The 57,671-nt window shown below is 38.4% G+C and carries 49 protein-coding genes and 1 pseudogene (1 of these 50 running past the window's edge); 22 read left to right on the forward strand and 28 right to left on the reverse strand.

Features of this window, described 5'->3' with window-relative positions; genetic code table 11:
• Positions 1-342: 342 nt before the first annotated feature.
• The gene (locus A3Q33_RS03180) at positions 343-3,837 is read left to right on the forward strand and encodes a BACON domain-containing protein (RefSeq protein ID WP_081178678.1); all 3,495 of its coding nucleotides are present in this window, start codon (positions 343-345) and stop codon (positions 3,835-3,837) included.
• Between the two features lie 493 nt (positions 3,838-4,330).
• On the opposite strand, the gene A3Q33_RS03185 is transcribed toward A3Q33_RS03180, so the two are convergent.
• From A3Q33_RS03185 to nhaD, 4 genes are all read right to left on the reverse strand, one after another.
• The gene (locus A3Q33_RS03185; protein ID WP_081178679.1) at positions 4,331-5,209 is read right to left on the reverse strand and encodes an alpha/beta hydrolase family protein; all 879 of its coding nucleotides are present in this window, start codon (positions 5,207-5,209) and stop codon (positions 4,331-4,333) included.
• A 244-nt stretch (positions 5,210-5,453) separates the two neighbouring features.
• On the reverse strand, positions 5,454-6,326 hold the full coding sequence (locus A3Q33_RS03190) for an MBL fold metallo-hydrolase (protein ID WP_081178680.1): 873 nt from the start codon (positions 6,324-6,326) through the stop codon (positions 5,454-5,456).
• A 325-nt stretch (positions 6,327-6,651) separates the two neighbouring features.
• Positions 6,652-7,725, reverse strand: a complete 1,074-nt coding sequence (gene dinB / locus A3Q33_RS03195; protein WP_081178681.1) for a DNA polymerase IV — start codon at positions 7,723-7,725, stop codon at positions 6,652-6,654.
• A gap of 387 nt (positions 7,726-8,112) precedes the next feature.
• Positions 8,113-9,534 carry a sodium:proton antiporter NhaD gene (gene nhaD, locus A3Q33_RS03200; RefSeq protein WP_081178682.1) on the reverse strand — a complete coding sequence of 474 codons (1,422 nt, stop codon included), beginning with the start codon at positions 9,532-9,534 and terminating at the stop codon, positions 8,113-8,115.
• A gap of 630 nt (positions 9,535-10,164) precedes the next feature.
• On the opposite strand from nhaD, the gene A3Q33_RS03205 reads away from it, so the two are divergent.
• Positions 10,165-11,337 carry a HupE/UreJ family protein gene (locus tag A3Q33_RS03205; RefSeq protein ID WP_196798042.1) on the forward strand — a complete coding sequence of 391 codons (1,173 nt, stop codon included), beginning with the start codon at positions 10,165-10,167 and terminating at the stop codon, positions 11,335-11,337.
• 216 nt (positions 11,338-11,553) lie between these two features.
• Here A3Q33_RS03205 and nqrM read toward each other — a convergent pair whose 3' ends face one another.
• The 14 genes and pseudogenes from nqrM to A3Q33_RS03275 form a co-directional block, all read right to left on the reverse strand.
• On the reverse strand, positions 11,554-11,775 hold the full coding sequence (gene nqrM, locus A3Q33_RS03210) for a (Na+)-NQR maturation NqrM (RefSeq protein WP_081178684.1): 222 nt from the start codon (positions 11,773-11,775) through the stop codon (positions 11,554-11,556).
• Between the two features lie 55 nt (positions 11,776-11,830).
• Complete coding sequence (locus tag A3Q33_RS03215) at positions 11,831-12,874, reverse strand: FAD:protein FMN transferase (protein ID WP_081178685.1); 1,044 nt, start codon at positions 12,872-12,874, stop codon at positions 11,831-11,833.
• Between the two features lie 168 nt (positions 12,875-13,042).
• Positions 13,043-14,269 carry an NADH:ubiquinone reductase (Na(+)-transporting) subunit F gene (gene nqrF / locus A3Q33_RS03220; RefSeq protein ID WP_081149063.1) on the reverse strand — a complete coding sequence of 409 codons (1,227 nt, stop codon included), beginning with the start codon at positions 14,267-14,269 and terminating at the stop codon, positions 13,043-13,045.
• Positions 14,270-14,350: 81 nt separating this feature from the next.
• On the reverse strand, positions 14,351-14,974 hold the full coding sequence (nqrE, locus tag A3Q33_RS03225) for an NADH:ubiquinone reductase (Na(+)-transporting) subunit E (protein WP_081149060.1): 624 nt from the start codon (positions 14,972-14,974) through the stop codon (positions 14,351-14,353).
• A 6-nt stretch (positions 14,975-14,980) separates the two neighbouring features.
• Positions 14,981-15,604: an NADH:ubiquinone reductase (Na(+)-transporting) subunit D gene (locus A3Q33_RS03230; RefSeq protein WP_081178686.1), complete on the reverse strand. Its 624-nt coding sequence runs from the start codon at positions 15,602-15,604 to the stop codon at positions 14,981-14,983.
• On the reverse strand, positions 15,604-16,380 hold the full coding sequence (locus A3Q33_RS03235) for a Na(+)-translocating NADH-quinone reductase subunit C (RefSeq protein ID WP_081178687.1): 777 nt from the start codon (positions 16,378-16,380) through the stop codon (positions 15,604-15,606). The genes A3Q33_RS03230 and A3Q33_RS03235 overlap by 1 nt, the downstream gene beginning before the upstream one ends.
• Positions 16,373-17,575, reverse strand: a complete 1,203-nt coding sequence (locus A3Q33_RS03240; protein WP_081178688.1) for an NADH:ubiquinone reductase (Na(+)-transporting) subunit B — start codon at positions 17,573-17,575, stop codon at positions 16,373-16,375. Before A3Q33_RS03240 ends, A3Q33_RS03235 begins: the two co-directional genes overlap by 8 nt.
• A 2-nt stretch (positions 17,576-17,577) precedes the next feature.
• Positions 17,578-18,914: pseudogene (locus A3Q33_RS03245) on the reverse strand (Na(+)-translocating NADH-quinone reductase subunit A).
• 473 nt (positions 18,915-19,387) lie between these two features.
• The gene (gene fabV, locus A3Q33_RS03250) at positions 19,388-20,578 is read right to left on the reverse strand and encodes an enoyl-ACP reductase FabV (protein ID WP_081178689.1); all 1,191 of its coding nucleotides are present in this window, start codon (positions 20,576-20,578) and stop codon (positions 19,388-19,390) included.
• 188 nt (positions 20,579-20,766) lie between these two features.
• The gene (locus A3Q33_RS03255) at positions 20,767-21,867 is read right to left on the reverse strand and encodes a TRAP transporter substrate-binding protein (protein ID WP_081182249.1); all 1,101 of its coding nucleotides are present in this window, start codon (positions 21,865-21,867) and stop codon (positions 20,767-20,769) included.
• Between the two features lie 4 nt (positions 21,868-21,871).
• The gene (locus A3Q33_RS03260) at positions 21,872-23,254 is read right to left on the reverse strand and encodes a TRAP transporter large permease (RefSeq protein WP_081178690.1); all 1,383 of its coding nucleotides are present in this window, start codon (positions 23,252-23,254) and stop codon (positions 21,872-21,874) included.
• Entirely contained in the window at positions 23,254-23,799 is a 546-nt protein-coding gene (locus A3Q33_RS03265; protein WP_081178691.1) for a TRAP transporter small permease subunit, read from the reverse strand. The genes A3Q33_RS03260 and A3Q33_RS03265 overlap by 1 nt, the downstream gene beginning before the upstream one ends.
• A gap of 340 nt (positions 23,800-24,139) precedes the next feature.
• The gene (bolA, locus tag A3Q33_RS03270) at positions 24,140-24,463 is read right to left on the reverse strand and encodes a transcriptional regulator BolA (protein WP_081178692.1); all 324 of its coding nucleotides are present in this window, start codon (positions 24,461-24,463) and stop codon (positions 24,140-24,142) included.
• A gap of 166 nt (positions 24,464-24,629) precedes the next feature.
• Positions 24,630-25,211: an alpha-ketoglutarate-dependent dioxygenase AlkB family protein gene (locus tag A3Q33_RS03275; protein WP_081178693.1), complete on the reverse strand. Its 582-nt coding sequence runs from the start codon at positions 25,209-25,211 to the stop codon at positions 24,630-24,632.
• A 130-nt stretch (positions 25,212-25,341) separates the two neighbouring features.
• Here A3Q33_RS03275 and A3Q33_RS03280 point away from each other — a divergent pair, with 130 nt between their 5' ends.
• From A3Q33_RS03280 to A3Q33_RS03300, 5 genes are all read left to right on the forward strand, one after another.
• Positions 25,342-26,481 (forward strand): methyltransferase, encoded by a 1,140-nt coding sequence (locus tag A3Q33_RS03280; protein ID WP_081178694.1) that lies wholly within the window; start codon positions 25,342-25,344, stop codon positions 26,479-26,481.
• Positions 26,482-26,510: 29 nt separating this feature from the next.
• Complete coding sequence (locus A3Q33_RS03285; RefSeq protein WP_081178695.1) at positions 26,511-27,080, forward strand: YajG family lipoprotein; 570 nt, start codon at positions 26,511-26,513, stop codon at positions 27,078-27,080.
• Between the two features lie 45 nt (positions 27,081-27,125).
• Complete coding sequence (locus A3Q33_RS03290; protein ID WP_081178696.1) at positions 27,126-27,707, forward strand: peptidylprolyl isomerase; 582 nt, start codon at positions 27,126-27,128, stop codon at positions 27,705-27,707.
• A 289-nt stretch (positions 27,708-27,996) separates the two neighbouring features.
• A complete protein-coding gene (locus A3Q33_RS03295) occupies positions 27,997-28,326 on the forward strand; it encodes a hypothetical protein (protein ID WP_081178697.1) in 330 nt (109 codons plus the stop codon).
• 151 nt (positions 28,327-28,477) lie between these two features.
• Entirely contained in the window at positions 28,478-29,737 is a 1,260-nt protein-coding gene (locus A3Q33_RS03300) for an AmpG family muropeptide MFS transporter (protein WP_081178698.1), read from the forward strand.
• A 256-nt stretch (positions 29,738-29,993) separates the two neighbouring features.
• On the opposite strand, the gene A3Q33_RS03305 is transcribed toward A3Q33_RS03300, so the two are convergent.
• Entirely contained in the window at positions 29,994-30,542 is a 549-nt protein-coding gene (locus tag A3Q33_RS03305; RefSeq protein WP_081178699.1) for a YkvA family protein, read from the reverse strand.
• A 764-nt stretch (positions 30,543-31,306) separates the two neighbouring features.
• Between A3Q33_RS03305 and A3Q33_RS03310 the strand changes: the two genes are divergently transcribed.
• Positions 31,307-31,804 (forward strand): c-type cytochrome, encoded by a 498-nt coding sequence (locus A3Q33_RS03310; RefSeq protein ID WP_081178700.1) that lies wholly within the window; start codon positions 31,307-31,309, stop codon positions 31,802-31,804.
• 164 nt (positions 31,805-31,968) lie between these two features.
• On the opposite strand, the gene A3Q33_RS03315 is transcribed toward A3Q33_RS03310, so the two are convergent.
• From A3Q33_RS03315 to dsbC, 5 genes are all read right to left on the reverse strand, one after another.
• A complete protein-coding gene (locus A3Q33_RS03315; protein WP_196798043.1) occupies positions 31,969-32,661 on the reverse strand; it encodes a cytochrome b/b6 domain-containing protein in 693 nt (230 codons plus the stop codon).
• A gap of 366 nt (positions 32,662-33,027) precedes the next feature.
• Positions 33,028-34,569, reverse strand: coding sequence for a lysine--tRNA ligase (lysS, locus tag A3Q33_RS03320; protein ID WP_081178702.1), 1,542 nt, complete (start codon positions 34,567-34,569; stop codon positions 33,028-33,030).
• 122 nt (positions 34,570-34,691) lie between these two features.
• Positions 34,692-35,790, reverse strand: a protein-coding gene (gene prfB / locus A3Q33_RS03325) for a peptide chain release factor 2 (protein ID WP_196798044.1) whose coding sequence is annotated in 2 segments (ribosomal slippage) — positions 34,692-35,714 and positions 35,716-35,790 — 1,098 coding nt in all. Because the reading frame shifts where the segments join, the coding sequence is not laid out codon by codon here.
• A 217-nt stretch (positions 35,791-36,007) separates the two neighbouring features.
• Positions 36,008-37,792 carry a DHH family phosphoesterase gene (locus A3Q33_RS03330; protein WP_081178703.1) on the reverse strand — a complete coding sequence of 595 codons (1,785 nt, stop codon included), beginning with the start codon at positions 37,790-37,792 and terminating at the stop codon, positions 36,008-36,010.
• A 113-nt stretch (positions 37,793-37,905) separates the two neighbouring features.
• Complete coding sequence (dsbC, locus tag A3Q33_RS03335) at positions 37,906-38,703, reverse strand: bifunctional protein-disulfide isomerase/oxidoreductase DsbC (RefSeq protein WP_081178704.1); 798 nt, start codon at positions 38,701-38,703, stop codon at positions 37,906-37,908.
• A gap of 269 nt (positions 38,704-38,972) precedes the next feature.
• Between dsbC and fldB the strand changes: the two genes are divergently transcribed.
• From fldB to A3Q33_RS03350, 3 genes are all read left to right on the forward strand, one after another.
• Positions 38,973-39,497 carry a flavodoxin FldB gene (gene fldB, locus A3Q33_RS03340; RefSeq protein ID WP_081178705.1) on the forward strand — a complete coding sequence of 175 codons (525 nt, stop codon included), beginning with the start codon at positions 38,973-38,975 and terminating at the stop codon, positions 39,495-39,497.
• 101 nt (positions 39,498-39,598) lie between these two features.
• Entirely contained in the window at positions 39,599-40,834 is a 1,236-nt protein-coding gene (srmB, locus tag A3Q33_RS03345; protein ID WP_081178706.1) for an ATP-dependent RNA helicase SrmB, read from the forward strand.
• A 418-nt stretch (positions 40,835-41,252) separates the two neighbouring features.
• Positions 41,253-42,506: an amidohydrolase gene (locus tag A3Q33_RS03350; RefSeq protein ID WP_502687238.1), complete on the forward strand. Its 1,254-nt coding sequence runs from the start codon at positions 41,253-41,255 to the stop codon at positions 42,504-42,506.
• A gap of 698 nt (positions 42,507-43,204) precedes the next feature.
• Here the strand turns inward: A3Q33_RS03350 and A3Q33_RS03360 are convergent.
• Positions 43,205-44,221, reverse strand: coding sequence for an IS110 family RNA-guided transposase (locus A3Q33_RS03360; RefSeq protein ID WP_081178157.1), 1,017 nt, complete (start codon positions 44,219-44,221; stop codon positions 43,205-43,207).
• Between the two features lie 558 nt (positions 44,222-44,779).
• On the opposite strand from A3Q33_RS03360, the gene A3Q33_RS03365 reads away from it, so the two are divergent.
• Entirely contained in the window at positions 44,780-46,090 is a 1,311-nt protein-coding gene (locus A3Q33_RS03365) for an aminotransferase class V-fold PLP-dependent enzyme (protein ID WP_081178708.1), read from the forward strand.
• A gap of 167 nt (positions 46,091-46,257) precedes the next feature.
• Here A3Q33_RS03365 and yaaA read toward each other — a convergent pair whose 3' ends face one another.
• Positions 46,258-47,034, reverse strand: a complete 777-nt coding sequence (gene yaaA, locus A3Q33_RS03370) for a peroxide stress protein YaaA (RefSeq protein ID WP_081178709.1) — start codon at positions 47,032-47,034, stop codon at positions 46,258-46,260.
• A 298-nt stretch (positions 47,035-47,332) separates the two neighbouring features.
• Between yaaA and tal the strand changes: the two genes are divergently transcribed.
• The 3 genes from tal to A3Q33_RS03385 all read left to right on the forward strand — a co-directional run bounded on the left by tal (position 47,333) and on the right by A3Q33_RS03385 (position 49,252).
• Entirely contained in the window at positions 47,333-48,286 is a 954-nt protein-coding gene (gene tal / locus A3Q33_RS03375; protein WP_081178710.1) for a transaldolase, read from the forward strand.
• Between the two features lie 119 nt (positions 48,287-48,405).
• Positions 48,406-48,579: a DUF3545 family protein gene (locus A3Q33_RS03380; protein ID WP_081178711.1), complete on the forward strand. Its 174-nt coding sequence runs from the start codon at positions 48,406-48,408 to the stop codon at positions 48,577-48,579.
• A gap of 100 nt (positions 48,580-48,679) precedes the next feature.
• Positions 48,680-49,252 carry a DUF6942 family protein gene (locus A3Q33_RS03385; protein WP_081178712.1) on the forward strand — a complete coding sequence of 191 codons (573 nt, stop codon included), beginning with the start codon at positions 48,680-48,682 and terminating at the stop codon, positions 49,250-49,252.
• A 281-nt stretch (positions 49,253-49,533) separates the two neighbouring features.
• Here A3Q33_RS03385 and A3Q33_RS03390 read toward each other — a convergent pair whose 3' ends face one another.
• A complete protein-coding gene (locus A3Q33_RS03390) occupies positions 49,534-50,661 on the reverse strand; it encodes an aminotransferase class V-fold PLP-dependent enzyme (RefSeq protein ID WP_081178713.1) in 1,128 nt (375 codons plus the stop codon).
• Positions 50,662-51,024: 363 nt separating this feature from the next.
• Between A3Q33_RS03390 and A3Q33_RS03395 the strand changes: the two genes are divergently transcribed.
• The 4 genes from A3Q33_RS03395 to A3Q33_RS03410 all read left to right on the forward strand — a co-directional run bounded on the left by A3Q33_RS03395 (position 51,025) and on the right by A3Q33_RS03410 (position 53,483).
• Positions 51,025-52,146 (forward strand): AI-2E family transporter, encoded by a 1,122-nt coding sequence (locus A3Q33_RS03395; RefSeq protein WP_081178714.1) that lies wholly within the window; start codon positions 51,025-51,027, stop codon positions 52,144-52,146.
• A 280-nt stretch (positions 52,147-52,426) separates the two neighbouring features.
• Positions 52,427-52,729, forward strand: a complete 303-nt coding sequence (locus tag A3Q33_RS03400; protein WP_081178715.1) for a DUF883 domain-containing protein — start codon at positions 52,427-52,429, stop codon at positions 52,727-52,729.
• 26 nt (positions 52,730-52,755) lie between these two features.
• Positions 52,756-53,205 (forward strand): hypothetical protein, encoded by a 450-nt coding sequence (locus A3Q33_RS03405; RefSeq protein ID WP_081178716.1) that lies wholly within the window; start codon positions 52,756-52,758, stop codon positions 53,203-53,205.
• The gene (locus tag A3Q33_RS03410) at positions 53,202-53,483 is read left to right on the forward strand and encodes a hypothetical protein (RefSeq protein WP_081178717.1); all 282 of its coding nucleotides are present in this window, start codon (positions 53,202-53,204) and stop codon (positions 53,481-53,483) included. The genes A3Q33_RS03405 and A3Q33_RS03410 overlap by 4 nt, the downstream gene beginning before the upstream one ends.
• A 348-nt stretch (positions 53,484-53,831) precedes the next feature.
• On the opposite strand, the gene A3Q33_RS03415 is transcribed toward A3Q33_RS03410, so the two are convergent.
• Positions 53,832-54,212: a VOC family protein gene (locus A3Q33_RS03415; protein WP_081178718.1), complete on the reverse strand. Its 381-nt coding sequence runs from the start codon at positions 54,210-54,212 to the stop codon at positions 53,832-53,834.
• 455 nt (positions 54,213-54,667) lie between these two features.
• Here A3Q33_RS03415 and A3Q33_RS03420 point away from each other — a divergent pair, with 455 nt between their 5' ends.
• The 3 genes from A3Q33_RS03420 to A3Q33_RS03430 form a co-directional block, all read left to right on the forward strand.
• Positions 54,668-56,149, forward strand: a complete 1,482-nt coding sequence (locus A3Q33_RS03420; RefSeq protein ID WP_081182251.1) for a dipeptidase — start codon at positions 54,668-54,670, stop codon at positions 56,147-56,149.
• A 166-nt stretch (positions 56,150-56,315) separates the two neighbouring features.
• The gene (locus A3Q33_RS03425; RefSeq protein ID WP_081178719.1) at positions 56,316-57,041 is read left to right on the forward strand and encodes an SDR family NAD(P)-dependent oxidoreductase; all 726 of its coding nucleotides are present in this window, start codon (positions 56,316-56,318) and stop codon (positions 57,039-57,041) included.
• 22 nt (positions 57,042-57,063) lie between these two features.
• A protein-coding gene (locus A3Q33_RS03430; RefSeq protein ID WP_081178720.1) for an amidohydrolase family protein crosses the window boundary here: on the forward strand, positions 57,064-57,671 show its 5' portion. The gene runs 247 nt beyond the window's last position; the window shows 608 of its 855 coding nt (coding positions 1-608); the start codon lies at positions 57,064-57,066; its stop codon lies beyond the right edge, outside the window.

Genomic DNA, 57,671 nt, shown 5'->3' on the forward strand with positions numbered 1-57,671 from the left:
CATGCTCAGATACAACCTTAATCTAGCTCTTCGTAAACAACTAAAAACGAAATAACAATATAAAAATCGTCTATAAAAATGATGATGCAGATGCTATTAAGTCATACATTTTATTTTGGTAACTATCTTGTTCGTTAATAAAATGACATTCAATATGGATAAAGCACATTCAGCACCCCAAAAAGTAAAAAATTTTAAAAATCATGATAAGTTTTACATTATGATAATAATCACGCAAAATAAACTTATACCCATTGAAGTAATGAATTAGCTAATTTAGAGCGACATTTATTCATCAATAAAAGCTATATTTTAGCTCTAAATAAAAAAACAGGGACCTGTATGAAGGGACAAATTAAAAGCGTGCGTTTAATCTTAGTGATTTTATTTAGCTCACTACTGTTACAAGCATGTGGCGGTTCAACTGAAAAATCACCCACGTTTACGGTTAATTCATCGGTTGCATCAGTAGCATTTAACAATGAATTTTTGCAAACAGAAAACCACACTATTGCTGTTGATGTTACGTTTGATGGTGGTGGGCTTTTACTTGGCTTTGCCCCTACAGCTCAGCCAGTGCCTTGGTTGAATTATCGCGTTGAAAACCTGACAGATACCTCTGCTACCATTCATATTGATGTGGTCAATGCTAACTTATTAAATGCTAATCTTTACGGGACAACATTAAGGTTATCCAGCGGCGACACTACGACCACTAACCTGGCTCATGCTGATATTAACGTTTCGTTATTGATATGGCAGGCCCTGACCTTCGATGATACCTTTGGTGTTGACTCGATAGCAGCAAAAACAATTAATGTCAGTTCAAATACAGATGATATATCTCTAACAAGTTCTGTACCTTGGCTCAGTGTCGAAAAAACCTTTCTCGATGGCATAACAACAATTACGGCAACACCCAATATTAGCGACTTTACTGAACCCGGTCTTTATCCGGCTGAAATTAGTATTACCAGTCCGCTAGGTACAACACAATATCCAGTAGAATTAAGCTTAGACAACATTCATTTATTTGCTGATAGAGCAACCGTCGCCTTGGCGAAAACCGGTAATATCAACAACAGCGAAACTACACTTAATATCAATTCAAATAGTATTTTACCTTGGCGTTGGCTAGCTACCACTGAAGCAAGTTGGTTAACACTGACACCTAATGCTGAAAATAATCAATTAACCATTACAGCTGATAGCAGTGCCTTAGCTAATAACACGACAACAACCGCTGAAATAACCCTAAGTGGCGATGAACAAACTACCGCTATAGCAGAAACTATACTCGTGAGTTTTTATAAGTCTGACTTAGCCAGTGAAAACAATACGCTCGATATTGTCGCTAACACTGATGGTGTAGTCACTAACCCTTTACTGCCACATTATTATGTTGCAACAAGCAACGAGCTTCGCAGCTACCACCTTTATACTAATGAGTTGATATCAACAACCGTTATAGCTCCAGTAGATACCAAGTTAGAACAGCTTATTATTCACCCTAACGCCAGCATTATGTTAGCGAAAGCGCTTGAAACAACAGTTGTTGATGAAAACACCAGCGAAACTATGACACATAGATATAAAATTGACCTCAGTGACATGAGTTTTGTTGAATTAACCGATATTAATATAACCAGCGAACCTTTTAAATTTATCCGCATTGATAGTCGCTATTTCGTGGCAACAAGAATTTTAGAGTTTACCGACGAAAACTTAATGCGTGTTGGCTTTGACGCGCCTAATGCATTTTTGGCCAGAGCCTTTAATGTTGCTGAAAAGAATCAAACCTTATTCGCATTAGATATAAGTACTATTGATGACTTAATGTCGATAAAGCGCTTAGAAGTTAAGGTTAATGACTTTGGCCGCAATCCTATTAGCACTAAAATCAGCCATAGTTACCGCCCTGAACTACTAGGTGAAAATGAGCAAATTAGCGATTTTTATGTAACGGCAGATGAAAAAAATATTTATGCGATAAGCCCAACGAGTGAGTGGATCAGCTTTGACGGTACAACATTTACTGATAATGGTGTATTAAATAGCGATGATACTATTACTAACTTAGCACTTTCTCATACAGCTAATGATCGTCCTCACTATGTTAGATTGGAATCTGAAGTCGGCTTTAAAGTTGATGTATATAATGAACAACAAGCCATCGTTAGCCGTATTAATTTAGCGCCAAATCTACCAAGTAAAATGTTAATCGCTAATGGCGATAGCCGCGCAGTAATAACATCTTCACTAACTGATAAAATAAGTGTGATCAATTTAAGTCAGTTTTCTAGCTCTGCGGAAACATTAGTATTCAGCACAAACTTTGGTGACAGCGCCATAACACAACAAACACTGACACTAGCAAGTATGGGTGAAGGTTGGCAAGCAACGGCTAGCGATCCTTGGCTAATATTAACGCAGCAGAGTGATGAAAATGGCGATGCTGTATTAGTCGATATCGATCGCAGCTTAATTTCTGGCTGGGGTTTAATGTCTGGAAGTATTTCGATTGTCGACCCAACAAGTGGTACTACAAAAGGGATCACGGTTGAACTTGCCATCGACGCCATTCGATTAAGCAGTAACTACGCGTCATTGGCTTTCAATAGTTTAGCCACAGAACAAACGTTAGTGCATACCGTGGACATATTGACCAACAGCGAAGCTAATATCGCTTGGCAAGCAACGACGGATGTTGACTGGTTATCCTTGTCATCGGACAGCACTAACAACACATTAACGATTACCGGTTTACCGGCTAACATTATCACCGATGGTTTACATAGCGCGGTAATCAGCTTATCACCTACTGTCGAGGGGTCTGCGTTACCTGGCAGCATTAATGTCTCATTCAATAAAGGAGCAAGTGACGGTGCTAATATAGATATTGCCAATATTAGCTTTAATACCTCAGGTATAATATTAGATCCTATGCGACCTTATGTTTACATTGCAGCAGGCGATAAACTTAGCACTTACCACGTTATTTCTGGCGAGTTAATTAATACAGCAACATCGCCCTTAGCAGATGTCGACTTAACAAATTTAGTTGTTCACCCTGATGGCTCTGTGTTGTTAGTATCAAATAGCGAAACTTATTTAGACGATGATGAGAATGAACAAACCCGTATTAATCATTATCAGTTTGACTTAACCAGCTATCAATTTAGCCAACTTAATGCTGATAACATCACTATATTATCTCGTCCTGAAATGATAAAAATGGTTGCTGGGGTACCCGTTGTTATTACTCAAGCATTAGAATTCGCCAATGTAGAGCTAGTCCGTCAATATTGGGACCAAGAAAACACCTATTTTACCTCAAGCATTGCTCAAGCAAACAGTGCTGATATAGTCATGGCCTACAAACAAGCAACAAATTCTCTTGAGCGCTACGCCTTAAGTTATAACGCTTATACTAGTGAAACGATTTCAGTAATGAATGAACCTGCCTATATCAATACAGCCTTCACTAGTTTAGCAAGCTTTGCGATAAGTCATCAGGGTAATACTATTTATAGTGCTAACAGTAACAGTGAATGGGCAAGTTTTGACGGCACTATCTACACAGATAACGGCGTACTTCAAGGTAATAACAATGTGCAAACCTTTAACACCACCACTGATACCAGTGACAACAGTTACTTTTATCGTTTTGATCCAAGCCTAGGGCTTACTTACAGTAAATACAATGCTGCGCAGGTTGAACTTTGGTCAGACGTTATTGATGCAGGTAGTGCAGCGAGTTACTTAATGCCGGCTTATCAGCGAGTGTTGATTTATGATGCTGACACCGCAACGTTAAAGTTACGCTCTCATCAATAATTACAAGCTAGCGAACATGTGACTACTTAGCATGGCTACATAAAAAAATAAAAAAACCGCAAAGTGCGGTTTTTTTATTTTAAATTTAACACCAATTTGATTAATTAAGTGATCTACTATTGCATGAGGAAAAATGGATAATGACATGGCATAAAATGTAGTCAGTAGTAATTCTACTTATGAATTTTATAAAACCGTACTTATACCAAGTGAAATAAATAATCGATCATTCTAAGAAGGTCTAAATGTCCAATATCTGCGTTACTTTCAATCCCAATAGCCAGCTATTGCTCAATCAAGTGCCTTAATCTTGAATATTTATACTCGCTTATAATTGCTCACTTACTTAATTCAATTGGTATTATTCATTTTAACCACTAAAAATGAGCCGCTAATTAACCTACTTGGTATAAGTACTTAATGTATTTTTATTTAGCGCTTTGAAGGCTTTCAAAGAGACCTTCAAGCACCTATTTACCTTGCTAGCTATTCGTTAATTAACTTTACACTTAGTATTTAAAAAATTGACCGTTGTAGCAATTAATTCAGTCCGAGATGAATTAAAACTATGGTCATCATCGATCAATTTATAAGAAATATCACTCTGCTTTGTATTTTGTAAAGCGGTTAACAACGGCTGAATGTGTGATTTCATCGGAATTACATCTGTATCTGCAGCAATAAGTAATACGGGTCTACCGTTTAGCGTGTTCACTCTTCTTATTAAATTAAGGGCTTTACTATGTTCGTTTAGCTCTTGTTGAGCTTTATCACCTGACCAACCCTTTAGCATAAACAAGCTATCACTGTATTCCTTCCAAGGTAGTGTATTCTCAGGATCATCGATTATACCTACGTCACCAACGCCAAGATTAGCCCCGTCATATGCCACAGCACAGTTTACTGCTTGGTTATCTAAGATCCCTGCAATGGCCATATGTCCGCCCATACTATGACCCACAAGGGAGATTACATTTCGGTCGATATGCAATTTTTCGGCATTGTCTTTATTGCTAATGTATTGCAATACCGTTTGAACATCTTGCTCCGCATTCAAAAAAGAAAACTCGCCTTCACTTCCCCATGCGCCTCGATAATGAAAAAATATCACGTTCCAGCCATTACTTCGCAATGCCTGAGCAACATCTAGGTTTTTTTCATTCCCTGGATAACCATGTAATAACAATACGGTTGGATGAGGCCCTAAACCTGCTGCTTGATAAATAAAGCCTGACATACGATTGCCATCAGCGTTAAAAGTAAGCTCTGTTGTACTTGCTGGATAGTCTTTAGTCGCTTTTGCATAAGCGGTATTTGAGAAATGCATGATTGTTACAATAATGCATAAACTTAACCTATAAGATAGCTTCATATATAGACCTTAATTGAAGTAGTAATTAAACCTTTGCAGTGACAAGTACGCAATAACGTCGTGTTGAGTGAGAATAGATCAAAAATAGTTCTACGAAAATATTTTATTTTTTTAATAGCGCATTACTAATTGTAATTTTTTTCAATCGCTTAGCGCAAAAAAACGAGCTAAGTGATCAAATAAAGTCATGCGCTGAATTTAACGATTAACCCTGTCTCGTTGAAGTTATTCAACTTAAAAGTGATTACTTTAAATCTGCGACCAAGGTTTTAAGCCACTTCTCTTCGCTGATAAAAGCCCAAGACAAATGCTTATATTTTTCACCAATACCTTCGGTAAGTATTTGTTGTTCTGATTTTCCTGCAGCAAGTGCGATAGAAACTTTATTGATACTAAATTCCATCATCTGTGCAAAAGCTATCAAGCTTTTTTTATCTGTTAATTGACCGTGTCCTGGAATAATCACCACATTATCAGGCGTGTGTTTTATCATGTGCTTAACAGCCGCTAGATAACCTTTCACACTGCCACCACTTTTTAAATCAACATAAGGGAAGCCGACTTCAAAAAATAAATCACCGGTATGTAATACATTCGCTTTTTTAAAATATACATAAGTGTCGCCATCGGTATGGCCTTTTGCTAAATGTGTTAACTGAATTTCTTCATTATCTAAATAAATAGTAATGCCATCTTTGTAGGTTACTACGGGTAAACTATCCGCTTGATGTTCAGCTTTACTGCTCAAGCGACTACGTACGTTTTCGTGCGCGAATATCGGTGCTTTATGTGAGAAAAACTCATTACTACCCGTATGATCACCATGAAAATGAGTGTTGATCACATACTTAAGCTCTTTATCTTCAATCCCCTTCATCGCTGATTCAATTTTTTCAGCAAGCGGAGCAAACTTATCATCAACCAGCAACAATCCTTTATCCGTTGCTAATACGCCAATGTTGCCTCCAGGGCCTTGTAACATGTAGACGTCGCCTGCAGCCGGTTGTACTGTTATTTCTGCCTCAGCCATTTCTTGGGCGCTGGTTGAAACACTCATTACAACACTGATTACAACACTGAAAAGCATTGTTATTGTCACTAAAGATTTTTTAAACATAATTACCCTGCTGTATTTTGAAATAAAACCAAATTGATTAATTAAGTGTACTACTTTTTATTAAAAACAAGTTAGCTGTTAATTAACAAGAGATGTTTTAATACGGGATTGATAATTTAAGATTATCCGATTTAAAGCCATCAATTATATTCTATCAACATCTTATACCAAGCTAGTTAATCAAATTTGCTTTACGCAAACAATACAAGTTAATAGGACTAATTTGAAAAGCATACATAAATAATAGTTAGGCAAAATAGTGACAGGCTGTTGCGAAATTATTGTCAAGGAAATGTGAAAACTAGATGAGGGTTAAATTAAAGCCCTAGAACAAGGCTAACTGGCATTGGTTATCCATACTTTGCTGCTCAGCAAAGCCTAATGACAAGCCAATTAATCGAACTTTTCGATTATTAGAACGGGTCATGGCTTTTTGCAATAACTCAATAAAAACAGCCTCGATACAAGCTTTTGATTGCATATCAACCGTGGTTTGCTGAAAGTCTGCAAACTTAATTTTTACCGTTTGTTTGCTAATCTGACGATCGTCATGCTTAGCTAGACGCTGTTTAAGTTTGCTAAATAAATTTATCAGTATTACCTGACATTGCTCAATGGAGTCGATGTCTTCTGCCATCGTGGTTTCAATTGCTAGTGACTTTCTCACCCGCTTTGTTTCAAGAACTCTATCGTCTATGCCAAAGCTGCGCTGATATAAAGCATTAGCAAACTTACCGACAATCGTGTGAAGTTTTGCTACCGAACTAGCCCTGACATCAGCGCAACTTTCAAAGCCATAAGCTTTCAATTTTTCACTCGTTTTTGGACCGATACCCGGAATTTTTTTCAAGGGTAAATCAGCAACAAAGGCACTAACATTTTCAGGGGCAACCACACACTGACCGTTTGGCTTATTTTCATCGCTAGCAATTTTAGCAATAAATTTATTCGGTGCAATACCGGCAGACGCCGTGAGATTAAGTTCATTATAAATATCGCGTCGAATTTGTTCAGCAATTAAAGTGGCACTGCCATAAAACAACGGGGAGTCTGTTACATCAAGGTAGGCTTCATCTAACGATAAAGGCTCAATTAAGTCGGTATAACGGAGGAATATGGCTCTAATTTGTTCTGACACTTGCTGATATACAGACATTCGGCCATTCACAATAATCAGTTCAGGGCAAAGCGCCTTAGCCCTTGCGTTCGGCATGGCAGAACGCACGCCAAATTCTCTCGCCTTATAATTACAGGTACACAATACACCGCGCGGCCCGTTACCACCGACAGCAATAGGTACATTGCGCCATTCAGGATTATCGCGCATTTCTACTGCCGCGTAGAAGCAATCCATATCTATATGAATTATCTTCTTCTGTGAATGGTTAGCATTGAACATTTATCATTCCATTTAATAATAAACGTTAAGGTGTAATCAACTACGCCCTAACTATACACGTAAACTATACACATAAACTATACACATAAACTGTACACGTAAACTGTATATAAACACAGTTACTTTACCATATAAGAAGCTACCGTCAATACAGTAATACCACTCAATAATGCAGTCGTTAGAATGATGATAAGGACTTGCTGATAAAATTTGTCGAAAACTTGCGATAAATAGTTAAAAGACTTTATAGAAGCAGCGTGTTCTGGCTAGAGATAAAGCAGTAAATAAGCAATATATTAAATAAATATGCCTACCATTACTCTTGATTTATAGTAATGGTAGGCAGTTAAAAATGTTGTCAGTATTACGTTAACTTAGGCTAACATATTAGCCATTAATCAAAAAGTGTACGCCAATACTTGCGGCGTAACCCAGAGCGATAACCCAACTCCACTTTAAGTGGCCCATAAACGAATATACACCTTTGGTTTGACCCATTAACGCTACACCTGCCGCGGAGCCTATTGATAATAAGCTACCACCAACACCTGCTGTCATCGTCACTAACAACCATTGTTGAAGATCCATCGCAGGGTTCATGCTCAACACGGCAAATACTACCGGAATATTATCTACTATGGCCGACAATACACCGACGGCGATATTGGCATAGGTTGGACTCCAGTTACTGTATAGCGCTTCTGATACTAAGCTTAAATAGCCCATAAAGCCTAAACCGCCAACACACATCACTACGCCGTAGAAAAACAATAAAGTGTCCCACTCTGCACGTGCGATTTTGTCAAAAATATCAAAAGGTATTATATTGCCAAGCTTTTTTAATTCTTCTGAGTCATTTTCAGCTTCAGCTTTACTGCGTTTTTTATCTAAAGAGCGAGGAAGACTCATACGTAAATAAAAGCCAAAGAATTTTAAGTAACCCAAGCCCATCATCATACCTAGCACTGGCGGCATGTTAACAACACTATGGCATAGCACCGCCGTTGCTATGGTGAGAATAAACAAGGCAACTATTCTTTTTGCTCCTCGTTTAATCTTAAAAGTCTCACTAACATCTGGGATCGATTTTTCGTTCGAAATGAAAAAGCTCATAATAATCGCTGGCACTAAAAAATTCACTAAAGACGGAATAAATAGTACGATAAATTGCTCAAACTTAACGAGTCCAGACTGCCAAATCATTAAGGTGGTAATATCGCCGAACGGACTAAAAACCCCACCTGCATTAGCGGCAACAACAATATTAATACAGGCAATATTGATAAACTTTTTATCTTTTGACGCTACTTTTAATATAATAGCGCACATCAACATGGCGGTTGTTAAGTTGTTAGCAAAAGAAGAAATAGCGAAGGCTAAAATACCGGTTAACCAAAACAAAGACCTCAGACTTAACCCTTTTGAAACCATCCACAAGCGCAAACCATCAAAAATACCGCGTTCTTCCATGGCATTAATATAGGTCATCGCCACTAGAAGAAATAACAACAATTGTGCATATTCAAGTAAATTGTGATTAAACGCTTCTTCTGCTTCGACAGGAAAGCCATGCTGGGTATATACCCAACCTATAATCAGCCAAATAATACCCGCGGCCACCAATACAGGTTTAGACTTCCTTAAGTGTATTAAGTCTTCGCCGATAACCAGCAAATAAGCAATTGAAAAAAGAATGATGGCGGTGAAGCCAAATATCGAATTAGTTAAATCGATACTGCCAGGGCCTGCAGCCCAAGACGATGCAGAAATACAGGATAGTAACAAAATTATTAATATTTTTTTAAACATAATGACCTAATGAACTCTATTTGTTCTGGTTAAAGCCGTTAACCAATGACTAACTAATGAATTACACTGGTTAATGCTATTTTCAATGTTTATATTGCTATGTAACCTGAACTTTGGATAAGTGAACTAATACAGTTGTGCTTCTATTACTTAGCAGACGCTTATCCAAATCCCCGGTTAACCATTGCTGATGTTAGTCGTTCAAAGTTACTTTTATCGAGTAATTCAATTAACTCAGCTTGATAGCAGACTAAGCTCCATTTATTCTCACCTATTTAACGAGAGGGATTGAACGAATGTTGCCGCGACATTATAATCCTCTACTTAGCGGTCTTACTCATATTTTTTTGTAATTTTTTGTTCAAAACTAGAATATACAACGTCGATAATCAGTGTTTATATTTGCCAGTTTATTGGCTTAAATAAAATTTTAAAATACTGTTTTATCGATTGTATAATTCACAATATTAAAGACAAAATCTCGATAAGGACAACCGCGATAACGATTTAGCAATATATAAGAAATACGGAATAATTTGCTCGCAACTAAGCCTATTCATTTGCTATAAAACACGATAATTTAACGCCACTTTCCCTACATTTAACAACTTACAATCAAGGTTATTAATTTTGCTTACTCAACGACTTCCTCTGTTATATTTAATTATTGTGATCTTGACGACATGTTCGTTTTCTAACATAAGTTTTGCTCATAGTGATGATATTAATCAGGCTACGTTATCGCTAGACAATAATGAGAGATATCAACTCAATGTCACTGTTGATTTTATACATTTATTAAAAGAACATTTAGACATTTCGGGTGAAGATAGCGAGGTGCTAACAGCATTAAATCAACAATCATTTATTGAGCAAAAAAGATTACTCGAAAACCTTGAAACGGTTTTAAGCCAGCAGTCTACTTTAATTTTTTTAGACAAAACAAAAAATGTTGAGCAACAAAAAAGTTTAAGCTTTCAGGGATTAAAGCTACAGCAGTTAAAACAAATTTTATCTCAACCAGAAAACCTAACTGATTATAAAACTCAATTGCATGCTACTGGCGATATACCAGAAGGTGCGAGTGAAGTTGCTGTTAGTTTTGCACCACTGTTAAGTAATATAGTATTGAAAGTGGTGCGACCTCAGCAAGCGCTGATAAGCTCAGGCGGTTTAAGCAAAAGCTTTCAAATTAATCAATCGGATGCTTTACACTTAAATAACGTGAATAACCCTAACAATATTACACTCGCCTTTGATTATATTTATCAGGGGTTTGTTCATATTCTGCCACGTGGGTTGGACCATATATTATTTGTTTTAGCGCTTTTGCTCTTTGCTAAACGTCGTTCAACGTTAATCTGGCAAATTTCAGCATTTACGCTTGCCCATACCATAACCTTGGCATTGGGTATTTACGGTGTTCTAACGCTATCTAGCACGATTGTAGAGCCCTTGATTGCTCTTTCTATTGTCTATGTAGGATTAGAGAATATTTACCGCGCGAACCAAAACGAAAAAAGTCATACACGCTTGCCTATAATTTTTGCCTTTGGCTTGTTACACGGGTTGGGGTTTGCATCGGTATTAAGTGATGTAGGGTTACCAGCGAGCCAATACTTAATGAGCTTAATCTCATTTAATATTGGCGTAGAGCTTGGACAGCTCACCGTGATTGTACTTGCTTTTGTTTGTCTTTACCCTTTTAAAGCAAAAGTTTGGTATCAAACTAAACTAGTATTTTCGCTTAATATCACCATTGCTTTAGTTGCAACTTACTGGCTTATTGAGCGACTTACTTAATAGTAATTTTACAAATTAAGTACTCCACTTTTTAATGGTTAAAATGAGCAGTTAATTAACTTGATATAAATATGCTTTGCTAACAGCTAACAGCTAAAAGCTCAAATGGTAGAAATGAAAAAGGTGAGCTAAGCTCACCTTTTATCTATCAACTGAAGAATAACACTCAGTGTTAATATTGCTTAATCGTGAAATAGATTAAGCTTTGATAACAGCTTAAATGTTTTTTACGTTGATATCGCCAATAGCTAACGCCGCTACTCGATCACGTTCCTGGCGTTTTTCACAAGGGTTATCACAATTACAAGATTTATCAATGCCAACGCTTGATAAGCCACCACAGCTGCCAGCAAGTGTTTTATTTTGAAAAATATATCCTACAGCCATTGCCATGACAATAACGAGAAAAAAGCCTAAGGTGATTAAGAATATAGCCATATTAAGTGCCTACCTATTTGATAACATTTCAACATTTAATTATAAAAGTGCAAACCTACTTGAGGTATTGCATGAATTTTACCGTGCTTTGCTCAACAAAGCCATGATCAGTTTTCGCTATAATATATGCAGCAATACCATTAGCCTCTGCAAACGCTAGCGCTTTTTCTTCACCCATTACCATCATAGCCGTTGATAAACCATCGGCGGTCATTGAGGATGGATGGATCACAGTTACAGAGACCAGTTTATGGTTGATTGGCTTTCCATTTTTTGGGTCTATGATATGCGAAAAACGTTGACCATCGGCTTCAAAGTAAATTCTATAGTCTCCTGAAGTCGCTACGGCATTATCTTTGGGTATAATAATTTGTTGAATTGAGCGTTCACCATTTAATGGTTTCTCAATTGCTACATGCCAAAGCTCGCCAGTATGTTTAAAGCCTTTAACGCGCATTTCACCACCAATTTCAACAAGGTAGTTGTTAATGCCGTTCTCTTCGATAAACTCGGTAACTAAGTCAACACCGTAGCCTTTGGCAATAGTTGATAAATCAACGTAGAGATCAGGGGTGCTTTTACTTAGCATGCCATTTTCTAGTGTTAGTTTGTTTAAGCCTACCCGCGCTTTTGTCGCGTTGAGTAACTCAGCACTCGGCACAGTTTCTGGTCGATATTCCGGTCCAAAACCCCATAAATTAACTAAAGGTCCAACCGTAACGTCTAGTGCACCATCACTTAATCTCCCTAAACGTATCGCTTCTTTAATCACTCGCGCTAACCCTACTGAAACCTTAATGGGGGCAAGTGAGGTAGATTGATTAAACGTTGATAGCTCAGAGTCTTTAATATAGGTCGACATTTCCTGATTCAGCAGAACAAGTTGCGCATCAATACCTTGCTGAATTTTTTCTGCATCTAAATTTTCACCGACTAATTTAATATTATATGTGGTGCCCATCGTATGACCTTGAAGTAAGTATTCTGCACGGCCAAGATCATTACTAGGAAAGCAGCCACTAAGCATTAAAGCAGAAAACGCTACTACCACTAATTTAAACGCTAACAGGTGTCTTTTAAGTTTAAAATTATATTGCATTACAATATCCTTAATAAATTTTATTTAGCTAAAGTAACCGACTGATTAACTGTATTTTCTTTTAGCTAAATAAAATCACTACTTTAATAATTCATGAAAAACATATAAAAAGTAGGTATTAAAAAGGCGACCTAAGCCGCCTTTCATTACATGAATTTGTCAGCTTAATTAGCCGCCAAAGTCATCCAACATGATGTTTTCATCTTCAACACCCAAATCTTTCAACATATGAATAACCGCGGCGTTCATCATTGGAGGACCACACATGTAGTACTCACAATCTTCTGGCGCTTCATGGTCTTTCAAGTATTGCTCGTGCAATACATTATGAATAAAACCTGTCATGCCATCCCAGTTATCTTCTGGTTGTGGATCTGATAACGCAACATGCCATTCAAAGTTGTCATTTTCAGCCGCAAGGCCGTTATAATCATCTTCGTAGAACATTTCACGCTTAGAACGTGCACCATACCAGAACGACATTTTACGTTTAGATTGCAAACGCTTAAGTTGATCAAAAATGTGTGAACGCATTGGCGCCATACCAGCACCACCACCGATAAATACCATTTCATTTTCAGTTTCTTTAGCGAAAAACTCACCAAATGGACCTGAAATAGTCACTTTATCACCCGCTTTTAAGCTGAAAATATATGACGACATTTTACCTGCTGGTAAATGCAAACGTCCTGGAGGCGGCGTAGCAATACGCACGTTAAGCATAATAATGCCTTCTTCTTCAGGATAGTTCGCCATTGAGTAGGCACGTAACGTAGGCTCATCAACTTTTGATTCAACATCAAAAAAGCCAAAATGATTCCAATCACCTTTGTATTGGTCATCAATATCGAAGTCGCTATATTTTACATGATGCGCAGGCGCTTCAATTTGAATATAACCACCGGCTTTAAACGGTACAGATTCGCCATTAGGAATTTGTAACTTAAGCTCTTTAATGAAAGTTGCTTGGTTATCGTTAGAGATAACTTCACATTCCCATTGTTGAACTCCGAAGATTTCATCTTCAAGTACAATATCCATATCTTGTTTAACAGCAACTTGACAGGCTAAACGACAACCTTCTTTAGCTTCACGCTTGTTAATATGACCTGATTCAGTTGGTAGTATATCACCACCACCTGAATGTATTTCTACACGACATTGGCCACAAGTACCACCGCCACCACAAGCTGAAGGTATAAAAATACCTTGGTCAGCAAGTGCGCCTAAAAGCTTACCACCAGCCGCAGTTGTTACTGCTTTCTCTGGGTCACCATTGATGCTAATCGTAACGTCACCTGAAGATACTAACTTAGATTTGGCAAATAAAATCACCATTACCAAGGCTAGTACTATCACGGTAAACATCGATACGCCGAGAATAATAATTTCCATCGACTTTTCCTTTAATCTTATTTAAGGGTTTTAGCTAAGCTCATTGTATTTAAGCAAGTGCTAGCTAAAACCGACATTAACCTAAAGTGAAATACCACCGAAAGAAAGAAAGCCAAACGCCATCAATCCTGCAGTAATAAACGTAATACCTAAGCCTTTTAAGCCGTCAGGTACATCCGAGTATTTCATTTTTTCACGAATACCCGCTATCAGTACGATGGCTAACATCCAACCGATACCTGAGCCGATGCCATAAACGAAACTTTCGCCTAAGGTTAAGTTTTTCGCAACCATAAATGAAACACCACCGAAGATTGCACAGTTAACGGTGATCAAGGGTAAGAAAATACCAAGTGCTTGATAAAGCGCAGGGAAGTATTTATCTAAAACCATCTCAAGGATTTGTACTAATGCCGCAATCACACCAATAAAGGTAATGAAAGACAAGAAGCTTAAATCAATAGAGTCTTTTGCTTCAGTTACGCCCATTAAACTATCTAACGCACCTGGCGCTAAAATCGCTTGATAGATGATTTGGTTAACAGGTACCGCAATACCTAATACCACAACAACTGCAACACCAAGACCTATCGCTGTGCTTACTTTCTTAGACACCGCTAAGAAAGTACACATACCTAGGAAAAAGGTTAATGCCAAATTTTCAATAAATATGGTCTTAACAAATAAACTTAAATAATGTTCCATGATTGCTTAGTCCTTCTCTACTTGTGCTGGTTTCCACTGGCGAATTGACCAAATGATTAAACCGATAATGAAGAATGAGCTAAATGGTAAAACGAGTAAGCCATTACCTTGGTACCAACCACCGTTTTGCACTAAGGCAAAAACTTCGTAACCAAATAAAGTACCAAAACCAAATAGTTCACGGAAGAATGCAACAATGATCAATACAGCACCGTAGCCTAAACCATTACCAATACCGTCTAAAAAGCTCACGCCTGGCTTTTCTTTCATAGCAAAAGCTTCAGCACGACCCATTACAATACAGTTAGTAATGATTAAACCAATAAACATCGACAGTTCTTTTGATAGTTGATAAGAGAAAGCCTTTAAGACTTGGTCAACTAAAATTACCAGTGATGCAATAATCGCCATTTGCACAATAATACGCACACTTGATGGAATTTGATTACGAATAAGTGAAATAAACAAATTCGAAAAGCCCGTCACAAACATTACCGCAATGGTCATTACCATGGCGTTTGCCATTGAACTTGTAACGGCTAGCGCAGAACAAACACCCAGTACTTGCAACGCGATAGGGTTATTATCAACAACAGGTCCAAATAAAACCTTTTTAGTATCAGTAGCCATTAGTTCAACCCTCCAGCGCGATAGTTAGTAATGAATGGACCATAACCTTCTTCACCAAGCCAAAAATGTAAAGTTGTTTCAACACCGTTACTGGTTAATGTTGCGCCTGAAAGAGCATCAACGCCATGAACATCACCAGATTTAGCGCCACCTTTAACAATTTGAATAGCTATGTTGTTTTGCTCATCAAACATTTTCTTACCTGGCCATAAAGCTTTCCAGTTAGGGTTAAGTACTTCAGCACCTAAACCTGGAGTTTCTTTAAGGTCAGAATAGATTACGCTTTTAACAGTATTAAGGTCAGACTCTAAACCAACAAAACCGTACATAAGATCCCACAAGCCAGAGCCAACAATTGGCAATACAATTGTTGTTACTTTACCTTGCTCGTCTTTAACAAGATAAACCACGGCATTTTTAGCAACACGGTTTAAACTAGCAATATCATTTTCAGGTTTAAAACTCTTAGCAGGGTCACGTGCGTCAGCACGCTCTTCAAACGAGTTAACATCACCTTCAACAACTTTACCTGTTTCAAGACTGATCATTTTAGCTTCAACACGATTGTTATAAAGTCCAACGATATCGTCGCCTGCAAGTGCTAATAAACCGGCAGTTTCAAGAATTTTAGTTTGCTTATCAAGCAACTTATTCGCCGTTTGCAATGGTTTTAAAACCACCGCAGAAGTCGATACTAAGGCAGCACAAACTAAACAAATAATAAATACAAACCCGACTGTTCTGCCGAAAGTTTCTTTCTTTTTAGTATCAGACATTGCGAGCAAGCCTCCGTTTGATGTTCCCTTGAACCACAAAGTAGTCGAAAAGAGGTGCAAACAAGTTAGCGAATAAAATAGCTAACATCATACCTTCTGGGAATGCTGGGTTAACAACACGTACCAATACCACCATGATACCCACTAAAGCACCAAACCAGTATTTACCGGTGTTAGTAAATGACGCTGATACAGGATCTGTCGCCATAAACATCATACCAAAGGCAAAACCACCCGTAACTAGGTGCCAATACCAAGGCATAGCGAACATTGCATTAGTATCACTACCAATAGCGTTCAATAGCATTGACATAACAACCATACCGGCAAACACACCTAAAACGATACGCCATGAAGCAATACCTTTATAAAGAATGTATGCACCACCAAGTAGAATCATCGCGGTAGACACTTCACCAACAGAACCTGGAATATAACCCCAGAATGCATTCCACCAGTCAGCATTAACAGTGTATTCAATTAAACCTTGGTTCGCTGCACTAAGCGCAGTTGCACCAGAGAAACCATCAGCAGCAACCCAAACAGCATCGCCAGATATTTCACTTGGATAAGCAAAGAATAAAAACGCACGACCTGCTAATGCAGGGTTTAAGAAGTTTTTACCTGTACCACCAAATACTTCTTTGGCAATAACAATACCAAAAGTAATACCGATAGCCGCTTGCCATAATGGGATAGTTGCAGGCAGGATTAAGGCGAAAAGTATTGAACTAACAAAGAAACCTTCGTTAACTTCATGTTTGCGTACTGAGGCAAACAACACTTCCCAAAAACCACCCACTACAAACACAGTTGCATAGATAGGTAAGAAGAACATAGCACCGTAAAACATCATGCTGAACCAACCAGATTCAACCGACAAGCTACCGCCCAACATTTCAAACAAACCTACTTGCCACGTATCAGGTAAAGCATAACCAGCCGCTAATGCGTCAGTTGCTTGAAAACCTATGTTGTACATACCCCAGAACATGGCAGGGAAAACCGCTAACCATACTGTGATCATGATACGTTTAAGATCAATACTGTCACGAACGTGTGTTTGACCTTTATTCACTTGGCCAGGTGTAAATAACCCTGTAGCAACGGCTTCGTAAAGCGCATACCAAGTTTCAAGTTTACCGCCTTTTTCAAATTGCGGTTCGATATCTTCAATAAACTTTTTCAAGCCCATGACTAACCTTCCTTCTCAATTGTGGTTAGGCAATCACGAAGGATCACACCGTAATCTGTTTTGCCTGGGCAAACAAACGTACACAAGGCTAAATCTTCTTCATCAAGCTCTAAGGCACCAAGTTGTTGCGCGCCGTCAGTATCGCCGGCACATAAATCGCGCAATAACATAGTTGGCAATATATCTAATGGCATAACGCGTTCGAAGTTGCCAATTGGCACCATAGCACGTGCACTACCATTAGTCGTTGTGGTCATATTGAACAACTTCTTAGAGAAGAAGTGCCCCATGTAAGCACGCGTTACTGAAAACTTGTTAGGTCCAGGGTACATATAGCCAACAAACTCTTTTTCTCTGCCTTCAAGGATCAGAGAAATTTGTGTGTGATAGCGACCTAAATATCCCTTAACACCTGAAGCAACAGAACCTAATAATAACGAGCCCGAAACTACACGTAACTCACCATCAAGTTTTTCATTGGCAGTAATTTCTGCAACGCTTCCACCTAAGGTAGTACGAATTAAGCGAGGATTTTTGGCAGCAGGACCAGCTAAAGAAATAACACGACGGCTATCTAATTCACCAGTAGTAAATAACTGACCGATGGCAATAACATCTTGGTAACCAACATGCCATGCAACATTATCAGCACTAACAGGCTTCAAAAAGTGCATATGTGTACCCACTAAACCAGCAGGATGCTTACCAGCAAATTCATTTACATTTGCAGATGAATTAACGGCAATGTCGCTACCTGGTGCTTTGCTAACAAATACTTCACCGTCAGTTAAACGAGCAAGCACAGATAAACCATTAACGAAGGCTTCACTTTGCTCGGCAATTATAACCGCAGGATCTGCAGCAAGAGGATTAGTATCCATTGCACTAACAAATACAGCAACAGGTACAGAATCTATAGCGGGAACTTTACTAAATGGTCGCGTACGCAATGCAGTCCACAAACCTGAGTTAACTAGGTTTGAAACAACGTCTTCGCGTGCGATTGAGTTAAGTTCGTTAGCAGCATAGCGAGTAAACGTTTCTTGCTCATTGCCGCCAATTTCGATGACAACAGATTGCAATACGCGCTTTTCACCACGATTTATTTCTTTAACAACACCTGAAGCTTGAGCTGTGAATTTAACGCCAGGATTCTTTTTATCTTCAAAAAGTGCCTGACCTTTTTTAACGCTATCTCCAACCTTAACAAACATGGTTGGGCGCATACCCACAAACTCTTCACCTAATGTTGCAACAGTTTTGATGGACGGACCATCATGGATTACCTGCTGGGGGCACCTACTACAGGAACATCCAGACCTTTTTTTATTGTAATCATAAACACTTGCACTACTTTTGATGGGAGTAATCAAAATCAATTAATTCGCTACTTAACTGCATTTCCTTATTGCGAACATCACAACAATTAATGCGACCAACTAACATAAATGACCGATTTCAGTGTATTTCAGCAAAGTCTTAATTTATTTTAGGTAAATTAAGGTTCACTGGCTCTAGTTAAAATTTCTGGCGCGATTCTAGCACAAAACCACATTTTGATTCTATCTTAAGCACCACAATAAATAACAATTTAGACGAAAAATCTATATTTCGTGGATTAATCGAACAAAACTCTCTTTAATAGCATAAATTTCGGACGATACAGGATAAATTCAACTTCAATTTTAGCTCTTTATCCTAGATAACAAAATTTTAATTATTCGTTACTTATATGCCTAATTGCCATAAAAAAACCGACAATTCGTCGGTTTTTTATGGCTATATTGAACTCATTCACTAACAGCTGTTATTTTATAGCAAATTGTTAATGGCTAATTCAGGACTGATGTCTGCATCATAATCAACACCTGAAACGTTAAAACCGAATAATTTCAAAAACTCTTGATGATAACCAACATAATCAGTTAACTCGTCAATCGTATCGCTATCAACGGTATTCCAAATATCAGTTACACGTTGTTGTACGCTATCTTCAAGTTCTTTATTGTTTTGACGTAAACGCCCTGCTTCATCAATAGTCGGGTTCACACCGTAGATGTTTTCTCTAAACAATCCTTGAATTTGCTCGATACAACCTTCATATGTGCCGTCAGCTTTCATCACTTTAAACATGGCTGATATGTATAATGGCATAATTGGAATCGCTGAACTTGCTTGCGTAACAACAGCATTGAGTGACGTAACATAAGCTTCGCCTTTAATATCTGCTGTTGTTGCTTTTATCGCTGTTGACGCACGATCTAAGTCTTCTTTCGCACGGCCAATAGTCGCATGTCCGTATATCGGCCAAGTTAATTCTTTGCCAATATAGGTATAAGCTACGGTTTTAAAACCATTAGCCAATACACCCGCTTCACCGAGAGCTTTAATCCAAAGCTCCCAATCAGCGCCGCCCATTACATCAATGGTACCTTGAATTTCTTCTTCTGTTGCCGCTTCAACTGACACTGAGTCAATGATACGTTTCGAGGTGTTTAAATTCTTCGTAGTAACGCTTTTACCAATGGGTTTAAGTGCTGATGAGTAAACTTCGCCGCTATCAGGATCAGTACGTCGTGGTGACGCTAAGCTGTATACGATCAGGTCAATTTCACCTAATTCAGCTTTAATGGTTTCAATAGCTTTAGCTTTAATTTCATGTGAAAACGCATCGCCATTGATATTTTTCGACCATAATCCAGCTTCGTCTGCAGCCGCTTGAAAAGCAGCGGTGTTATACCAACCTGCTGATGCAGTTTTTCTGTCTGTCGGGGGTTTTTCAAAGAAAATACCTAATGTTTTAGCATCGTTACCAAAAGCAGCAGTAATTCGAGAAGCCAAACCGTAACCTGTTGATGCACCAATAACTAATACGTTTTTAGGTTTAGCATCGGCTTGAGGCTGACTTTTAACAAAAGCAATTTGCTCATTTACATGCGCTGCACAACCGGCAGGGTGAGCATTAGTACAAATAAAACCACGAATCTTTGGCTTAATAACCATAACTATACCTTCTTAATATCACGTTAACATCCAAGTTTTAAAGCTAGATTTCTTTGCTCAATAACTTGGGTTGTTTAGTGAAAAATTGATTTACAAAATGAAATTGCCGACTAGTTTACTCTTGCTTTGCCCTTTAAGAGGTGCGACCAGTGACAATATTCGACATTATTCATTAATATTACGAAAAATTAACGGTTTTCGTAATATGCTTGCAAGGTTAATTTATTATATTCTTTCATTGATGTTAAAAACTCACTGTATGACTGCCAAACGCGAGCAAAGTCTTTATCTGCTTTTACCTGTTCTTTAATTAATAAATCAGTTTGGTGTTTAAGTGCTTGCATAACTTCAGTCGGAAATTGACGCAACTGCACATTGTGCTCTTCAATCAAAGTTTTTAAAGCCGCATTATTTCGGGCATTATATTCTGCTAATGTAGACTCATTCGCCGCGTTCGCCGCTATTTCAACAATGCGTTGTAAATCTGCGGGTAACGTGTCAAAAGCTTTTTGATTCACTAATAACTCTAGACCAGTACCAGGTTCATGCCATACCGAAGCGTAATAATAATCGGCGGCCTGATAAAACCCAAAAGCTAAGTCATTATATGGACCGACCCACTCTGTCGCGTCAATAGCACCACTTTGTAATGAAGAAAAAATTTCGCCACCGGTTAATGTTACAGGAATCGCGCCAGCATTTTTAAGTACTTCACCCGCAAGCCCCGGAATACGCATTTTTAAACCTTGCAGATCAGCGACTGAATTAATTTCTTTTTTAAACCAACCACCAAATTGGGCCCCAGTATTACCACCAGGCATGGGCTTAATACCAAAGGGTGCATACAGCTCTTGCCAAAGCTCCATTCCACCACCGTAATGCAGCCAAGCATTGAATTCTGTTGCTGTCATACCAAAAGGAATAGCACTAAAAATAGGCGATGCAGGGATTTTTCCCTTCCAGTAATAAGAACCACTATGCCCCATTTCAACCGTACCTTGAGATACCGCATCAAACACTTCAAATCCAGGGACTAATTCACCTGCACCATAAACTTTTACCGTGAGTCGACCATTACTCATGGCGTTAACGTAATTAGCGAACTTTTCTGGTGCCATGCCTAAGCCTGGGAAATTCTTAGGCCAAGACGTTACGAGCTTCCAAGTAAATTTTTCTTGTGGCTGCACACTTTTTTCGGTGCTTGTGGTGTGGTGTTTATCACCACACGCTGCCAAGGCAAATAAAGTCATGATTATTAAAATCGACGAACGAGCAAAGTTTTTTATCATAATTTTATCCATATATTACGTTAGGTAACCAAGTCACTAAACTTGGCCAATAAGCTAAAGTACACAGTAATATTAACTGTATAAAAATAAAAGGTATTACGCCTTTATAAATCGCGGCGGTGGTGACTGACTTATCTGCCACCCCCCTTAAATAAAATAGCGCAAAGCCAAATGGTGGAGTTAAAAATGACGTTTGTAGATTCACCGCGATCATAATTCCTAACCAAATGGGATCTATGCCCATCGCCATTAATACCGGTGCAACAATCGGTACCACAACAAACGTTATTTCTATAAAGTCTAAAATAAAGCCAAGTAAAAAAATGACCAGCATAACAATTAAGGTCGCGCCGACAACACCACCGGGCATTTGCTGAAATAGCCCATGAACTAACTCTTCGCCGCCAAAACCTCTAAATACTAGTGAAAATAGACTAGCGCCAATCAAGATCAAAAACACCATGGAGGTAATTTTAACCGTAGTTTGCATCACAGCATTTAGGTTGACTCTGCAAAGCTGCTTTTTCCACAACGCTAATAGTAATGAGCCCGTAGCACCAACACCTGCGGCTTCTGTGGGGGTGGCATAACCAAATAATATAGAACCCAATACCGCGAACATTAGCAATAATGGTGGTAGTAAAGCTGAAATAAATAACATCACCGTTAGCGATTCCGGCGCTGCGTTTGACTCTTCTGGAGCGCGCTTTGGAATAGCATCAGGTTTAAACACCGCTACAGCGATACAATATAAAATGTAAAATATCACCAGTATCAGGCCAGGAATTACTGCACCGGCAAACAAATCGCCAACTGATACTGTTTTAGGACTAAAAATCCCCATATTTAATTGCGCTTTTTGGTAGGCACTTGATAAAACATCACCCAGCAAAACCAAGGCAATTGACGGTGGTATTATTTGACCCAACGTACCGGTTGCACAAATAATACCGGAAGAAAATGCCGGGCTGTAGCCTCGTTTTAGCATGGTCGGTAAAGACAATAGCCCCATAGTCACAACTGTTGCGCCTACAATGCCGGTACTCGCTGCTAATAACATCCCTACTAAAGTCACCGAGATAGCTAAACCAACATTAAAACGGCCAAACAACAAGGCCATAGCATTCAATAAGTTTTCTGCTACTTTCGAGCGTTCAAGCATAGCCCCCATAAAGACAAACAGCGGCACGGCTAATAAGGTTTGATTATTTAATACGCCATAAAGTCGATTCGGCAAAGCATATAAAAAGGAGCTTTCAAAAACATCAAAACTTATACCAATACCAGCAAACAATAAAGCTGTACCCGCCAACGACAATGCCACTGGGTAGCCTAGTAACAATACGCCACATACAGCAATGAACATTAACAGGGCTAAATATTCCATTATTTCGCCCCCGCAACATGGTTGGTATCAGGTAAATCTTGGCATAGTATGAGTAAGTTTCGTGTTATTTCAGCTATGCCTTGCAAGGTAAGAGTTATAGCAAGTAGAAGAATGAGTGTTTTATTAAGATAAACTAAGGGTAAGCCGCCGGCCTCAGGCGAACTTTCCATTATTTGCCATGACGACATCACGTAATTAAAACTGATAAAAAAGATAAAAACACAGACCGGCAGTAACAGCATTACGCTACCAAATAAATTCAGCAAAGCTTTTTGCTTAAGCGTGTATTTCTGATAAAAAATATCAACGCGGACATGACCTTCATGTTTCAAGGTATAGGCAGCACCGAGCATAAAAACAAGACCATGAAAGTAAAGTACCGACTCTTGCATACCAATCCAGCCAAGATTAAAGCCATATCTAAGTACGACAATACTAAAGGTCAGTAACACCATTAAAAGCGTTAACCAAGCAACCATTTTCCCAAGCAGCTCGGTAATAGCATCTATCGTTTGAACAAGTTTATTCGCGAATGTTAACAACATATTTTTCCATTTTTTTATTATTATTTGAAAATTAATTGCCAAAAATTAAGTAATACCGCCTCATGTAAATATTCGTTTCTGTGTTTCTGTGTTATGACATGTAAAGTCACATTAATACCGTAATACCACGTTTTAAAAGTATGCAGCCATTAAATAATACATGAAGCATTATCTAGGGTAATTGGAGCGAACATATACCCGTGACATTGCCGACATGGATGTCGGTACTTAGTTTTCATCTGGCACAAAAAACTGCCGAACATCTTGTAAATACGCACCGTTAACATTAGATTAATAGTGCAAATATAATAGCGATATTTATCAGCGAAACGTCAATAATTTACCCTGCCTTTTTACCGCCTCCTAAGCATTTAGGTGACAGCGGAGTATTTTCTGCGTAATAGGTTTTCCACTCTTTTTCTGTGTAGGTATGCAGTGCTAAGGCATGAATTTTATCAGCAAGCTCTTCTGCTAGTAACGAATTAATGGCACGATGACGCTTAATTAATCGTTCACCTTCAAAATCTTTTGAAACAATAATAACTTTAAAGTGCGATTCGCTGCCTGGTGCAACATTATGCTGATGACTTTCATTGATTACATCGAGATGAATGGGTGAGAAAGCAGAAAGTAATTTTTCTTCGATAACAGCTTCTATTTTCATAGTATATTCCCTGAGATTGATCAGCTAGTGGATCAGTTTTAATTTTAGTCGTTGTTCGTAATTATGCCATCTATCTAGATGGCTGACAGTGTTATTTTTAATATTTTTATCTTCTAACCATTGCCAATAAGTTCACTTGCCAAGCATGTTCCCCAAGAAAATAAAATTAGCTTATATTACCTATTTGTCGGAAGGTGAGATTTATCCTTGGCTTTATTAACTTGGTTCTCTTAGGAAGGCAGTGCTGCCAGTAATGCTGGGTTTTACCTCGCATGATCAGTAAACTTCCAGAAGTAAGCGATATGCTGATTTTTTCCTTGGTTATAATGTGCTTAAGTTGAAATTCTCGTTCAGCGCCAAAAGATAGTGAGGCAATAGTAGGCATTGCGCCTAGCTCAGGTTCATCATCACTGTGCCAACCTACACTATCATGCTGATCACGGTATAAATTAGCTAAAACAGCGTTAAAGTCATGACAACAATAATCACTAACTTTTTCTTTTATCGCCAGTAAGCCTGCCGTCCAAGGCTCAGCGGTTAAGGTTATGTTTGAATAACGATAACTGAGACTATTGTCACCATACCAAGCTTGTAACCTCGGTATTTTCATCACCTTACCAAACATTTTAATATCGTCATGTCGCCAAACTAAGTTTTGCGTTAGTGCATTAAAAATTAAATGTGCTTCATCTGCAGAATAAAAGTCTTCAATATATTCGATGTCGGCATCTGGGCAGTTAATTTTCAAACTATTATGTTCCTTATCTGGCTTTTATCCGCCAATTGATATTATTTATCACGATAAATTCTGCAATTAACTGGCTCGTAGTGAGAAATTTTGACACAATATCCGTTACGCCAACCAAGTATTTATCGCTATGATCAGCCCTTTTATTATCAACGACAAAAATCTTTTTCTCGATCGTTTCCCAACCGGACAAGTTAACCGAAGCTTGCAAGCATGGGATGCAGCTGATGAATATATTATTAGTTACTTAGAACAACAGGTTTTAAGTGATTCAAAACAAAAAATTCTTATTTTCAACGATAATTTTGGTGCTATAGCCTGTAACTTAACTGATCATCAATTGTATTGTGTTAATGACTCTTTTTTAAGTCACCAAGGTATTGAACTTAATATAGAACAGAATGGTTTATCAAACGAGAATATCACCTTGCTCACCAGTCTTGATGATTTGCCAAGTGATATTAATATCGTGCTATATAAAATTCCAAAAGGCAAAGGCTTACTCAGCCAACAGCTTAGTAAAATAAAACAACAGCTCAGTAAAGATGTTGTTTTTATTGCCAGCGACCGTGCCAAAGAAATTCATAGCTCGACACTAAAATTATTTGAAAACTATTTAGGCACCACAAAAACATCATTAGCAGTAAAGAAAGCCCGACTAGTATTTTGCGAACTTGATAATGAACAAGCTGCAACGGCTAACTTTCCAACCTCTTGGCCACTAGAAAACACCAACTTTACTTTGCATAATCACGCTAATGTTTATGCCAGAGAAAAGCTCGATATTGGTGCGCGCTATTTTATGGAAAACTTGCCCACTATTGCGGCTAATAAACAAGTTATCGATCTGGGTTGTGGTAATGGTATTATTGGCTTGCATGTATTATCAAAGCAGCCTGAAGCGCAAGTGCATTTTATTGATGAATCGTATATGGCTATTGCATCAGCAAAGTTGAATATGACTGAAAATTTACCATCAGCGATTGAGCAATGCCATTTTCAAGTCAATGACTGTTTAACCAGCGTTGAAGGTGGTAGTGTTGATTTAGTTTTATGTAATCCACCCTTTCACCAACAAACCGCCACCACAGATCATATTGCATGGCAGATGTTTAAAGACAGTCACCGCGTATTGAAAAAGGGCGGTGAGTTGCGCATTATCGGTAATCGTCAGCTTGGTTATCATATAAAATTAAAACGTATTTTCGGTAATGAAACACTGATCGCTAGCAATGATAAGTTTGTCACTATTTCAGCAATAAAACGTTAATTAACTCACTTAACCTTGAAGAAGCTCATATGAAATCAACACTATTTAAGTTTATCATTTTAAGCGCTACAACTTTATTACTCGCCTGTAGTGCGCCAATAAAGCAGGTTATTGTTAGCCCTGAGCTAAATATTGGCAGCAGTAATGCCTACCAACAAAAACAGGCTCAATTGGGTTTGAGTGATTTACGCTCTTCACCTCATATCGTGCAAATTTTACGTACTGGCGAAGCGGCACAATTATATTCACCACAACAATCTCTTGTTGAAACAGTAGAAAAGTCGCTTAGCTCAGCATTAAAAGCAAATGGACTACAAATAAAACCACAAGCGGCTAATCAAGTTGACATAATTATCGACCATGCCTTGGTAAGTGTTCAGCAAGACATGATTAAATATAGTGCTAAAAATCAAATGAGTGTGCGTGTAGTTGTCAACAATGGCGAAGGCAGCTTAACAAAAACATTCAAAATAACAGGTACAAGCAATGGCACGCTTAAAGCAGATCTTGCTGTATTAGAGCGCGACTTTAATCAACAACTGGCAACGTTATTAACACAAATAGTGCAAAGCGAAGAGTTACAGCAATTTATTCAGTAATTTATTCAGTAATTTAATGCTTAACAATCAGATAGAGATCGCTAAATGAGAATTTTTTCAGTTATATTATTATTGCTTTCAGTTACCTGTAGTGCGAAAGATTTAGCTATTCAACCTGACAACTTATTTCCACAAGTAAAGCTAGAAACATCAATGGGGAGCATTATTGTTGAGCTTGATAGAATACGTGCGCCGCTCACTGTCGATAATTTTTTAACTTATGTGGTAACAGGTGAGTACAACAACACAATTTTTCATCGTATTGTGCCAGAATTTATTGTCCAAGGTGGTGGCTATAGCCAAAATTTTGAGCTTAAAAAAGTTAATAAAACTATCGTAAATGAATCAGGTAATGGTTTAAAAAATGAAATAGGCACGATTGCCATGGCAAAAGAAAATCGTCCTCATACCGCGAATAGACAGTTCTTTTTTAATGTCGCTGACAATTCAAGTCTGGACCCTGGCAGAAAATGGGGTTACGCTGTTTTCGGCGCTATCGTTGAAGGTCAAGAAGTCGTTGATGCGATGGCATTAGTATCAACAAATTATAATGAAGAAATGGGCTGGGAAAACGTCCCTGTTAAGCCTATCATGTTAATCAAGGCCAGTTTATTACCGGCTTTATAAGCACTTTATCGTATGGTTACTGTGCTTATTTTAAAGAATTTTTTGGATATAAAAGTAGACCAGGCATTACTTATAAATAAAATAAAAAAACCTGGCAAAGCGTTATTTAATCGCCCAAATACATTTACTCAACCAATACTCAGTTACAATTTAGCAACGTTGTAACTTTGACATTTACAGTTTTCTCTACGATAACTAAATTGTGTTAAGTAAGATAACAAAGCGATTTACACTTTTATTTCCCCTGAGCTAAGTAACTTTACTAGCTAAATTGTATGGAAGGAATATCATGATAATTGAGCAGTTTATCAATGAAAAAATCACACAAATAAGAGCCTATATTACAGCAGTAATAAATCATTCTTTGCATTATACTGAGCTTGATCGATTCGTTGATAATACGATGGCAGAATGGACTTTACTGCACGTTAGTGATGAAACTCCCAGTAATGCTAGAGAGCGTGTATTTTGGCATATAATGCATGAATTTAGCCTACACAGCGCAAATGATCTAGAGCGTGATTTATACTTTAAAAGTGAAATATCGACTTGCTTAGATTTTTTCTCTGGCACCGGCAGTTACCCTATTGATTGTATAGGCTGGCGCCCCCTGCCATAGCGACGCGCTGTTTAGCCGACAATATTCAGTCGACAATATACAGGTGATAGGCAGCAACTAATTACCTGTTTCAAAAGATTAAACTTCTGTTTACTAATACATTTTGATAGCCTATCAGCATTACCTTCTCGCATTCATTAGGCTTTGAGCAATGCAATCTCCAACCTTTAAGCAAGCAATATTTAATCGTCGCATGCTAATTTGTATATTCACTGGCTTTAGCTCCGGGCTACCTTTGTTTATTCTTTATCAACTTGTACCGGGATGGTTGCGTTCTGAGGGCGTTAGCCTCACTGAAATAGGCTTATTCTCACTGATCGGTATACCTTACGTTTGGAAGTTTATTTGGTCTCCTTTAATGGACCGCTATTCATTACCTGTGCTTGGGCGTCGTCGAAGTTGGATGTTACTGACTCAAGTACTACTGCTATTTTCTATCGCTAGCTTCGGCTATGTAGATCCCGTAATGAATATTTGGAGCGTTGCTTATTTAGCCGCTGCGGTGGCATTTTTCAGTGCGAGTCAAGACATAGTGCTCGACGCTTATCGCCGTGAGTTACTGCCCGAGCATGAACTTGGCTTAGGTAACTCTATACATGTACAAGCTTATCGACTGTCAGGCTTAGTCCCGGGCTCATTAGCTTTTATTCTCGCTGACCACATCAGTTGGCAAGCCGTATTCCTTATTGTCGCAGCATTTATGCTGATTGGTATTTTTCTCAGTCTGACAATAAAAGAGCTCAATAATGCCTCACAAGCGCCAAAAACTTTACAAGAAGCGGTTGTTTTGCCGTTTAAAGACTTTATCAACCGAGAAGGCATAAAATCAGCACTACAAATTCTGGCTTTTTTGTTTTTATATAAGCTCGGCGATAGCATGGCAACCGCATTACAAACGCCATTTTTCATCGATTTAGGCTTTACTAAAACCGAAATAGGTGTGGTGGCTAAAACGGCATCATTAATTGCGATGACGATAGGCTTGGCAGTTGGTGGTATAGTAATGATTAAGCTAAGTATTAATCGAGCATTATGGTTATTTGGTATTGTACAAATAATCAGTATTTTAGGTTTTGCAGCACTGGCAGAGATTGGTCACAACACCTACGCTTTAGCTTTTGCAATGGGCTTTGAATACTTGGGCGTTGGTCTTGGTACAGCCGCTTTTACTGCCTTCATTGCTCGAGCGACTAATCCAGCATTTGCTGCAACTCAATTTGCACTATTTACGGCATTAACCGCATTACCCAGAACATTTGCGAATGCCACAACCGGCGTTATTGTCGAACAAATTGGCTGGACTAATTTTTACTTTATATGCACGGCGTTAGCGATACCCGGTATGCTAATGCTATTAAAAGTTGCACCGTGGCGAGAGCCAACTAAACAAGCACCGCAGGAGATTGCGTAAATATGATCAAACTATTTTTTCTCGTCCCCATACTAATGTGTGCTATTTGGTATTGGTATTTAAAAAGTAACAACTACACGATCAAGGAAGGTTTGAAAGGCTTTGGTTATATATTTGCTTTTAATGGCACTATTATCGCATTTTTCATTTTAATGCTATTTGTAACGCATTAGCGCTTAGCACTTATAAAAAAGCCGCTTACCGCGGCTTTTTAAACAGGCTACTTTGACCGGAAGTCAAACTTAACGCTCAAGGTTTAAAAAACAGAACGGAACCCGGAACGACCGCTGCTGCGACTAGAACGCCTATTCCTTATTCTACTATGCAACTCCTTACGCTTAGCATGTAACCATTCATCACGGGTAACTGCAGCATCTCCATGACGACCCTCTTCACGCAACCTGTAGTTACAAAACTCTAAGAAAGCCTCAATGTCATCTTTAAGCTCTTCAGCAACTAATTCGATCATAATAGCATCGTCTAAGAAACCCAGTACTGGGATATGATCCGGCACTAAATCTTCTGGGTCGCTAAAGTAAGCTAAAGCACTTAAAACATCGGCTCGCGCTTCATCAGGTATATTCCACTCACTATCTTCAATCATAGCGACTAAGGTTGCTAAGGTTTTAATACGTTCACTAACGAATGTCGGCACATTCACTTTTATGTTGTCACTAAGGCTTTTAGCGTTGGCTAAAATTTCAGCCTCAGTTAAACTTTTTGCGTCCGATTTTGCCTCGCGCATTACATTACGAAAATACTCTAGGTCTGATTCTTTCAACTCGAAGGTCACTTCAAATGCCATTATAATTCTCCTAATATTTGGCTTGCTTGAATGTCAGTACACCTTTAAATTTAACAGAACTTTCACAATACACCACTAAAGTACAAAAATTCTAACAATTAGCAGCATGATCCCGAACATTTGCTAATACCACAACAGGAGATATGTTCGAGAAAATATGTTGACTAACGTTTAATTTATATGCATCGGATTAGTCATACTGGGTATCTTAATCCTCATCAATAATGGTGCCATGGTGGGTAGCAACCGCACAAAAAACTCAGCGGCTGCATAAAAATGATTAAACTATTTTACTAGTGCCTGTTTTAATGTGCGATTTGGTATTGGTATTGGTTTAAAAAAGTAATTACAGTGCCAGCAAAGAAGACTTAAGCTATATATTTGCTGTTAATAGCACGATGATCTTTCGCATTTTTTGTTTTAATGTGATTTATGACCATTGAGCATTAAAATAGCTTGCCCATAATACTCTGCGTTAATTAATTCAACACTAGGCATTACTCACCTTTTAGATCGCATACCTACTCCAGGTGGCATAACAAGTGTAACTAGTCGCATATTTTAAAGCGCATAAATGCTATAAAAAATTTAATGAATGTAAGCTTGAGAATATTAAACGGCGTACAAATACTTACATCATTTCATTGATTGCTATGCAAAGGTTGAACTATATTTGATAGTATTAATTTAATTTTGGTAAGCTCAACAAATACCTAACTTTTATCTCATGTTACATTTAAAATTTTTATCTATAAGGAAAATTCATGAAAACATTATCAAGCCTACTATTATTAACAGCGACTATATCAGCAGCTAGCTTTTTACCCCTAACCGCTAGCGCACAAGCAACAGAAGTAAGACAAGCAAGTAGTGAAAAACAAGCTGAAGCAGCAACGACCTATCGCAAATCTGTATTACAGTTAATGAGCAGTAATATGGGCCCATTGGGCGCTATGGCGAAAGGAAAAATCCCGATGAATGCTGAAGTGATCACAAAAAATGCTGAACGTATCGCCTTTTTAGCCCCTATGATGCATGACTACTTTTCGTTAGACACTTCGAAATTTAATCTCAAGACTGATGCTAAAGACAGCATTTGGTCTAATCATAAAGATTTTAGTCATAAAATTGATGACTTAGTTACTGCCGCTAATAACTTAAAAATGGTTGGCGAAAAGAATGATGCTGGAAGTTCTAAAAAAGCTATAGGTGCCGTTGGCGGAAGCTGTAAGTCTTGCCACGACGACTACAAAAAAGATTAAGGTTGTATAAAAAACTATAAACCTAATAAAAAGAGCTTTCAATGAGTAAATCAATGAAAGCTCTTTCTCACAAACAAATTAATGCTGCTTAAGCCTATTCGTTATACAAGTATAGCGGCTTGTATCTGCTTGAAGTCACCAATTAGTAATCAATCACTTATCAATTAGTAACCAAAATAATCATCAATAGGCTCAGGTGGCCATATTTCAATAATTAAGTATAAGGTTAGCGCGGTAACAATAAGACAGACGATAAAAGCTAACCACGGAAACGGCCCTTGAGAATGCACACTTTTATTTACTGTTTTTTTACCCGTGATCATTGCACTGGTTAAGTTATCTTTGTGTTTAACTTTATAAAATAAAATTGCGCCGATATGCAAAACAATAAAGCCTAAAAGCACATAGACTATATTGTGATGTATAAAATTAGCCACAACTTGCCAAAAATCACTCAGTACACCGTAGTAAGGAGCATCATTAAAAATGTCATCTGTGGTAAATAGGCCACTAACCGCCTGTGCGAGTATTAATGACAACAAAGCGATAACAGAATAAGCCCCTGCAGGGTTATGACCAATGTAATTTTGTACTTCACTAGCACGCAAATAATGTAAGGTTTTCATTGGGGATTTTACAAATTGACTGAATTTAGCATAGTAAGTGCCGAGTATTCCCCACAAAATCCTAAAAGTGACGACAGCAAGACAAGCATATCCACCATAAAAGTGCCACTGGGTAGCATTGGACAGCATTGATTCATCTAACACTTTTACACTGATAAACTGAAAAGTAATAATAATGACTAACAGCCAATGACAAACTCGAACAGGTAAATCCCACACTTTTATTTTCATATAATGCATCTCCTTAGCGCTTTAATTACAAATAAAATAAAATAAATATCAGACTACATCCAAGTAGAATCAAGAGGTCATCGCTATTTTTTATTATTACGTATTATACCAATGTTCATAAATAGGTCAGTGATTTAATTTAATAAATTTTGGAGAATAATAACAAAAAAGATAAAGCAAAGTAGACAATAAGCAGGAGAGTTAAAGCAGAGATTGAAAGTTAGTTAGAGAAGCATTTATACCAAGTTGATTACATAACTGCGATTTAAGACTGAGCTATTAACTCAGACTAAAATCGCAGTTATCAATATTTTGCTCCGATTAAATTCAACCAGTATTTATATAAATACTGGTCTAAAGCACATATTACTCAGCTAATGGACGCATGTGAGGGAACAAAATAACGTCTTTAATGGTTGGTGAATCAGTGAATAGCATCACTAATCGATCAATACCAATACCTTCACCGGCAGTAGGTGGTAAACCGTATTCAAGTGCTTGAATATAGTCAGCATCATAGTGCATTGCTTCGTCATCACCAGCGTCTTTACCCGCTACTTGGTTTTGGAAACGTGCCGCTTGGTCTTCAGCATCGTTCAGCTCTGAGAAACCATTGGCTAATTCACGTCCGCCAACAAAAAACTCAAAACGGTCAGTTATAAATGGGTTGTCATCATTACGACGCGCTAATGGTGAAACTTCCCATGGATATTCAGTAATAAATGTTGGTTGATCAAGCATATGCTCGGCAACTTCTTCGAAAATTTCACAAATATATTTACCAGCACCCCAAACTTTAGAAGCATCAGTTTCTTTCACGCCAACAGATTTTGCCATGGCTTTAAGTGCGTCGAAGTTAGCTTCTGGGTTACGTAAAATATTTTCGTCTAAATCATTACCGTGCAATAAAATCGCATCAACCATGGATAAACGGGTGAACTTTTGGCCGAAGTCATAGAACTTCTCTTCTACCACTTCACCATCAGCGTTTTTAACGGTATTACGAATAACAGAAGAACCCATAACGTCTTCTGCTAGTGTGCGCAGCATGTCTTCAGTAAGGTTCATTAGGTCATGGTAATCCGCATAGGCTTGGTAGAATTCAATCATAGTGAATTCTGGATTATGACGCGTTGATAAACCTTCGTTCCGGAAGTTACGGTTAATTTCGAATACTTTTTCAAAACCACCAACAACCAAGCGCTTTAAATAAAGCTCCGGCGCAATACGCATATACATTTGAATGTCTAAGGCATTGTGGAAGGTTTCAAAAGGCTTCGCTGAAGCACCACCTGGAATGGTTTGTAGCATAGGCGTTTCAACTTCCATGAAATCACGGTCAGTTAAAAACTTGCGAATACCATCAACAATTTTTGAACGGATTTTAAAAGTGTTACGCGTATCTTCGTTGATGATCAAATCAACGTAACGTTGACGATATTTTGTTTCAACGTCTGATAAACCGTGAAATTTTTCTGGTAATGGACGTAGCGATTTTGTTAATAGCTCATATTTGTCCATATTCACGTATAAGTCACCTTTACCTGACATATGCATAGTACCGGTTACACCGATAATATCGCCAATGTCTAAAGTGCCCCAACGCTCTTTAATATCTTTTTGCACTGTTTTGTGTGCATATGCCTGAATACGACCTGTCATATCTTGTAATACTAAGAATGGACCACGTTTTGCCATTACACGACCAGCAATGCTGTAAAGACCAGTTTCAGCTTCAAGCGTTTCTTTATCTTTTTCACCGTGTTGGGCTTGTAAATCAGCAGCATAGTGTTTTCGGTCAAACTTGTTAGGGTGGCCATTAGCCGGACAGTTTTCGCGAATTTTTGCTAATTTGCCACGACGCTCGGCAATCAATTTGTTTTCGTCTTGGTGTGCTTGATCAGTCATTTTATTTCTCGTGTTTAACGTAATACTTCATTTGAGCTAAATTTAAGCTAAATTATTTAGCGCTCAAATTTTACTATTACAGGTATATGCTATTAAAAATATTTAAAAATTAATTAACGTGTTTATAAACCAGACTTCAAACTGGCTTCTAAAAATTTGTTTAAATCGCCATCTAATACGGCTTGCGTATTACGGTTTTCTATTCCGGTGCGTAAATCTTTAATACGGCTGTCATCTAAAACATAAGAGCGTATTTGACTACCCCATCCAATATCAGATTTTCCGTCTTCTAATTCTTGTTTACCTTCATTCTGCTTTTGCATTTCCATTTCATACAGTTTAGCTTTTAAAAGCTTCATCGCTGTTGCACGGTTTTTATGCTGAGAACGATCAGCCTGACAAGCCACTACTGCGCCTGTTGGTACATGCGTAATACGTATGGCAGAATCTGTTTTGTTAACATGTTGACCACCTGCACCAGAAGCACGAAAGGTATCTATGCGTAAATCTGCTGGGTTAATATCAATTTCGATATTGTCGTCAATTTCTGGGTAAATAAACGCAGATGCAAACGAAGTATGTCGACGACCACTTGAGTCGAACGGTGATTTTCGTACTAAACGATGAACACCAGTTTCTGTTCTTAACCAACCAAAAGCATATTCGCCAGTATATTTAATGGTGCAACCTTTAATGCCAGCAACATCACCACCGGTGACTTCAATAGCTTCAGTTTTGTAGCCGTTGGCTTCACCCCAACGTAAGTACATGCGCATCAGCATTTCTGCCCAATCTTGCGCTTCTGTACCGCCTGAGCCTGACTGAATATCTAAATAGCAGTTATTGGCGTCATGCTCACCTGAGAACATACGACGAAATTCTAACTTTTCAAGACTAGCTTCTAAGGTTTTGGTTTCAGCTTCTGCATCGTTAAAGGTTTCTTCATCTTCTGCTTCAACAGCAAGTTCAACTAGGCCTTCAATGTCCTCACAACCTGAATCCATTTGGTCAATGGTTTCAACAACGGCTTCTAATGCCGCACGTTCGCGACCCAATGCTTGTGCACGCTCTGGATCATTCCAAACTTCGGCCGACTCTAATTCGCGTGAAACTTCAACCAAGCGTTCTGACTTTTGATCGTAGTCAAAGATACCCCCGAAGCAAGTTGGTGCGTTCGCGAATTTCTTTAATTTTATTGAGTACTGGATTAACTTCTAACATAGTTTTTAACTATTACGCCGTCATAGATGAATATAAATGATGAATATAATTACTGATTAAGGAAAAACAACAAAAAAACAGTCGCGCATTGTAGCTTAATTATACGGTTAAATAAACGTTTGCTTGTTCATTGAAATGCCATTTTTATTATATTTTTCCAGCCGTTTAATGTCACTCATAATTTAAAGGATAAAACGGCGAATACTTTACAGAAACGTCAGTCTAATTGCTCAACCATCAATTGCACCGATTGCTTACCACGAAACTCGTTGATATCTAGGCGATAGGCTAATTTAACTTGTTTAGCTTTGTTATCTGGCCAACGTTTTATATCAACATTGAAAGCGATAGCATCAAATATTTGTTGGTCTTTTTCTACCACAAGTTTTAAGTGTTTTTCACCAACAATGCGCTGCTGAACAAGCGTAAAAACATCATCAAATACAGGTTCAGGAAAATTTTGTCCCCACGGGCCGGCTTCACGTAATACTTCTGCAAAGGCTAGGGTCATATCATTGGTTAATAGCTCTCCATCTGAAGATAAAATGCCCGTTAGGGCTTCTTTACTTAACCACTGCTCAGCATACTTTTCAAACAATGATGAAAACTGTTGAAATTGATTCGCTGCGATCGACAAACCAGCCGCCATAGCATGGCCACCAAATTTTATAATAATACCGGGATGTTGACTGTCAATATACTCTAATAAATCTCGAATATGTAGACCCGGAATTGAACGCGCCGAGCCTTTTATTTCATTGTTGTTTATATCAATAACATTGCTATCGGCGGTGCTGGCATTTGCAACCGAACTATTTTCGTCAATGTCATCATTGCCTCTGGCAAATACAATACTAGGGCGATGATATTTTTCTTTTAATCGTCCCGCGACAATACCTATAACCCCTTGATGCCAATCGCCATGAAACAAGCTAATGCCATGAGGTAAATTGTCTTCGCTAAACTTTAAGCTTGCCAGTACTTGCTCTGCTTCAATTTGCATACCCTGCTCGATTTCTCGGCGCGCTTTGTTTAAATCGTCTAAATCGGCGGCCATCACGCGCGCGGTTGATAAATCTTTTGCTAATAAGCAGTTAATACCAAAGGCCATATCATCTAATCGACCGGCGGCATTAATACGCGGCCCTAGCGCAAAGCCAAAATCACTGGCAACTAACTTTTGCTGATTTTTCCCAGCAATTTCAATTAAGGCTTGAATACCTGGACGTGTCGCTCCTGCGCGAATACGCTTTAGTCCTTGTTCAACTAAAATGCGATTGTTTGCATCGAGTGACACCACGTCAGCAACCGTTCCTAGCGCGACTAAATCAAGTAATTGCGCAATATTAGGTTCTTTAATATTCTGTTGTTCAAACCATTGTTGTTCGCGTAAATATTTCCTTAGGGCTAACATAAAATAAAAAGCGACCCCCACACCGGCTAAAGACTTACTGGCAAAATTACAACCTCGTTGATTTGGGTTAACAATGGCATCAGCAGGAGGCGTATCTGCACCAGGTAAGTGATGATCAGTGACCACGACTTGTAGCCCTAGCTCTTTCGCCCTTTTGACCCCCGCAATACAACTAATACCGTTATCAACCGTAACCAAAACCTGCGCGCCTTGTGAGGCAGCAATATCAACAATTTCAGGCGTTAGTCCATAACCATATTTAAATCGGTTTGGTACTAAAAAATGATGATTGCTCGACCCCAGCATATGTAATGCTTCCATCATTAGGGCGGTACTTGTAGCACCATCGGCATCAAAGTCGCCAATCACCGTGATGTTTTTTTTCGCTTGCAGCGCCTGGTATAAAAGTTCACAAGCCTCAGGTAAACCTTTTAACGAATCAACAGCACATAAATGTGACGCGGTTAATTCAAGTTGCTCTTTGCTAGTTACGCCGCGCCGTGCATATATTTGTCGAATAATAGGATGAAGCGTAGCGGGTAAGTGCTCATCGCTCACTTGCTCTCGACGAATAATCTCTTTATGCATGAATGAACCTTTATACTTGAAACGCTAGAAACAAAAATGGCAAGTATAATACTTGCCATTTTATTAAAAAATTAAGTTATACCAATTCACAATATTGATTAACTTGTTTGATATTAACCACCTTGTTGAGAGGTTTCTAATAACATAAATAATTTACTTGGGTCTTGATAACCTGGCACCATCATGCCATTTTCAAGCATAATTGCAGGCGTACCAGTAACCCCGACTTGGCGACCAAAGTCAAACTCTTCTTCTATAGGCATATCACAAATACGTGCAGCAACCGTAGAACCACTTTTCGCTTTTGTTAGCGCCGTCTGCGCATCTTCATGACACCATATTGAGCGTAAATCTTTAAAGCCCTGTGAATAACCACCAGAACGGTCTTTCACGCCAGCTCGCGGATACGCTAAATAACGTACAGTTATACCTTTGTCGTTATAGTCGTCTATTTGTTCATGCATTTTACGACAGTAACCACAGGTAATATCAGTAAATACTGTCACTACATGTTTTTCGTTTTCTGCTGGGTAGACGATCATAGCATCAGAAAATTTAGCCATACCTTCAACACGAACTTGCGCTAGGCTTTCTTCAGTTAAGTTACTGACGTTATCGCCTATCCCGTACATTTTCCCATGTAATAAGAAATTTCCGTCTGCACTTGCATAAAATAAGCCCTGATCCGTTAACACCTCAACTACACCCGCCATTTTAGATGGCTTAATACTGGCAACATTGAAGCCTAAAGTTTGCGAAAGCTTTGCTTTAACGGCTTCAATTTCAGGCGATTGTGCAGCGGGTAACATAACACTGTTGTTTGATGGTGTTGCTGGCTCAGCATAGGCGGCAACATTTTGAGTTAAACTTAAAACACCAAGTGCTGCGGCCAATAAAAAATTCTTAGACATAAGTAGTTCCATACCTTAATAAGCGGAAATGAGCGGAAAATTACATTTGCAATTTTTAGTTAAATACAAAGACCGCTTTAATCCCGCTAAAATTACAGTGAAAAAGCAATAATTGCAATAACACTAAGTCCTCCAATAGCTAATATCTGCAATAAAATGTTTATATCTGCGTTAATGCAAAGCTTCTTATTTACTGAAATTTTGTTAAAATCCTGTCATTAGCTCACCAACCACCTAAAGTGGTTAGCATAAACCTCGGTAATTTATTAATGAACATCGCATTATTTTATGGCTCAACCACGTGTTATACCGAAATAGCAGCAGAAAAAATTCAAGCAGAACTTGGCGCTGATATTGTCAGTTTATTTAATATAAAAGATACTCCATTGGCCGAAATGGTAAATCACGATATTTTGATTTTAGGTATTTCTACTTGGGATTATGGTGAAATTCAGGAAGATTGGGAGTCACACTGGCCTGAAATTGCCAATATTGACCTTGAAGGAAAAATTATTGCGCTTTATGGCATGGGCGATCAAATTGGCTACACCGATTGGTTTCAAGATGCACTAGGCATGTTACATGAGCAAGTGCTAGCGCAAGGCGGTTATGTTATCGGTTATTGGCCAAATGAGGGTTATGAGTTTGCAGAATCAAAAGCCTTGACCGAAAACAAACAACAATTTGTTGGTCTCGCCCTTGATGAAGACAACCAATATGATGCCAGTGAAGAACGCATCAAACTTTGGTGCCAACAAATTAACCATGAAATCACGGATATTCTAGCGGAATAAGCTAAATATCATAATAAATAGACAAATTTGGCAAGATCTTTAGGTTAAATTGTATTTTGCCATTATAATCCGCGTTATTAATCCCCAAAGAAAATTATTACATGTTTGAGCAGTTTGACCTAGATTCCGCGTTATTAGGCGGCATTGAAAAAGCAGGCTTTAAAAAGCCAACGTCTATCCAAGAATTAGTACTTCCTGTTGCTATGACAGGCAAAGACGTATTAGCTTCAGCCCCTACAGGAACCGGAAAAACAGCGGCGTTTTTACTGCCTGCGGCTCAGCATTTACTCGATTACCCTCGACGAGGCCAAGGTTTTCCGCGTGTACTAATTTTATCACCAACACGTGAACTTGCCATACAAACGCACGAACAATGTGAGAAATTAACCGCGCTAACCGACATTAAATCCGCGGTAATTACCGGTGGTGTTAACTACGGCAGTCACAAAGAAGTACTGACAGGTCATACCGATATTTTGGTTGCAACACCTGGCCGCTTAATGGAATACATAGAAAGCGAGCAGTTTGATAGCCGTGAAATTGAAATTCTTATTTTAGATGAAGCTGACCGTATGCTTGCAATGGGTTTTGCTGAAACCATTAATCGCATTGTTGGCGAAGCACGCTGGCGTAAACAAACCATGCTATTTTCTGCAACACTCGAAGGTGCTGCCGTGGTTCGTTTTTCTCGCGAGCTATTAAACGACCCTGTATTTTTAGAAGCTAACCCTTCGCGCAAAGAAAAAGCAAAAATTCATCAGTGGATGCATTTAGCTGATGATAAAGATCATAAATTCGCCTTATTGATGAACATATTGCAACAAGAAGAAGTTGAGCGTGTACTTGTTTTTGCAAATAAACGCGAAACGGTACAGTATCTATCAGGTAAACTTTATGCTGAAAACATGCCTTGTGTATGGCTTGAAGGCAAAATGCAACAAGATAAACGTAACACCTCTGTTGAACGTTTACGCAATGGTACGGTTAATGTACTTGTAGCGACCGATGTTGCTGAACGTGGGCTTGATATTGACGATATAACGCATGTTATAAACTTTGATATGCCGCGCACTGCTGATATTTATTTGCATCGCATTGGCCGTACAGGCCGCGCGGGCAACAAAGGTACCGCTATTTCACTCGTTGAAGCACACGACATGACCGTTATAGGTAAAATTGAGCGCTATATAAAAGAGCGCCTGCCACGCCGTGTGATTGAAACCTTAAGACCGAAGTACAAAGAAGCACGTGTTGCGACGAAAAAGACCAAAGTGAAAAGAACTGTGGCACAAAAGAAAGCTAAAGCGAAAAAAATGGCGAAACGAACAAAAAGTTAAAGTTCAATAATAAGCCACGCTTTAAAAACTCAAAAACCTAAACGTGTCCGTTTAGGTTTTTCTGTATTTAAAGCTCTCAAATAAGTCCGTATTGCTGAGCCTTTCACTCATCTTATTGAGTAGATACTAAAGCTAATTTCATCAAAAAATAATTACTTGTATAGGCCTAGATGAGCCTTTATTATAAAAATTACACAAATTAAGTCTTCTACTTTTTTCATGAGGGTAAATGGATAAACCCATGACATAAAATTTAGACCGTCATGATGCGACTTATAAATTTTATAAACTGTATTTTTTCATTCTCCCCATCAATAATTAGCAGAAATCAATCAGCTTAAAACGGATATATCTGTTTATCCCATTTACTGTTTAGGAGTTTTACATGAAGTGTTCTTCCATGAGTTTGGCTTTTCTAATGGGTATTGCTACTTTCAGCAGTGCGCAGGCGCAGCAACCCGTCGAAATTTCAGCGCAACTTGAGCAAAAGGTAATAGAATGGCGCCGTGATTTACACCAGCATCCTGAACTCAGCAATCGTGAATTTCGCACCGCTAAAGTTATAGCTAAACATCTGAAAGATTTAGGCTTAGAGGTGCAAACCGGTATTGCACATACGGGCGTTGTCGGTGTACTAGTCGGCGGTAAACCTGGCCCTACAATTGCCATGCGCGCCGACATGGACGCGTTACCTGTTATAGAACAAACTGACCTACCATTTAAATCCATTGCAAAAGCAGAGTATAGAGGCAAAGAGGTCGGTGTAATGCATGCTTGCGGTCATGACTTACACATGGCCATGCTAATGGGGGCAGCAGAAAAGCTCGTATCGATGAAAGATGACATTGCTGGAACTATCGTATTTATTTTTCAGCCTGCCGAAGAAGGCGCACCAAAAGGAGAAGAAGGCGGTGCTGAACTTATGCTAAAAGAAGGTTTATTTACTAAGCATAAGCCAGAAGTTGTATTTGGTATACACGTTTGGTCTGCTGGTAATACCGGCCATATTGGTTATCGCGAAGGGCCGCTTATGGCCTCCTCAGATCGTTTCGAAATTACAGTAAAAGGTCGTCAAACTCATGGTTCTCGTCCATGGGGCGGTGTTGACCCTATCGTTGCTGCAGGACAAATCATTGGTAGTACACAGACAATTGTCAGTCGTCAAGTCGATATCACGAAAGCCCCCGCCGTTATTAGCTTTGGTATTATAGAAGGTGGCGTGCGCAATAATATTATTCCAGATGAAGTCTACCTTGAAGGTACTATTCGTAATTTTGATATGGACAATCGTGCGCAAATATTTAAAAACTTAAAGACAACGGCTGAAATGACAGCCAAAGCAACCGGCGCTGAAGCCCATGTGCATATTGACGAAGGCTACCCGGTAACCATTAATAATATAGCGCTGACACGAAAAATGCTGCCCACCATTGAGCGCGTCGCAGGTAAAGAAAAAGTGCGTGTTAACGACTTAGTTACAGGCGCAGAAGACTTCTCATTTTTCGCTCTTGAAGTGCCAGGGCTCTTTGTATTTTTAGGCGTAACACCAGAAGGTGAAAATGCGGTAAATGCCCCAAGCAACCATTCACCGTTTTTTCATGCAGACGAAAAATCATTAAAAACGGGTACTGAGCTTTATGTCAATTGGGTATTAGACTATAACAAGTTTTAGCTTTAGTTTTAGCTTGAACCTTAATTACACCTTAAAATGTGACAAAGTGCTTGGTTAACCAAGCACTTACTTTTCCTTCCTTGCTTTACATTTAACTATTATGAGCGACTACGTTCACTTTTATTGAAAAATAATTTTAGCGAATCCCCTGATCTTCACCCTCACTATTACGGCTATCGTTAATTTAAGTACTATAAGCGCAGTTTTCGTCACTTAACGAACGCTCAACAGGATAATATCAGACGTAAATTCAGTTCGTTTGTTACCTGCCCTTAAAACTTGTAGCCGCGATTAAAGACGGTCTAATACCAAATGTAATAAGTTATTGACCAATTTTAAGCGAGGATAAATTGTTCAAGAATACATGTTTATTGTTCCAGACTAAACATAAGTACCTGCATATATGGACCCACTCCGTTTGCAAGACATTTAATCGTTATGTAAGAGAAAATCATTGCTCTCATATATCCGGCCTGTTTATGAAGGATTTTTACCTTCTGGCCCCGATGGTTGTTTGCGCTCACACTCCTCATCATCCCTCCGGCTTTTTTATTAGCCAATGCAGGTACCAGGTTTTGTGCAAGCCAGTCTGACTATCTTACCATCCGATTAATTTATCTTTTGCAACTGAAGTAAAAGGGTTTTACTGTTATCTCATCACTGAAACCAATCTAACTTGCTTCAGTTTTGAGCTTTATTTATATAGCCGGGCGATAACTTTCCCCCTTCGCCATTATTACCCAAGCCATTCTTGCTATTTTATTCGCCACAGCAACGCATGCTTTGTTGTGTCCTCGTCGGGATTTTAACGCTTGTGCCCACAAACTAAATCGGTCAGTTTTGTTTTCACTGTGCCTTAATACTGCCCGGGCCCCGTGGATGTATAGTGTTCTTAAATAACTATTACCGCGTTTACTTATACCGAGTAAGGTGGCCTTTCCACCTGTTGAATGCTGCCCAGGAACAAGCCCAAGCCATGCCGAAAAATGTCGACCATTTACAAAGTCTTTTCCATCTCCTGCAGCTGCATAAGTAGCGCTAGCTGTGATTGCTCCAATACCTAATATTTCATCTAAGCGAACACATATTTCATTTTCTTTATTCATCGTGTTTAAGCGAACTTCACACGCTTTAAACTTCACTTCTGTGACTTGAAATTCAAGCCATAACTCATTAAATATCTCCCGACTTAAATACGTTAACTCATTTGTCGCATCCTCTAAAATATCCGGCAGTTCATTGCGAATTGCAGAAATACCTTTATTGATGACAATGCCATATTCTCCTAACAAGCCTCGTATCTGACTTGCTAATGCTTTACGTTCTTTCTTTATGCGTTCACGTTGTCGATGGAAGTTTTGAATATCTTGTTGTTCTATCGATTTAATTGGCACAAACCTCATGGTCGGGCGTTGCGCTGCCTCTGCAATACCTTCGGCATCGTTATAATCATTTTTATTGCCTTTAACGAAGGGTTTTACATATTGAGGCGCAATAAGTTTTACTTGGTGCCCCAATTCAATAAATTTTCTAGCCCAGTAGTTCGCACTGCCACAAGCTTCCATTACAATTAGGCAAGGCTCTAATGTTGCCATGAAACTCAACACTTGTTTTCTTCTTAATTGTTTCTTTTTTACAAATCGCCCATTTTTATTCACAGCGAACATGTGAAAAATTGATTTTGCAATGTCTAAACCGATTGTAGTAATCTTCATGTTGATCCACTCCGCTTTTATAAATGATTGTTATCACTTTCATTTTGGCCCTAAAGAGGCCGGAAATAAAGTTGGAGTGGGTCCATACCATTATCCCTGCAGGCAAGGCGTTTGATTGATTAGGGCATGGATGCCCGTAAGTAGGACAATGCAGGAGCAATTGTCGAGTAATAGCGGGCGTGTGTGATTGAAAACAACGCAGTTATTGACGATTTAAACTGCCTTAAAATGATCGATTATTTATTTCAATTGGTCTAAGTAGATCTAGAATACAGAAAAATAAGATAAGGAGCTTGTAATTAACCTGATAAATAGCTCAGGCAACAAAAATCAACAGCTAGCACCCTATCCAGTTTTATTACTTAAAGTTTAGCTACCTACTCTACTTTCCCAGATATCCCAGATATCCCAGACTGGAAAATTTCCAATTTATGCACTACGTTTTAATCAGCCAGATTATTAGGCTCTCTCCTTTGAATTGGCTAACTTTACCTATTTTAACTATCTGCGAGCCTTATTCACAAAACATATTAGTATTGCTCGCAAGGGGATAATCACATGCTAAGACGGAAATTTTTGACTGGTTTAGGGATCAGTGTTGGTGCAAGCTTATTGGCTTCAAAGCAACTACTGGCAGGAGCTCAATCGCCCGCTAATGAGATAAACACTATCGCGCCAGGCGATTGGACAGCATTACGTGACTTATTTCCATTAACCAAAAAGTATATTCAATTATCTACCTTTTTATTAACGTCTCACCCTAAACCGGTTTCCGATGCTATAGAAATGCACAGACGTGGTTTAGATGAAAATCCTGCCGATTATTGGCACCAACAATTTGAAACAATTGACCATGATATCGCCGAGGCAGCGGCAGAATATATGGGAGGTAAAGCTAAAAATATAGCGCTAACAGACAGCACTACGATGGGCCTTGCCTTAATTTACAGTGGGTTGAAATTAGCACCAGGGACAGAAATTTTACAAACTGTCCATGATCACTACTCAACAGATATGTCATTAGCCTATAGAGCAAAGCGCACAGGTGCGAAAGTTCGTCGCATAGCACTTTACGAAAACCCAGCAACCGTTAACGTAGCCGATGTAATTAAACGGTTAAGCGCAGGTATTAACAAAAATACGCGTGTGGTTGCAGCGACATGGGTGCATTCATCAACCGGTGTAAAACTGCCCATTAGAGCGATGGCAGATACTATTAACGTGATTAATCAAGGCCGAGGCATAGATCAACAGATATTATTTTGTGTCGATGGTGTCCACGGTTTTGGCATTGAAAATGAAGATATTACCACTTTAGGCTGCGATTTTTTTGTCGCTGGCACACATAAGTGGCTGTTTGGACCACGAGGTACTGGTGTTATTTGGGGAAACGATCGCGCTTGGGCAAACAGTGAGCCCGTTATTCCTAGTTTTAGTGCCTCATATGATGTCTGGATGGGCGATAGTGTTCAAGAGCAAGTCCCCATGGGTGAGCATATGTCGCCAGGTGGGTTTCACTCTTTTGAACACCGTTGGGCACTGCCAGAAGCTTTTAAGCTCCATATGCAATTGGGCAAAGCCAATGTGCAAAAGCGCATTCACCAATTGAATACGCAAACAAAAACAGGCTTGGCAAAAATGCGTCATGTAACGCTGTATACCCCGCAATCAAGTGAACTTTCTTCAGGGTTAGTATGCTTCGACGTTGCAGGCATGAGCGCGGAAAATGTAGTGAAGGCGTTACACAGCAAGGGAATTATTATGAGTAGCACCCCTTATAGGAATAGCTACGCGCGATTTGCTCCGTCACTCATAAACAATGAGCAGGAAATTGAAAAAGCATTAACCGAAATACGAGCATTAGCTTAAGCACTGCTAGTCGTTTTATTTTGTTACCTCAAAGCCTGTAAAAACTATTTTGGCTAAGGAAGCGTGAAGTAGGTATGGTGTAATTAACTGTTCAGCGGTCTATTACATAAAAGCTATAAAGGGCTATTTTGCCTTTATAGCTTTTATATTTAGTTCAATCGAATTAACTAATCGGCTTCTTTGCGCAAAAACACCCAGTCATTCCCTTTACTTAAATCACTAGAATATTGATAACCTGACACATCAAAATCTTTCAGTTTTTCAACATCGGTGATTTGGTGTTCTATAATATAGCGCGCCATTAATCCGCGGGCTTTTTTAGCAAAGAAACTGATCATTTTGTATTGACCATTTTTCCAGTCTTTAAACGCTGGGGTAATAATTTCAGCGTTTAAAGCTTTCTTATTAACCGATTTAAAGTATTCATTGGACGCTAAATTAATTAACACATTATCGCCTTGCGCTGCTAGCGCTGCATTTAAATGCTCGGTGATAATATCGCCCCAAAATTGATACAAATTGGTGCCGCGATCATTATCTAATTTTTTACCCATTTCCAATCGATAGGCTTGCATTAAATCTAGCGGCTTTAATAGTCCATATAAGCCCGATAATATTCGCATATGTTGCTGAGCAAATTCAAAGTCTTGTTCACTAAAAGATGGAGCATCAAGACCAGTATAAACATCGCCATTAAAAGCTAATATCGCTTGTCGTGCATTTTCTGGCGTAAAAGGTGTTGCCCACTCGCCAAAACGCGCGGCATTCAAGCCGGCTAATTTATCACTAATGCCCATTAATGAACTGATATCAGCAGGGGTCAGTGTTTTGCACTTTTTCATTAACACTTTACTGTGATCTAAAAGTTCAGGTTGAGTATATTTTTCAGTAGCAACGGGGGATTCATAATCTAGGTTCTTAGCAGGAGAAACAACAAGCAACATTATATATCTACTCTATCTTAAAAAATTTTTGCCACTATAACACAGGAAAAAACGAATATAATTATCTTCATTATGAATTGATCATCTAACTTATCGCCCACACAGCATACAATCGTGAATTTTATCCAAATTAATTCATTATCACCCTTGCTAAATTATGAAAATTTGATACAAATATAGATGAATAAAACAGATACCTAGCAATTTCAACCTATCTTGCTTGAAAAACGTTGTAATATTTCACCAAATTTTACGAATACACTCATCTGATGCCATTATTAAGACCAAGGGACATATTATGACCGATCAACTTTCTCAATTAAAAGCAATGACAACCGTTGTTGCAGATACAGGCGATATTGAAGCTATTGCTAAGTTTCAACCGCAAGATGCCACGACAAACCCGTCTTTATTATTAAAAGCCGCTTCTTTACCTAATTATAAGCAATTGCTAACGATAGCTGTAGACTGGGCAAAAACTCAATCTTCAGATGCTGAGCAACAAGTTTTTGACGCTGCCGATAAACTTTCGGTATTAATTGGCTTAGAGATTTTAAAGATAGTCCCGGGCAGAATTTCAACGGAAGTTGACGCACGTCTTTCATTTGACACTCAAGCTTCTATTACAAAAGCACATAAACTTATCGCTATGTACAACGAAGCAGGGATTAGTAATGATCGCATCTTGATCAAAATAGCTTCTACATGGGAAGGAATTAAAGCTGCAGAGCAATTAGAGCGTGAAGGCATTAACTGTAACTTAACTTTATTATTTAGTTTTGCTCAAGCACAAGCTTGTGCTGAAGCCGGTATTTACCTAATTTCACCTTTTGTTGGTCGAATTTTAGATTGGTACAAAAAAGATACTGGCCGTAATGACTATTCAGCTAGTGAAGATCCAGGCGTAGTATCAGTCACGAGTATTTATAATTATTACAAAGCTAAAGGCCATAATACGGTTGTGATGGGAGCGAGTTTCCGTAATATTGGTGAAATACTTGAATTAGCTGGTTGTGATCGTTTAACCATTAGCCCTAACCTGATGGACGAGTTAGCCAACTCAACAGAAACTGTTGAACAAAAACTCTTTAGCGACCAAGCACCATTAGCCAAAGAAGCACCACTTAGCGAAGCACAGTTTAGATGGGAAATGAATGAAGATGCGATGGCCACGGAAAAACTGGCCGAAGGTATTCGCAATTTCACCATTGACCAAGTTAAACTTGAGCAACAATTACAAGCAATGCTGTAATTTTTTATTAAAAACTTGCTGAAATGTATCATTTTGTAATCAAAATGCAAAATAATGTTTCTCTTCTATAAGTAACTGTGGTATTAAAAAGCTGCAGTTGTAGAAACAGGGAGCATACCATGGAAAAATTTCAACAAGTATTGGACTCATCTGGCACACAGCCAAAATCAAGTTCAAGTAATAATAAGAAAAGAAAGTGGCGTGAAATTGAACAACTGAAAGAAAAATTTCAACTGGAAAGAGAATTAAAAGCATATGATGATTCTTTAGAAAGCATGTTGAAAGAGTTTTAACTAAGCATAGTTATGCTAATAAAAACATTTAAAACGACTGAAACCCGGATCTTACCGGGTTTTTTATTGGCTTTTATTAGCTTTTACTAGGGAGTAATAAATGGTAAATGAAGTCGTCGGCCTTGGTAATAATAACGCGAAAATCATTTTCTATATCAGAAACCGTCCACCCCTCGATGTTTATCAAAATCTAACTTGTGTAAAAGCATTAGTGCCTAACGAAATTGCACATATTTGTCAGGAAACTGGTAATCATTGGCGTAAAATTTTTAATGTTTATGCTAAGTTGTTATTTGAATTAACACCAAAACAGTTTACAAGTTGGCAAAAATTAAGAGATGAATTTCTGCTACAGAAACACAGTGATAACTGCTTACTTTTTTCAGCACCAAATTTACCAGTGATAAGAGATAATGCCTTAAAAACAACCGTTTCTAAAACACCAAATTCTGCAGAATTTCAGCCCAATAAAAAGCTACATGTTATATTAGGTAAAGGCTATGCTGAGCAACTCGGCATTTGTAACGACTGTACTTGGCTTAGTCATGATTTTGCCATTAATATTGAATTAGGGCTTATTATTTGCCCTTATTTCGATTATCGACAGCTATCAAATATAAAAATAACTCAACTGACTGGACTTATTCGACAATTAACAGCAGCCGCAGTTTAATGTTGATTTTCGACATTCTACAAATCGATTAAATCAATTCACTTACCATAAAATCAAGCACTTAATAAACCGCCGGCATGTAAACTTAAAATCGAGAGTGGTATTACTCTCCCCCTCAAAAACACAGTAATTCCTTAGCTATTAGTCATACCGAGTAACTTTTATTTGTAGCAATAAATGGGGAGTTTTTAAAATTAAAAAAACCGCTTAATAGCGGTTTTTATCTCTAAATATTTTTATTTTCACACTAAAAAATTAATGAAAAGTATACAAGCTCCATACTACAAAATACTCGTCAGTGCTTTTTCCAGTTCAGCAACCGTTCGGTCAATATTGTGCAGTTTCTCTAAACCAAACAAACCAATTCGGAAGGTTTTAAAGTCATTACGTTCGCCAACTTGCATGGGTACGCCAGCAGCAATCTGTAAACCAACTGAGGCAAATTTCTTACCATTTTGAAATTCATCATCGCTTGTATAACTGACCACCACACCTGGTGCTGCAAACCCTTCAGCCGCAACACTTTTAATACCATGCTTAGTCAGTAATTCCCGAACACGCTGACCTAGCTCTAGTTGTTCTTGACAGACTTTTTCAAAACCATAGGCTTTGGTTTCTTGCATAATATCTCTAAAGCGGGTCAAACCATCGGTCGGCATAGTCGCGTGATAAGCATGGCCACCATTTTCATAGGCTTCCATGATTTGTAGCCATTTTTTTAGGTCGCAAGCAAAACTATCACTGGTGGTAGACGCTATTGTTTTGTGCGCTAACTCACTTAACATAACTAAACCACAACAAGGTGAAGCGCTCCAACCTTTTTGTGGTGCACTAATTAACACGTCTACACCCGTTGCCTGCATGTCTACCCAAATAGTACCTGAAGCAATACAGTCGAGTACCAAAATACCGCCCACTTGATGTACGGCGTCTGCCATTGCTCGAATATAGTCGTTAGGCAAAATAATGCCCGCAGAGGTTTCTACATGTGGAGCAAAAACAACGTCAGGCGATTCTGCTAAAATAGTCGCGACTACATCGGCAATAGCGGGTGGAGCAAAAGGAGCTTGAGCATCATCACTGGTCTGCTTCGCTTTAAGTACAGTTTCGCTACTCGGAATATCACCCATCTCAAATATCTGACTCCAGCGATAGCTAAACCAACCATTGCGTACAACCAAAACTTTTTTGTCGCGCGCAAATTGACGAGCAACGGCTTCCATACCAAAGGTGCCACTGCCTGGCACTACGATTGCACTATGGGCTTGATAAACAGACTTTAAGTCAGCGGAAATGTCATTCATGACCTGTTGGAATGAACCAGACATATGGTTCAAAGAGCGATCTGTGTAAACAACGGAATATTCTAATAATCCATCAGGGTCAATATTGGGTAGCAATCCAGCCATGTTAGGGTCTCTTCGTAAGTATTTATAGCATGATATTGCCGCATATCGAACCGACGTTCAATATATTTTACGTAAAATTTCTCCCACAATATGAACTATCATCATATTAGGAAATCTTATTATGACGTTAGATGAAAATGCAAGAAACATATAAATAACCGATTGAAAAAAAGAGTAAACTTTATTATTAATCGACAAAAATCACTCAGCCTAAGTTAATAGTTAGGGCATGAAAACTTCTAGCCTTGTTTACAATAATCCAAAAAAATGATCTGATGATCTTTCTAGGATAAAATTAGGGCGAATCAGGTTAATTGATATACAATCTATTTTTATCACCTATTCCTAAAAGGATATTTTGTTGTGAGTTCAGCCATAAGCAATCATAAACCACTTAAGTGGTTATTAGCCCTTGCCGCCTTATATACGCTATATCTTGCCCAATCTTTGATTATACCTATTCTATTTTCTGGCTTTATTGCGCTATTATTGAGCCCGCCAGTTAAGTTATTAAAAACTTTCTATATACCACGCACTATTTCTTCATTCATTTTGTTGGCTCTGCTAGTAGCTCCGTTTACCTTTTTAGCTTCAGAGCTAATAGAACCAGCACAAAAATGGGCGCAATTGTTACCTAAGATTACAGTACAGCTGAATGAAAAGATTGATAATATTAGTGATGAATTTGCAATCCAAAAGCAGCAAGCAGAAGCAGAAGTTGCGGCTAAAAATAATAAAGACGAAGGTTTCAGTTTTTTTAGTTTATTTTCAAAGAAAAAGCCAGAACCAAAAAAATCAAACGAACTAGTCGAGAACACTGTAGAAAAGCATATAAAACAAGGGGGTATAGAGCTAATAATTACCGGACTAAGCAGCGCACCTATCTTTTTAGCCCAATGCTTCGGTTGCTTAATATTAATTCTTTTCTTACTAATCTACGGACCTTCTGTTTATATTGCAGCCAGAACTTTCCCTCATTTCGTCAATAAGAAAAAACTCGACTCTATTGTTTATGAAATACAAAAAGTTTTATCAAAGTATATTATCACGATCAGTGTTATTAACTTTATTCTCGGAGTTACAACGGCGATAGCATTTGCCATACTTGGTTTAGACGACCCTATTCTCTGGGGTGCATTGGTTGGCTTGCTTAATTTTGTGCCTTATATTGGCTCCGCTATTAGTATTGTAATTTTAACATTAGTGGGCTCAGTTCAGTTTGGTTTTACGCTATTTGCTATAGCACCTGCTAGTGCATTTTTATGTATTAATGTATTGGAGTCCCAATTGATGACCCCCATGGTATTGGGCACTAAAATGCAGTTGAATCCACTTGTCACTATTTTGTGGCTATTCTTTCTCGGTTGGCTTTGGGGAATGTTAGGTGTGCTGCTAGCGGTCCCAATTCTGGTTTGTATCAAACTAACACTCGAAAGACTTAATTTACTCTCCCACTGGGTAACTTTTATTGAAGCAAAAGCTTAACGTTGGCCGTTATTGCTCAGTAAATGATGATATTTTTAGTGCTTTAGTTGTCAACACCGGCCTATACCTTGTAAATAATCGACCTATGCATCAAACAATGTTGAAGGTAAGTAAAATTTTCATTCTTATGTGTCATTATTTCAATCTTTTAAAAATCAGAATTTCAACTCAACTTAAGCTATTGAATTTTAAAAGTTAAAATATATTTCAACTTTGGCTTAATGATTGCAACTCTTAAATCAAGTAACAAAAACTGTTATTCACAAAGGAGAAAATTCACATGGCTACTACAATCTCAAACAGCGATAAAAAATCACAATCTACTCACCCTTTATCTGATAAAGTGCAAAATACTCTACACGAGTCTGTTGATACTCTTGCGGAAAAAGCAGCTTCTACCGAAGATAGATTACGTAATGCGGCTCAATCGGGTAGCGAAAACTTTGCTGCTAAACAACAAGAAGTTCAGGCAAAATGGGCGCAATCTTCAGTTAAAAAATATGCTACTGAAAATCCAATCGCAACAGCAGGTATAGCGTTTGCTGCTGGTGTATTATTAACTAGCATTTTGAACAGAAAATAATAGCAACCGAATAGGAAGCGAATATAGTGTCTACAAGCGCAGACTCAGATAATCAGCCAAAGCACGAAAGTGCTGAGGCTGAAAGCTCACGCCTAATACAAGACCAACAGCGAGAAGCAGAAGCTTCATTTCATGCAACTTACTCAGCTATCACTAACCTTTTTAAAGTCAAACAAAAAAAGTATCAAAAGACCTATGAACTAGCGCTATGTGAAGGAAAGATATCCCTTCAAGCGATTGCTGTTTTTGGTATTTTAATGCTATTTACATTTGTTGTCGTTGCCGCCATCTGGTGCTTAGTGAACGTAGCTATAGTTATAGGTATCATGCAATTATCTTCATCATTTTGGCTGGGTTTGCTTGTGGCAACCGTTATTAATACCATACTAATTGCTTTTTGTTTCAGTTTAATGAAAAAAGTTAAACATCAAGTTGGGTTTAATCGTACCAAGCGCGTTATAAAAGGTGATACATGATATTTTCATTATTTAAAAAGGTCAAAAAAGCTGACCAATGTGAAGCCGACCTAAAACTTCTAGGCAAACTAGAAAAAGCGCAAAGTCTGCGCGCAAAAGAAAGGTCTATGGCGTTGATAACTTCGCCTAAAGGGTTAGCTACTATTTTCTCTGTAGGTTTAGCCCGAGGGTTTATTAACCCTAGCATTGCGAATCAACTTAAAAGCATGGCTATTATATTTGGTAAAACTAGTCTAGACGGATGGTTAACAGATGAAGAGATTCAAACGCCTGAATAGTTTATAGCTGTTTAGAGTGTTCGACTCAACCTACCTGCTTTATTAATGATGCGATTTATTTTTTATTCAAATACTGTATAACTATCAATGTGATTTTTTTAATAACGGATTACTCAGTCTTAAATTATCTAAAAGCTTTATTCAGTGCTGCGACAGTGTTTAAATAACGCAGTAATGGGTCATGCAAATCAGTAAATATGATCAGATAATTAGTGATAGTCATTTTCCCTGATTACCAATAAGTATAAGTTAAACCTTCATTAAATGAAAAAAGACGCTTTGAGCGTCTTTTTTTTATATTTAATATAGCTAAATCCTTAATTAGCTATATTAAATATGCGAAGTTTTTTAACCAACTCGATGAAGTGCACAAACTTTATTGCCCGAAGGATCACGTAAATAGGCAAGATATAACTTACCAGCGGGTGCTTCTCTTACACCTGGAGCATCTTCACAAGCAACACCACCATTAGCAACACCTGCTGCTTGCCAAGCATCTGCTTGCTCTGGAGAAGTAGCAGCGAAACCTATAGTACTGCCATTACCATTACATGCTTTTTCACCGTTAATTGGCTTACTTATTGAGAATATACCCGTATCAGTAAAGTAAAAACAACGGCCTTTTTCATCAATAACGCCCGGCTCGTGGCCTAGTTCCCCTAAAATAGCATCGTAAAATACCTTTGATGCGTTTACATCGTTAGCACCGACCATAATATGACTAAACATTTAATTATCCTTCTTTAGTTGAAAAAACAAAAAACATAACGATTCAAATTAGTTACTTTTATGTTGTCAAAAGCATTGCTCACTAGCATGCACGTAAAGTAACTAAAAACACAACAAGAATTTAGTATGAATTATTCCCCCCTTTAGTATGCATAATTAACTATATATTGTAATAGCCTAGCTACAACGCCAAACTTAGCATTAAGATCATTGATACGGTTAAACTAAAAGCAAATTAACTTTAGTGAACATTTATCCTATTATTTTGTCATACAAAAATATAAAAATTAATAGCGGTGAACTAAGTTTAGTGGTTTGCTGTTACATCAATTTTACATACGTTAAAATATCCTTGAAAACTTATTTACCACTGTCCACTGGAGCAACTTTTGTTTAAAAAATTTAGGTTTAAAAAATTTACGCTTTTAACTGTAACGCTTATAACGACTTCTCTTATGACGTTAACCTTGAGTTTATCCGTTCACGCAAAAAACACTCATGTAAGCAGTGTAGCGAAAACAACCGCTGACTATGCTGTAGCAACCTATCAAGAGGATATGGTTAATAGTCTTCGTGCGCTGATTAAACACAATACGGTAGCAAAAGAAGGGGTATCCGCTAACGATAATCCTGCCCATTTAGCCTTTAAAGCTGAGTTAAAATCACAAGCACAATCACTTGGATTAGATTATAGCGATGACGGTTATGTGGTGGTGATTGGTTTAGGTGACCAAAAAGAGCGCGTAGGTATTATTACGCATGGTGATGTGCAGCCCGTTAATCCTAAAAAATGGCAAAACTCTCCTTTTGAACTTGATACCACCACAGAGCCTGAGCGATTAATTGGCCGTGGTACTGAAGATGATAAGGGACCAATTTCAACTGCGCTATATGCCATGAAAGCGATTAAAGATCAAAAAATAGCACTAAAAAAACGTCTTGAGTTATACATTTACATGGCGGAAGAATCAGACTGGGAGCCATTAAAAACCTATATAAAAACCCATGACTTACCACAAACTAACATCACTATTGACGCTGAATACCCTGTTGTAACCGCAGAAAAAGGTTATGGCACGGTCAAGCTAGTTTTTAACAAACTGGAAAAACCAACTATTTCACCATATATCAGTGACTTCAGCGGAGGCTTCTTTGGTAGCCAAATCCCGGAAGATGCTACTGCAACCATCGAAAATGCCAATATTGTTTTGCTACAAAGATTAATGCGTAAAGCCCGCAGTTATCAAGGCGTAAGTTTTGATCTTGAATTAAAAGACAGTACGTTAACCATTAATGCCTTAGGAAAATCAGCGCACTCTTCAAAACCTGACGAAGGTGTTAATGCTATACCTTACTTAGCAGACTTATTGTCTAGCACGCGTTGGGAAAATAATGGCCCAGGTACTTTGGTTAACTTTATAAATGATAATATTGGCCTTGGGCTAGAAGGTAAAAAGTTTGGCAACATTGCATATCAAGATGACTTTATGGGTCCTATGACCTTCTCACCGACAGTCATAAAACAGCATGACAAAAGCATTGAACTGAACATTAATTTACGTCGCCCACAAGGTAAAAGCAAGCAGCAACTGAGCGAAGAAATTCACCAAACAGTGCAAAACTGGAACAACAAATTCGATGCAGATGTTAAAGAGTTAGAGCATTACATTGGTGACCCATTTGTGCAAAAAGATGCGCCACATATCGATACTTTGTTGGCCGTTTTCACTCACTTTACCGGTATTAAAGACGCTAAACCCGTTGCCATAGGTGGTGGAACAAATTCACGTTTATTACCAAATGCGGTGAGTTTTGGTCCATCGATGCCCAATACCAAATACACAGGGCATTCAGAGCATGAATTTATTACGATGGAACAGTTTGTTCTAAACTTAAAAATGTATACTGCAGTGTTGATTGAGTTAGCTCAAAAATAGCGGTCAATTCGAAGCTGTCAGCTTTGAGTAAAGCAATTGTTTGCGGCTTGCACCGTTGAGTTACTTTTTAACTCGGTCAAGTTCGCTGCGTTTTAAAAACTTAATAACTTGGTATTGAGTGCTTTTACGCGATATTATTTAATAAAATTATTGGTGTGTTTGTGCTATGAAAAAAGTTTGTGTGGTTACCGGTGGTAGTTCAGGTATTGGCTTAAGTATTGTTAAATTGTTTTTGGCGAAAAAATATCAAGTATTTAATTTAGATATTACCCCGTCAAACATTGGCGAATTTTGTCATTGTGATATTACCGATTTTAACGCGGTCAACCACATAATGAGTGATATCAGCAAACAAGGCCGAATTGACGTATTGGTATCTAACGCCGGCATACATTTTTCAGGCGCAATCGAAAATACAAGTGAAGCGGATTTAGATCGCGTATTTAATATCAACGTTAAAGGCGCCTATGCTGCGATTAAAGCGGTATTGCCGACCATGAAAACACAGCAAAACGGCGCGATAATATTAATGTCGTCTGATCAGGCACTTATAGCCAAACATAACTCTTTTGCTTACAACTTAAGTAAGGCAGCCCTCGCCTCAATGGCAAAAACTACCGCGCTTGATTACGCACAATTTAATATTCGTGCTAACGCCGTTTGCCCCGGCACTATAGAAACACCACTTTATCATCAAGCCATTAACAATTACTGTGAAAAGTCTGGTGCTAATAAAGCTGAGGTACATGCTGAAGAAGCAGCATTACAACCACTAGGACGACTTGGCCAAGCGGAAGAAGTAGCCGAATTAGTGTACTTTTTAGCTTCAGATAAAGCTAAATTTATCACCGGCAGTTTACAAGTTATCGACGGTGGTTATACCGCGCAATAGTGTTTTGACAATAGAAAAACGAATGAAAATAATCGACTCGCATCTACATTTATTTGATCTTAATAAAGGTAACTATCAATGGTTAAGGTTAGAGAGTCCGCCATTTTGGAAAGATAAACACCTGATAGCGAAAAACGTTGCTGAGCATGACCTAATACTCACCGCGCCATTAACGCTGGCAGGCTTTGTTCATATTGAAGCGGGTTTTGATAATCAGCAGCCTTGGCGTGAAATAGCTTGGTTGGAAAACACCTGCAACTTGCCATTTCGTAGTGTTGCCATGCTCGATATTACCTTACCAACATCTCTGTTTTTAGCGCAACTAAAAAGATTAATGCACTATAAAAGTGTGGTAGGGGTTCGCTTTATTTTAGATGATGATGCTTTAGCCATTCTTAACGATAAAAACAGCCAAGAAAACCTTGCCGCTTTGGCTGCAAACAAGCTCAGTTTTGAGCTACAAATGCCACTAGAAAATAGTCATGCTGTAGAGCGATTAATGAAAATATTATCAATCATACCCAGCTTAATAGTATGTATTAATCATGCTGGCTGGCCAATACAAGATAATCTACGATACGCTCATTGGTTAGATAATATTAAACGCTTAGCTAACAATGATAATGTCTT

The organism is Colwellia sp. PAMC 21821 (assembly GCF_002077175.1).
Classification (GTDB): Bacteria; Pseudomonadota; Gammaproteobacteria; order Enterobacterales; family Alteromonadaceae; genus Cognaticolwellia.

Bases quoted from the DNA above. Each gene is read 5' to 3' on its own strand.
- nqrF (WP_081149063.1), bottom strand. From the start codon at position 14,269: ATGGAAATTATTATTCTCGGCGTATCGATGTTTACCGTGATAGTACTA.
- srmB (WP_081178706.1), top strand. From the start codon at position 39,599: ATGTTTGAGCAGTTTGACCTAGATTCCGCGTTATTAGGCGGCATTGAA.
- A3Q33_RS03350 (WP_502687238.1), top strand. From the start codon at position 41,253: ATGGGTATTGCTACTTTCAGCAGTGCGCAGGCGCAGCAACCCGTCGAA.
- dinB (WP_081178681.1), bottom strand. From the start codon at position 7,725: ATGTTCAATGCTAACCATTCACAGAAGAAGATAATTCATATAGATATG.
- A3Q33_RS03300 (WP_081178698.1), top strand. From the start codon at position 28,478: ATGCAATCTCCAACCTTTAAGCAAGCAATATTTAATCGTCGCATGCTA.
- lysS (WP_081178702.1), bottom strand. From the start codon at position 34,569: ATGACTGATCAAGCACACCAAGACGAAAACAAATTGATTGCCGAGCGT.
- A3Q33_RS03255 (WP_081182249.1), bottom strand. From the start codon at position 21,867: ATGATAAAAAACTTTGCTCGTTCGTCGATTTTAATAATCATGACTTTA.
- A3Q33_RS03240 (WP_081178688.1), bottom strand. From the start codon at position 17,575: ATGGGCTTGAAAAAGTTTATTGAAGATATCGAACCGCAATTTGAAAAA.
- nqrE (WP_081149060.1), bottom strand. From the start codon at position 14,974: ATGGAACATTATTTAAGTTTATTTGTTAAGACCATATTTATTGAAAAT.
- A3Q33_RS03410 (WP_081178717.1), top strand. From the start codon at position 53,202: ATGATATTTTCATTATTTAAAAAGGTCAAAAAAGCTGACCAATGTGAA.
- yaaA (WP_081178709.1), bottom strand. From the start codon at position 47,034: ATGTTGCTTGTTGTTTCTCCTGCTAAGAACCTAGATTATGAATCCCCC.
- A3Q33_RS03260 (WP_081178690.1), bottom strand. From the start codon at position 23,254: ATGGAATATTTAGCCCTGTTAATGTTCATTGCTGTATGTGGCGTATTG.
- nqrM (WP_081178684.1), bottom strand. From the start codon at position 11,775: ATGGCTATATTCTTAATCACCTTAGGCTTTTTTCTCGTTATTGTCATG.
- A3Q33_RS03385 (WP_081178712.1), top strand. From the start codon at position 48,680: ATGGTAAATGAAGTCGTCGGCCTTGGTAATAATAACGCGAAAATCATT.
- A3Q33_RS03280 (WP_081178694.1), top strand. From the start codon at position 25,342: ATGATCAGCCCTTTTATTATCAACGACAAAAATCTTTTTCTCGATCGT.
- A3Q33_RS03185 (WP_081178679.1), bottom strand. From the start codon at position 5,209: ATGAAGCTATCTTATAGGTTAAGTTTATGCATTATTGTAACAATCATG.
- tal (WP_081178710.1), top strand. From the start codon at position 47,333: ATGACCGATCAACTTTCTCAATTAAAAGCAATGACAACCGTTGTTGCA.
- A3Q33_RS03365 (WP_081178708.1), top strand. From the start codon at position 44,780: ATGCTAAGACGGAAATTTTTGACTGGTTTAGGGATCAGTGTTGGTGCA.
- A3Q33_RS03265 (WP_081178691.1), bottom strand. From the start codon at position 23,799: ATGTTGTTAACATTCGCGAATAAACTTGTTCAAACGATAGATGCTATT.
- A3Q33_RS03215 (WP_081178685.1), bottom strand. From the start codon at position 12,874: ATGCAATATAATTTTAAACTTAAAAGACACCTGTTAGCGTTTAAATTA.
- bolA (WP_081178692.1), bottom strand. From the start codon at position 24,463: ATGAAAATAGAAGCTGTTATCGAAGAAAAATTACTTTCTGCTTTCTCA.
- A3Q33_RS03290 (WP_081178696.1), top strand. From the start codon at position 27,126: ATGAGAATTTTTTCAGTTATATTATTATTGCTTTCAGTTACCTGTAGT.
- A3Q33_RS03235 (WP_081178687.1), bottom strand. From the start codon at position 16,380: ATGTCTGATACTAAAAAGAAAGAAACTTTCGGCAGAACAGTCGGGTTT.
- A3Q33_RS03360 (WP_081178157.1), bottom strand. From the start codon at position 44,221: ATGAAGATTACTACAATCGGTTTAGACATTGCAAAATCAATTTTTCAC.
- A3Q33_RS03230 (WP_081178686.1), bottom strand. From the start codon at position 15,604: ATGGCTACTGATACTAAAAAGGTTTTATTTGGACCTGTTGTTGATAAT.
- fldB (WP_081178705.1), top strand. From the start codon at position 38,973: ATGAACATCGCATTATTTTATGGCTCAACCACGTGTTATACCGAAATA.
- A3Q33_RS03295 (WP_081178697.1), top strand. From the start codon at position 27,997: ATGATAATTGAGCAGTTTATCAATGAAAAAATCACACAAATAAGAGCC.
- A3Q33_RS03190 (WP_081178680.1), bottom strand. From the start codon at position 6,326: ATGTTTAAAAAATCTTTAGTGACAATAACAATGCTTTTCAGTGTTGTA.
- A3Q33_RS03315 (WP_196798043.1), bottom strand. From the start codon at position 32,661: ATGAAAATAAAAGTGTGGGATTTACCTGTTCGAGTTTGTCATTGGCTG.
- A3Q33_RS03380 (WP_081178711.1), top strand. From the start codon at position 48,406: ATGGAAAAATTTCAACAAGTATTGGACTCATCTGGCACACAGCCAAAA.
- A3Q33_RS03330 (WP_081178703.1), bottom strand. From the start codon at position 37,792: ATGCATAAAGAGATTATTCGTCGAGAGCAAGTGAGCGATGAGCACTTA.
- A3Q33_RS03415 (WP_081178718.1), bottom strand. From the start codon at position 54,212: ATGTTTAGTCATATTATGGTCGGTGCTAACGATGTAAACGCATCAAAG.
- dsbC (WP_081178704.1), bottom strand. From the start codon at position 38,703: ATGTCTAAGAATTTTTTATTGGCCGCAGCACTTGGTGTTTTAAGTTTA.
- A3Q33_RS03425 (WP_081178719.1), top strand. From the start codon at position 56,316: ATGAAAAAAGTTTGTGTGGTTACCGGTGGTAGTTCAGGTATTGGCTTA.
- nhaD (WP_081178682.1), bottom strand. From the start codon at position 9,534: ATGTTTAAAAAAATATTAATAATTTTGTTACTATCCTGTATTTCTGCA.
- A3Q33_RS03390 (WP_081178713.1), bottom strand. From the start codon at position 50,661: ATGGCTGGATTGCTACCCAATATTGACCCTGATGGATTATTAGAATAT.
- A3Q33_RS03400 (WP_081178715.1), top strand. From the start codon at position 52,427: ATGGCTACTACAATCTCAAACAGCGATAAAAAATCACAATCTACTCAC.
- fabV (WP_081178689.1), bottom strand. From the start codon at position 20,578: ATGGTTATTAAGCCAAAGATTCGTGGTTTTATTTGTACTAATGCTCAC.
- A3Q33_RS03310 (WP_081178700.1), top strand. From the start codon at position 31,307: ATGAAAACATTATCAAGCCTACTATTATTAACAGCGACTATATCAGCA.
- A3Q33_RS03420 (WP_081182251.1), top strand. From the start codon at position 54,668: ATGACGTTAACCTTGAGTTTATCCGTTCACGCAAAAAACACTCATGTA.
- A3Q33_RS03180 (WP_081178678.1), top strand. From the start codon at position 343: ATGAAGGGACAAATTAAAAGCGTGCGTTTAATCTTAGTGATTTTATTT.
- A3Q33_RS03305 (WP_081178699.1), bottom strand. From the start codon at position 30,542: ATGGCATTTGAAGTGACCTTCGAGTTGAAAGAATCAGACCTAGAGTAT.
- A3Q33_RS03285 (WP_081178695.1), top strand. From the start codon at position 26,511: ATGAAATCAACACTATTTAAGTTTATCATTTTAAGCGCTACAACTTTA.